General features: G+C 67.0%; 56 protein-coding genes (2 of these 56 cut by a window edge). 24 read left to right on the top strand and 32 right to left on the bottom strand.

Translation table 11 applies throughout. From position 1 onward, the window contains the following. On the bottom strand, positions 1 to 669 hold the beginning of the coding sequence (gene pepN / locus G3545_RS09875; protein ID WP_170012074.1) for an aminopeptidase N. 1,980 nt of this gene lie to the left of the window's left edge; only the first 669 of its 2,649 coding nucleotides appear in the window; the start codon lies at positions 667 to 669; its stop codon lies beyond the left edge, outside the window. A 336-nt stretch (positions 670 to 1,005) separates the two neighbouring features. On the opposite strand from pepN, the gene G3545_RS09870 reads away from it, so the two are divergent. Further along, positions 1,006 to 2,250, top strand: a complete 1,245-nt coding sequence (locus G3545_RS09870; RefSeq protein ID WP_170012072.1) for an acyltransferase — start codon at positions 1,006 to 1,008, stop codon at positions 2,248 to 2,250. Between the two features lie 138 nt (positions 2,251 to 2,388). Here the strand turns inward: G3545_RS09870 and rpe are convergent, their stop codons facing one another. The 8 genes from rpe to G3545_RS09830 all read right to left on the bottom strand — a co-directional run bounded on the left by rpe (position 2,389) and on the right by G3545_RS09830 (position 11,719). Continuing rightward, positions 2,389 to 3,063, bottom strand: a complete 675-nt coding sequence (rpe, locus tag G3545_RS09865; protein WP_170012070.1) for a ribulose-phosphate 3-epimerase — start codon at positions 3,061 to 3,063, stop codon at positions 2,389 to 2,391. Then, the gene (gene cbbX, locus G3545_RS09860; RefSeq protein WP_246702761.1) at positions 3,060 to 3,986 is read right to left on the bottom strand and encodes a CbbX protein; all 927 of its coding nucleotides are present in this window, start codon (positions 3,984 to 3,986) and stop codon (positions 3,060 to 3,062) included. The genes rpe and cbbX overlap by 4 nt, the downstream gene beginning before the upstream one ends. Before the next feature lie 288 nt (positions 3,987 to 4,274). Beyond that, positions 4,275 to 4,694 carry a ribulose bisphosphate carboxylase small subunit gene (locus tag G3545_RS09855; protein WP_170012066.1) on the bottom strand — a complete coding sequence of 140 codons (420 nt, stop codon included), beginning with the start codon at positions 4,692 to 4,694 and terminating at the stop codon, positions 4,275 to 4,277. A 28-nt stretch (positions 4,695 to 4,722) separates the two neighbouring features. Continuing rightward, positions 4,723 to 6,210, bottom strand: a complete 1,488-nt coding sequence (locus tag G3545_RS09850; RefSeq protein WP_170012064.1) for a form I ribulose bisphosphate carboxylase large subunit — start codon at positions 6,208 to 6,210, stop codon at positions 4,723 to 4,725. A gap of 298 nt (positions 6,211 to 6,508) precedes the next feature. After that, positions 6,509 to 7,594, bottom strand: a complete 1,086-nt coding sequence (gene fba / locus G3545_RS09845) for a class II fructose-bisphosphate aldolase (protein WP_170012062.1) — start codon at positions 7,592 to 7,594, stop codon at positions 6,509 to 6,511. 174 nt (positions 7,595 to 7,768) lie between these two features. After that, positions 7,769 to 9,721, bottom strand: a complete 1,953-nt coding sequence (tkt, locus tag G3545_RS09840) for a transketolase (RefSeq protein WP_246702879.1) — start codon at positions 9,719 to 9,721, stop codon at positions 7,769 to 7,771. An 86-nt stretch (positions 9,722 to 9,807) separates the two neighbouring features. Next, entirely contained in the window at positions 9,808 to 10,683 is an 876-nt protein-coding gene (locus G3545_RS09835; RefSeq protein WP_170012058.1) for a phosphoribulokinase, read from the bottom strand. A 10-nt stretch (positions 10,684 to 10,693) separates the two neighbouring features. After that, a complete protein-coding gene (locus G3545_RS09830) occupies positions 10,694 to 11,719 on the bottom strand; it encodes a class 1 fructose-bisphosphatase (protein WP_170012056.1) in 1,026 nt (341 codons plus the stop codon). Between the two features lie 205 nt (positions 11,720 to 11,924). Here G3545_RS09830 and G3545_RS09825 point away from each other — a divergent pair, with 205 nt between their 5' ends. Then, the gene (locus tag G3545_RS09825; RefSeq protein ID WP_170012054.1) at positions 11,925 to 12,962 is read left to right on the top strand and encodes a LysR family transcriptional regulator; all 1,038 of its coding nucleotides are present in this window, start codon (positions 11,925 to 11,927) and stop codon (positions 12,960 to 12,962) included. Between the two features lie 69 nt (positions 12,963 to 13,031). Here the strand turns inward: G3545_RS09825 and folB are convergent, their stop codons facing one another. The 3 genes from folB to G3545_RS09810 are packed head-to-tail and all read right to left on the bottom strand — an operon-like array spanning position 13,032 to position 15,452. Next, entirely contained in the window at positions 13,032 to 13,400 is a 369-nt protein-coding gene (gene folB / locus G3545_RS09820) for a dihydroneopterin aldolase (protein WP_170012052.1), read from the bottom strand. A 31-nt stretch (positions 13,401 to 13,431) separates the two neighbouring features. Continuing rightward, complete coding sequence (locus G3545_RS09815; protein WP_170012051.1) at positions 13,432 to 14,490, bottom strand: hydantoinase/oxoprolinase family protein; 1,059 nt, start codon at positions 14,488 to 14,490, stop codon at positions 13,432 to 13,434. Beyond that, positions 14,487 to 15,452, bottom strand: a complete 966-nt coding sequence (locus G3545_RS09810; RefSeq protein WP_170012048.1) for an ATP-grasp domain-containing protein — start codon at positions 15,450 to 15,452, stop codon at positions 14,487 to 14,489. Before G3545_RS09810 ends, G3545_RS09815 begins: the two co-directional genes overlap by 4 nt. On the opposite strand from G3545_RS09810, the gene G3545_RS09805 reads away from it, so the two are divergent. After that, on the top strand, positions 15,451 to 16,149 hold the full coding sequence (locus tag G3545_RS09805) for a HisA/HisF-related TIM barrel protein (protein ID WP_246702760.1): 699 nt from the start codon (positions 15,451 to 15,453) through the stop codon (positions 16,147 to 16,149). The two genes, G3545_RS09810 and G3545_RS09805, sit on opposite strands and share 2 nt — an antisense overlap. 118 nt (positions 16,150 to 16,267) lie before the next feature. On the opposite strand, the gene G3545_RS09800 is transcribed toward G3545_RS09805, so the two are convergent. From G3545_RS09800 to G3545_RS09775, 6 genes are all read right to left on the bottom strand, one after another. Beyond that, entirely contained in the window at positions 16,268 to 17,098 is an 831-nt protein-coding gene (locus G3545_RS09800; RefSeq protein ID WP_170012046.1) for a triphosphoribosyl-dephospho-CoA synthase, read from the bottom strand. Further along, on the bottom strand, positions 17,095 to 18,000 hold the full coding sequence (locus G3545_RS09795; RefSeq protein WP_170012044.1) for a RimK family alpha-L-glutamate ligase: 906 nt from the start codon (positions 17,998 to 18,000) through the stop codon (positions 17,095 to 17,097). The genes G3545_RS09800 and G3545_RS09795 overlap by 4 nt, the downstream gene beginning before the upstream one ends. A gap of 13 nt (positions 18,001 to 18,013) precedes the next feature. Further along, entirely contained in the window at positions 18,014 to 19,015 is a 1,002-nt protein-coding gene (gene mch, locus G3545_RS09790; protein WP_170012042.1) for a methenyltetrahydromethanopterin cyclohydrolase, read from the bottom strand. Between the two features lie 13 nt (positions 19,016 to 19,028). Then, a complete protein-coding gene (locus tag G3545_RS09785; RefSeq protein ID WP_246702759.1) occupies positions 19,029 to 20,195 on the bottom strand; it encodes an ATP-grasp domain-containing protein in 1,167 nt (388 codons plus the stop codon). Then, positions 20,149 to 21,069, bottom strand: coding sequence for an NAD(P)-dependent methylenetetrahydromethanopterin dehydrogenase (locus G3545_RS09780; protein WP_170012038.1), 921 nt, complete (start codon positions 21,067 to 21,069; stop codon positions 20,149 to 20,151). Before G3545_RS09780 ends, G3545_RS09785 begins: the two co-directional genes overlap by 47 nt. An 86-nt stretch (positions 21,070 to 21,155) precedes the next feature. After that, positions 21,156 to 22,184 (bottom strand): beta-ribofuranosylaminobenzene 5'-phosphate synthase family protein, encoded by a 1,029-nt coding sequence (locus G3545_RS09775; protein WP_246702758.1) that lies wholly within the window; start codon positions 22,182 to 22,184, stop codon positions 21,156 to 21,158. 168 nt (positions 22,185 to 22,352) lie between these two features. Between G3545_RS09775 and G3545_RS09770 the strand changes: the two genes are divergently transcribed. The 6 genes from G3545_RS09770 (at position 22,353) to G3545_RS09745 (ending at position 27,991) form a co-directional block, all read left to right on the top strand. After that, entirely contained in the window at positions 22,353 to 22,733 is a 381-nt protein-coding gene (locus G3545_RS09770) for a 4a-hydroxytetrahydrobiopterin dehydratase (RefSeq protein WP_170012036.1), read from the top strand. A 4-nt stretch (positions 22,734 to 22,737) separates the two neighbouring features. Next, positions 22,738 to 23,985, top strand: a complete 1,248-nt coding sequence (locus tag G3545_RS09765; RefSeq protein ID WP_170012034.1) for a formylmethanofuran dehydrogenase — start codon at positions 22,738 to 22,740, stop codon at positions 23,983 to 23,985. After that, entirely contained in the window at positions 23,982 to 25,634 is a 1,653-nt protein-coding gene (locus G3545_RS09760) for a formylmethanofuran dehydrogenase subunit A (protein ID WP_170012032.1), read from the top strand. Before G3545_RS09765 ends, G3545_RS09760 begins: the two co-directional genes overlap by 4 nt. Before the next feature lie 139 nt (positions 25,635 to 25,773). Then, positions 25,774 to 26,685: a formylmethanofuran--tetrahydromethanopterin N-formyltransferase gene (gene fhcD / locus G3545_RS09755; protein ID WP_170012030.1), complete on the top strand. Its 912-nt coding sequence runs from the start codon at positions 25,774 to 25,776 to the stop codon at positions 26,683 to 26,685. Next, positions 26,682 to 27,482 (top strand): formylmethanofuran dehydrogenase subunit C, encoded by an 801-nt coding sequence (locus G3545_RS09750; protein WP_170012028.1) that lies wholly within the window; start codon positions 26,682 to 26,684, stop codon positions 27,480 to 27,482. The genes fhcD and G3545_RS09750 overlap by 4 nt, the downstream gene beginning before the upstream one ends. Positions 27,483 to 27,775: 293 nt before the next feature. Beyond that, positions 27,776 to 27,991, top strand: a complete 216-nt coding sequence (locus G3545_RS09745) for a DUF1059 domain-containing protein (protein ID WP_170012026.1) — start codon at positions 27,776 to 27,778, stop codon at positions 27,989 to 27,991. A gap of 228 nt (positions 27,992 to 28,219) precedes the next feature. Here G3545_RS09745 and mgtE read toward each other — a convergent pair whose 3' ends face one another. The 7 genes from mgtE to G3545_RS09710 all read right to left on the bottom strand — a co-directional run bounded on the left by mgtE (position 28,220) and on the right by G3545_RS09710 (position 34,940). After that, entirely contained in the window at positions 28,220 to 29,614 is a 1,395-nt protein-coding gene (gene mgtE / locus G3545_RS09740; RefSeq protein WP_170012024.1) for a magnesium transporter, read from the bottom strand. A gap of 192 nt (positions 29,615 to 29,806) precedes the next feature. Next, on the bottom strand, positions 29,807 to 30,841 hold the full coding sequence (locus G3545_RS09735) for an LLM class flavin-dependent oxidoreductase (RefSeq protein WP_170012022.1): 1,035 nt from the start codon (positions 30,839 to 30,841) through the stop codon (positions 29,807 to 29,809). A gap of 213 nt (positions 30,842 to 31,054) precedes the next feature. Then, entirely contained in the window at positions 31,055 to 31,762 is a 708-nt protein-coding gene (locus G3545_RS09730) for a (5-formylfuran-3-yl)methyl phosphate synthase (protein WP_170012020.1), read from the bottom strand. A gap of 13 nt (positions 31,763 to 31,775) precedes the next feature. Beyond that, positions 31,776 to 32,345 (bottom strand): DUF447 domain-containing protein, encoded by a 570-nt coding sequence (locus G3545_RS09725; protein ID WP_170012018.1) that lies wholly within the window; start codon positions 32,343 to 32,345, stop codon positions 31,776 to 31,778. A 9-nt stretch (positions 32,346 to 32,354) separates the two neighbouring features. After that, positions 32,355 to 33,788 carry a DUF6513 domain-containing protein gene (locus G3545_RS09720; protein WP_170012016.1) on the bottom strand — a complete coding sequence of 478 codons (1,434 nt, stop codon included), beginning with the start codon at positions 33,786 to 33,788 and terminating at the stop codon, positions 32,355 to 32,357. Continuing rightward, positions 33,781 to 34,362: a flavoprotein gene (locus G3545_RS09715; protein WP_170012014.1), complete on the bottom strand. Its 582-nt coding sequence runs from the start codon at positions 34,360 to 34,362 to the stop codon at positions 33,781 to 33,783. Before G3545_RS09715 ends, G3545_RS09720 begins: the two co-directional genes overlap by 8 nt. Continuing rightward, complete coding sequence (locus G3545_RS09710) at positions 34,359 to 34,940, bottom strand: aspartate kinase (protein ID WP_170012012.1); 582 nt, start codon at positions 34,938 to 34,940, stop codon at positions 34,359 to 34,361. The genes G3545_RS09715 and G3545_RS09710 overlap by 4 nt, the downstream gene beginning before the upstream one ends. Positions 34,941 to 35,271: 331 nt before the next feature. Here G3545_RS09710 and G3545_RS09705 point away from each other — a divergent pair, with 331 nt between their 5' ends. The 6 genes from G3545_RS09705 (at position 35,272) to G3545_RS09680 (ending at position 41,532) form a co-directional block, all read left to right on the top strand. Beyond that, on the top strand, positions 35,272 to 35,739 hold the full coding sequence (locus G3545_RS09705) for a cytochrome c family protein (protein ID WP_170012010.1): 468 nt from the start codon (positions 35,272 to 35,274) through the stop codon (positions 35,737 to 35,739). A gap of 188 nt (positions 35,740 to 35,927) precedes the next feature. Next, on the top strand, positions 35,928 to 36,923 hold the full coding sequence (locus G3545_RS09700) for a quinoprotein relay system zinc metallohydrolase 2 (protein WP_170012008.1): 996 nt from the start codon (positions 35,928 to 35,930) through the stop codon (positions 36,921 to 36,923). Between the two features lie 394 nt (positions 36,924 to 37,317). Next, positions 37,318 to 39,123, top strand: coding sequence for a lanthanide-dependent methanol dehydrogenase XoxF5 (gene xoxF5 / locus G3545_RS09695; protein ID WP_170012006.1), 1,806 nt, complete (start codon positions 37,318 to 37,320; stop codon positions 39,121 to 39,123). A gap of 216 nt (positions 39,124 to 39,339) precedes the next feature. Further along, positions 39,340 to 39,924 (top strand): c-type cytochrome, methanol metabolism-related, encoded by a 585-nt coding sequence (locus G3545_RS09690; RefSeq protein ID WP_170012004.1) that lies wholly within the window; start codon positions 39,340 to 39,342, stop codon positions 39,922 to 39,924. 103 nt (positions 39,925 to 40,027) lie between these two features. Beyond that, entirely contained in the window at positions 40,028 to 40,849 is an 822-nt protein-coding gene (locus G3545_RS09685; RefSeq protein WP_246702878.1) for a substrate-binding domain-containing protein, read from the top strand. Further along, a complete protein-coding gene (locus G3545_RS09680) occupies positions 40,846 to 41,532 on the top strand; it encodes a PQQ-dependent catabolism-associated CXXCW motif protein (protein WP_246702757.1) in 687 nt (228 codons plus the stop codon). Before G3545_RS09685 ends, G3545_RS09680 begins: the two co-directional genes overlap by 4 nt. 135 nt (positions 41,533 to 41,667) lie before the next feature. Here the strand turns inward: G3545_RS09680 and G3545_RS09675 are convergent, their stop codons facing one another. From G3545_RS09675 to G3545_RS09655, 5 genes are all read right to left on the bottom strand, one after another. Further along, a complete protein-coding gene (locus G3545_RS09675; RefSeq protein ID WP_170012000.1) occupies positions 41,668 to 42,279 on the bottom strand; it encodes a hypothetical protein in 612 nt (203 codons plus the stop codon). 23 nt (positions 42,280 to 42,302) lie between these two features. Next, positions 42,303 to 43,151, bottom strand: coding sequence for an ABC transporter permease (locus G3545_RS09670; RefSeq protein ID WP_170011998.1), 849 nt, complete (start codon positions 43,149 to 43,151; stop codon positions 42,303 to 42,305). A gap of 217 nt (positions 43,152 to 43,368) precedes the next feature. Continuing rightward, entirely contained in the window at positions 43,369 to 44,157 is a 789-nt protein-coding gene (locus G3545_RS09665; protein ID WP_170011996.1) for an ABC transporter ATP-binding protein, read from the bottom strand. Positions 44,158 to 44,408: 251 nt separating this feature from the next. Further along, complete coding sequence (locus G3545_RS09660; protein WP_170011994.1) at positions 44,409 to 45,398, bottom strand: PQQ-dependent catabolism-associated beta-propeller protein; 990 nt, start codon at positions 45,396 to 45,398, stop codon at positions 44,409 to 44,411. Positions 45,399 to 45,476: 78 nt separating this feature from the next. Further along, complete coding sequence (locus G3545_RS09655; protein ID WP_246702756.1) at positions 45,477 to 46,727, bottom strand: ABC transporter substrate-binding protein; 1,251 nt, start codon at positions 46,725 to 46,727, stop codon at positions 45,477 to 45,479. 392 nt (positions 46,728 to 47,119) lie between these two features. On the opposite strand from G3545_RS09655, the gene G3545_RS09650 reads away from it, so the two are divergent. From G3545_RS09650 to G3545_RS09635, 4 genes are all read left to right on the top strand, one after another. After that, on the top strand, positions 47,120 to 47,632 hold the full coding sequence (locus tag G3545_RS09650) for a DUF3280 domain-containing protein (protein ID WP_170011992.1): 513 nt from the start codon (positions 47,120 to 47,122) through the stop codon (positions 47,630 to 47,632). Continuing rightward, positions 47,629 to 48,609, top strand: coding sequence for an ABC transporter substrate-binding protein (locus G3545_RS09645; RefSeq protein ID WP_170011990.1), 981 nt, complete (start codon positions 47,629 to 47,631; stop codon positions 48,607 to 48,609). The genes G3545_RS09650 and G3545_RS09645 overlap by 4 nt, the downstream gene beginning before the upstream one ends. Positions 48,610 to 48,737: 128 nt before the next feature. Beyond that, positions 48,738 to 49,412, top strand: coding sequence for an ABC transporter permease subunit (locus G3545_RS09640; protein WP_246702877.1), 675 nt, complete (start codon positions 48,738 to 48,740; stop codon positions 49,410 to 49,412). Next, positions 49,400 to 50,122 (top strand): ATP-binding cassette domain-containing protein, encoded by a 723-nt coding sequence (locus G3545_RS09635; protein WP_170011986.1) that lies wholly within the window; start codon positions 49,400 to 49,402, stop codon positions 50,120 to 50,122. Before G3545_RS09640 ends, G3545_RS09635 begins: the two co-directional genes overlap by 13 nt. Before the next feature lie 131 nt (positions 50,123 to 50,253). On the opposite strand, the gene G3545_RS09630 is transcribed toward G3545_RS09635, so the two are convergent. Beyond that, positions 50,254 to 50,574 (bottom strand): SMR family transporter, encoded by a 321-nt coding sequence (locus G3545_RS09630; protein ID WP_170011984.1) that lies wholly within the window; start codon positions 50,572 to 50,574, stop codon positions 50,254 to 50,256. Positions 50,575 to 51,020: 446 nt separating this feature from the next. After that, positions 51,021 to 51,527: a formaldehyde-activating enzyme gene (gene fae / locus G3545_RS09625; RefSeq protein WP_170011982.1), complete on the bottom strand. Its 507-nt coding sequence runs from the start codon at positions 51,525 to 51,527 to the stop codon at positions 51,021 to 51,023. A gap of 554 nt (positions 51,528 to 52,081) precedes the next feature. Between fae and G3545_RS09620 the strand changes: the two genes are divergently transcribed. The 5 genes from G3545_RS09620 to G3545_RS09600 form a co-directional block, all read left to right on the top strand. After that, positions 52,082 to 52,288 (top strand): hypothetical protein, encoded by a 207-nt coding sequence (locus G3545_RS09620; RefSeq protein ID WP_170011980.1) that lies wholly within the window; start codon positions 52,082 to 52,084, stop codon positions 52,286 to 52,288. Between the two features lie 286 nt (positions 52,289 to 52,574). Continuing rightward, complete coding sequence (locus tag G3545_RS09615) at positions 52,575 to 53,534, top strand: hypothetical protein (protein ID WP_170011978.1); 960 nt, start codon at positions 52,575 to 52,577, stop codon at positions 53,532 to 53,534. Positions 53,535 to 53,563: 29 nt separating this feature from the next. Continuing rightward, entirely contained in the window at positions 53,564 to 54,022 is a 459-nt protein-coding gene (locus G3545_RS09610; RefSeq protein ID WP_246702755.1) for a hypothetical protein, read from the top strand. 39 nt (positions 54,023 to 54,061) lie between these two features. Next, on the top strand, positions 54,062 to 54,319 hold the full coding sequence (locus G3545_RS09605; protein ID WP_170011976.1) for a hypothetical protein: 258 nt from the start codon (positions 54,062 to 54,064) through the stop codon (positions 54,317 to 54,319). A gap of 306 nt (positions 54,320 to 54,625) precedes the next feature. Then, positions 54,626 to 55,887: the 5' portion of an ATP-binding protein gene (locus G3545_RS09600; protein WP_246702754.1), read on the top strand. Its footprint extends 325 nt past the window's final position; 1,262 of the gene's 1,587 nt are visible here — the first part of the coding sequence; the start codon lies at positions 54,626 to 54,628; its stop codon lies beyond the right edge, outside the window.

Below are 55,887 nucleotides of genomic sequence, written 5' to 3'. Positions count from 1 at the left end.
GACATAGATGCCGAGCTCGACGGCGCGGCCGGAGGCGGTGACGAACGGCTCGGTGATGCGCTCGAGCCTGCCGCCGACCATGGCGAAGAGATAGCAGGGCTTCGGCCAGGGATCGTGCCAGATGGCATAATGCCGGTCGGTGCCCGCGACCGAGCCGGTCTCCACCGGATTGCCGTTGGCGAGCAGCACCGGGGCTTCCTCGCGCGCGGCCTCGATGCGCACCGTATAGACCGCGAGCACGTCCGGCCGATCCGGGAAATAGGTAATGCGGCGGAAGCCCTCGGCCTCGCACTGTGTGCAATAGGTTCCCGAGGAGCGATAGAGGCCCATCAGCTTGGTGTTGGCCGAGGGGTTCACCTCGGTTTCGATCTCCAGCACCAGCGGGCGAGGCAGTGGAGCGAGGATGGTGAGCGAGGAGGGCGTCGCGGCATAGGCCTCCGGCGCCAGCCTCTCGCCATCGAGCGCGATGGATTTCAGCGTGAGCTCGTCGCCGTCGAGCACGATCGGCGAGCCTTCGCGGCCCCCGGGGTTCGGCCGCATGGCGAGCCGGGCAGTGATGCGGGTCGCGGTGGGGTCGAGGCGGATGTCGAGTTCGACCGTGTCCACCAGCCAGTCCGGCGGACGATAATCGGCGAGGCGGACGGGCTGGGGCTCGGCATCGCGCAGCATCACATCACTCCAGCGTATCTGACCGCATCACCTCTAGAGGGTCGGCGGGCGGATCGGAAGCCCCGGTGGGGAAGGGGCGTGCTGGGCGGGCATCCTTCGAGGCTCGCTGCGCGAGCACCTCAGGATGACGTGGTTATAAAAGCAACGTCATCCTGAGGCGCCGCCGCAGGCGGCCTCGAAGGATGCTGAAGCAAAGCAACGCCCCTCAATCGCCCCGTTTCCGCGGCGTCACCGTACGCTTTGGCTGGAACCCTCGCCAATATTGTTCGTTGTGGAGGGCCGTAGTGCGCAGCTTAATTCCTGCGTTGCGGCGGTATGGCAATCTGAGAGGCGCGCATGCAGGCTGTTTCTGTTCGAAACGAACGATTTGAAGCTCTCGATTCATGGCGCGGCATCTGTGCACTTGCAGTTGCAATCTTCCATTTTTCGTTCGTGATGAAAACAGAAATCCTGCAAAATGCGATCTTATCGAACTCATATCTGTTCGTGGATTTCTTCTTCGTGCTCTCGGGCTTCGTTGTCTGCCATGCCTATCGCGACCGGCTGGGCAGCCCGCGCAAGGTCGGCGGCTTCGTGCTGCGCCGCTTCGGCCGCCTGTGGCCGCTGCATGCGGTGCTGCTGTTCGCGCTGATGCTGATGGTGATGGCGATCAATCTCTATGGCCGCCATCCGGACAATTTTACCATCGACGAGGCGAAGGGCGGCTATTCGCTGGTGGCGCTGGCGCTCAATACCGTGCTGCTCACCGCCATGGGGCTCTATGGCAATGCCTGGAACAGCCCGGCCTGGAGCATCGGCGCCGAGCTCTACACCTATCTCCTGTTCGCCGCGGTAGTGGTGTTCGCCGGCAAGCGGCTGCTTGGCGCCTCGCTGGCGCTGATGCTGGGCGCGAGCCTGGTGCTGCTCGCCTTCGCGCCGGCTCTCATGAACTCGACCGCGGATTTCGGCTTCGTGCGCTGCATCGGCGGTTTCTTCGGCGGCGTCGCCACCTATCACGTCCACGAGGCGACACGGGACCGAAAGCTGCCGCTGCCCTCGGTCGCCGAAATCGGCGTGGTGGCGCTGGCCGGCCTGTTCATGCTGCTCGCCGGCGACGGGCCGGACGAGGTGCACGCGCTGAGCCTGCTGGCGCCTGTGGTGTTCGGCGCGGCGATCCTGGTGTTCGCCCGCGAGCGCGGCGCATTGTCGAAGGTGCTGCAGGTCCGGCCGCTGCGCGCGCTCGGCCGCTGGTCCTATTCGATCTACATGGTGCACATGCCGCTGCTGGTGCTGCTCGGCTATGCGGTCTGGCTTTATGGCGATCTCAGCGCCGCCTCGCTGCAGGTAGACACCATGGTCGAGGGCCATGTGAAGCAGCTCTACGACCTTGGCGATCCCGCCGCCACGCATCTGATGATGGCCGGCTTCCTCGCTACCGTGGTGCTGGCTGCGGCCTGGACCTATCGCCTGGTCGAGGCGCCCTGGCGCGATCGGTTCAGCCGCATCGCCAAGCGCTACGAGAATCCAGGCCGGGCAATTGCGCTCGGCGGACGGATTGGTCCGGTGCGCCCGGTGGCGGTGCGTGCCGAGCGGCGGGGATGAGTGGAAGAGGTCGTCCTGCGTGGGCATCCTTCGAGGCCGCCTGCGGGGGCACCTCAGGATGACGTCGTTTTTTAAAGAACCACGTCATCCTGAGGTGCGAGCATAGCGAGCCTCGAAGGATACTGAAGCAGTGCAACCTCAAGCCGCCGCCCGCCCGGCACACGCCTGGCGGATAGCGGAGATGTTGGCGCGGTAGCCCTCGATGCCGCCCTTGAACACGGCGGAGCCGGCGACCAGCACGTCGGCTCCGGCACGCGCGCACAGCGCGCCGGTCTCGGCATTCACCCCGCCATCGACTTCGAGCCGGATCGGCCGGCCCCCGATCATGGCGCGCAGCCGCTCGATCTTCGGCAGCACGTCGCGGATGAAGGCCTGGCCGCCGAAGCCGGGGTTCACCGTCATGGCGAGGAGCAGATCCACCTTGTCGAGCACATAGGCCACCGTGCTTTCCGGCGTCGCCGGGTTGAGCGCGACGCCGGCCTTCTTGCCGAGCCCGCGGATCACTTGCAGGCAGCGGTCGAGATGATCGGTGGCTTCGGCCTGCACGGTGATGATGTCGGCGCCGGCCTTGGCGAAGGCTTCGAGATACGGCTCGACCGGCGAGATCATCAGGTGCACGTCGAACACCTTGTCGGTGTGCGGGCGCATCGCCTTGATCACATCGGGGCCGAACGTGATGTTCGGCACGAAATGCCCGTCCATCACGTCGAGATGGATCCAGTCGGCGCCGGCGGAGACGACGTCGCGCACCTCCTCGCCGAGGCGCGCGAAGTCGGAGGCCAGCATGGAGGGGGCGATGAGGGGATGGGTCATGCCTGCGGCTCCTTCTGCAGAGGCGGATAGCTGTCGATGCCGCCGGAGAACACCCGGCTGGCGAGGATGTCGTCGGCCGCGATGGTGACGAGGTCGTCCGCCGTCACCGGGCGCTCCGAGCGGAACAGCCGGTTGGCCTGGCGCAGCCGTGCGCGGTCCAGCGCGTTGCGGATCGAGCGGCCATTGGCGAAATGCGGCTGTACCTTGCGCAGTTCGATATAGCGCTCGAACGCCTCCGCCGCCTCCGGGCTGAGCTTGTAGTTCATACTGTCGAGGATGCGCCCGCCAATGGCGTTCAACTCGCCCTCCGAATAGTCGGGGAAGTCGATATGGTGCGCCACCCGCGAGCGGAAGCCGGGATTGGCGGTGAAGAAGCGCTCCATCCGGTCGGCATAGCCGGCGAGGATGACGACGAGGTCGTCGCGCTGGTTCTCCATCACCTGCAGCAGGATCTCGATCGCTTCCTGGCCGTAGTCGCGCTCATTCTCCGGCCGATAGAGATAATACGCCTCGTCGATGAACAGCACGCCGCCCATCGCTTTCTTGAGGATCTCTTTCGTCTTCGGCGCGGTGTGGCCGATATACTGGCCGACCAGGTCATCGCGCGTCACCGTGACGAGGTGGCCTTTCCGGACATAGCCGAGCTTGCGCAGGATCTCCGCCATGCGCAGCGCGACGGTGGTCTTGCCGGTCCCCGGATTGCCGGTGAAGCTCATATGCAGCGTCGGGCTCACCGCGGAGAGGCCGAAGCGGGCGCGGGCGCGGTCGACCAGCAGCAGCGCCGCGATCTCGCGCAGCCGCTGCTTCACCGGCGCGAGGCCGACGAGGTCATGGTCGAGCTCGTCGAATACTTCGGCGAGGCCGGATGCGGTGAATTCGCCCTGCAGGTCGATGGCGGCAGGCGGGTCGGTGATGGCGTCCATTTGGGTCGCTCCCGGGAGCATCCTTCGAGGCTCGCTGCGCTCGCACCTCAGGATGACGTTGCTTTACAAAACGACGTCATCCTGAGGTACCCGCCGCAGGCGGGCCTCGAAGGATGGACAATGAATAAAATGGGCCGATCCGGGGCGCGGTATCCCGGACCGGCCCTTTCGCGGCCGGGGAGGAACGGGTTGGTCGGCCGCGAAGAGTTCGGTCCTCAGAGCCCTTTCCGTTCGGATGAAACATCCGAGCGACAAGAAAGTGCTCCAAATCAATAACTTGGCGCGCGCCTAGTAGCGCGAGCCCTCGGGCTTGGCGGCGGCATAGGACCGCGTCGTGTAGCGGATGTTGCGGCCGTCGATCTCCTGGCGGTCGAGCGAGAAACCGGGCTCGTCCGCGGGGCGATCAGTGATGAAGGAGAGCCGCACCGATTCCCACGTGTGGGTGGAATCGAAGGCCGAGACGCGGATGTAGTGTCGGCCGGCATAGGCCTTGCGGCATTCCTGCAGCTCGAACATCACGCCCGCGGCGTCGGGCACGTCGAACATCGGCATGCCCCACATTTCCCAATAGGTGTTGCGGGGGTGGGGGTCGTCGGTGAACTCGATGTTCACCGCCCAGCCCTTGTCGATGCAGTACTGCACCTGCTTGGTGATCTGCGCGTCCGTGAGGTCCGGCAGGAAGGAGAAGGCTCCCTGGGTGATACGCATGGTCGTGTCTCCTGATGTCTGTCGGACGTCACTCGGCCGCGGTGACTTGCGGCACGAAGTCGGGGGTGTCGGTGGAGGTGTAGTTGAAGGTCACGTCCTTCCACGTCTCCAGCGCCTGGCGCAGCGGGAGGCAGTGGCGGGAGGCTTCCTTCAGGATCTCCGGGCCTTCATTGACGTAGTCCCGGCCCTCGTTGCGGGCGAGGATCATCGCCTCCAGCGCGACGCGGTTGGCGATGGCGCCGGCCTGGATGCCCATCGGGTGGCCGATGGTGCCGCCGCCGAACTGCAGCACCACATCCTCGCCGAGCAGGTGGATGAGCTGGTGCATCTGGCCGGCATGGATGCCGCCCGAGGCCACCGGCATCAGCTTGCGGGTCGAGGCCCAGGGCTGGTCGAAGAACACGCCGTGCTCGAGGTTGGCCGGCACGAAGTCTTCACGGCAGATGTCGTAGTAGCCCTTGGTGGTGTGGGGGTCGCCCTCAAGCTTGCCAACCACGGTGCCGGCATGGATGTGGTCGACGCCGGCAAGGCGCATCCACTTGGCGATGACGCGGAACGACACGCCGTGGGTCTTCTGCCGCGTATAGGTCGAGTGACCGGCGCGGTGCAGATGCAGGATCATGTCGTTGCGCCGCGCCCACTTCGACATGGACTGGATCGCGGTGTAGCCGATGATCAGGTCGATCATCACGATGCTGGAGCCGAGTTGCTTGGCGAATTCGGCGCGCTCGTACATGTCCTCCATGGTGCCGGCGGTGATGTTGAGGTAGGTGCCCTTCACCTCGCCGGTCGAAGCCTGTGCCTTGTTCACCGCCTCCATGCAGTAGAGGAAGCGGTCGCGCCAGTGCATGAAGGGCTGCGAGTTGATGTTCTCGTCGTCCTTGGTGAAGTCGAGCCCGCCCTTCAGCGCCTCATAGACCACGCGGCCATAATTGCGGCCGGAGAGGCCGAGCTTCGGCTTCACCGTGGCGCCCAGCAGCGGGCGGCCGAACTTGTCGAGCCGCTCGCGCTCCACCACGATGCCGGTGGCCGGGCCGTCGAAGGTCTTCACGTAAGCGATCGGCAGGCGCATGTCCTCGAGCCGCAGCGCCTTCAAGGGCTTGAAGCCGAACACGTTGCCGATGATCGAGGCCGAGAGGTTGGCGATCGAGCCCGGCTCGAACAAATCGAGGTCATAGGCGATATAGGCGAACCAGGAGCCGGGCGAGTTCGGCACCGGATCGACGCGGTAACACTTCGCCCGGTACTTGTCGCAGGCGGTCAGGCGGTCGGTCCACACGACGGTCCAGGTCGCGGTGGAGCTTTCGCCGGCGACCGCGGCCGAGGCCTCGATCGGATCGACGCCGTCCTGCGGGGTGACCCGGAACAGGGCGATGACGTCGGTGTCCTTCGGCTCGTAGTCGGGCTGCCAATAGCCCATCTTGCGGTATTCCATCACGCCGGCGCTGTAGCGATCGCGCTTCTTCTCGGCTGCCGGGGTGACCGTCGGTGATTTGGTCTTCTCGATTGTGCTCATCGCTCTGCTCCGTTCGATCTGGGCAAGGCTCTCCCGTTGACGCGCAAGGGGGTTGCGCGCCTTCCGTTTGTCGCCTTCGTCTGTCTTCGTTCAATGCGGGGAGCGGGAAGCACCCTCACCCCAACCCTCTCCCCGACGGGGAGAGGGGGTCTGCCGCGCCCTTCACCTGCCTCCTTCTCCCTCTCCCGCTGAACTCGGCTGTTGCCGAGTTCAGCCCTTTTTGAGGTGGTCAAAGTCGAAAACATCCGACTTTGACGGGGGAGAGGGCAGGGGTGAGGGGGAACCGCGGCCTAGCAGTTCACTCCGCCGCTACCCTGGCGCCGCCGATCACCGGATCGAGCGCGCCGCTGGCATAGCGCTTGGCCATGGCCGACAGCGGCAAGACCTTGATCTTGCTGGCCTGTCCGGCGGTGCCGAAGGCTTCGAAACGTTCCCGGCACAGGTCGCGCATCGCGTCCATGGCGGGTTTGAGGAATTTGCGCGGATCGAACTCCGATGCCGACGCCGTCGCCACCTTGCGGAACTGCGCGGTCATGGCGAGCCGGCAATCCGTGTCGATATTCACCTTGCGCACGCCATGGCGGATGCCGCGCACGATCTCGTCCACCGGCACGCCCCAGGTCTGGGGCATCTCGCCGCCGGAGGCGTTGAACAGGTCCTGCAGCGCCTGCGGCACCGAGGAGGAGCCGTGCATCACGAGATGCACGCTCGGCAGCCGGCGATGGATCTCCTCGATGACATGCATGGCGAGGATGTCGCCGTCCGGCTGGCGCGAGAATTTGTAGGCGCCGTGCGAGGTGCCCATGGCGATGGCCAGCGCGTCGACCTTGGTACGGGCGACGAAATCCACCGCCTGGTCCGGATCGGTGAGCAACTGGTCGTGGCTCAGCGCGCCTTCCGCGCCGTGCCCGTCCTCCTGCTCGCCGGCGCCGTGCTCCAGCGAGCCGAGCACGCCGAGTTCGCCCTCGACCGAGGCGCCCACCCAGTGCGCGGCATCGACCACGCGGCGGGTGATGTTGACGTTGTAGTCGTAGTCCGCCGGGGTCTTGGCGTCTTCCTTCAGCGAGCCATCCATCATCACCGAGGTGAAGCCGTGCTGGATGGCGGACAGGCACGTCGCCTCGTTGTTGCCGTGGTCCTGATGCATGCAGATCGGGATCGACGGGTACATCTCGGTCAGCGCCTCGATCATGCGCGAGAGCATGATGTCGTTGGCGTAGGTACGTGCGCCGCGGCTCGCCTGCATGATGACGGGCGCATCCACCGCATAGGCCGCCTCCATGATGGCGAGGCCTTGCTCCATATTGTTGATGTTGAAGGCGGGCACCCCGTAGGAGTGCTCGGCCGCGTGGTCGAGCAACTGGCGAAGCGTGATGCGGGCCATGGGCCTCTCTCCGTATCCGGTTTCTTTCATCCGCGACGTCATCCTGAGGTGCTCGGGCAAAGCCCTAGCCTCGAAGGATGCCGGTTCCAGATGGGCGTCTTCTGCTTCAGCATCCTTCGAGGCTCGCTTTCGCTCGCACCTCAGGATGACGTGGTTCCTCTCGCCACCCGCGCCTCAGGCGCAGGTGATGAGTTCGCAGGCGGCGTTCACCACCGCTTCCGCGGTGATGCCGAACTGGGCATAGAGCTCGGGCGCCGGCGCCGAAGCGCCGAAGCTCTCCATGCCGATGAACGTCCCGCGCTCGCCGATCCAGCGATCCCAGCCGAGCCGGGCCGCGGCCTCGATGGCGACGCGCGGCGCCTTGCCGAGCACGGCGCGGCGATACTCGTCGCTCTGCTGCTCGAACAATTCCCAGCACGGCATCGAGACCACCGCGGCATCGACCCCGCGATTGGCGAGCAGATCGGCGGCGAGCAGCGCGATCTCGACCTCCGAACCGGTGGCGAGCAGCGTGATGTCGCGCCGCGCCTCCGGCTTGCGGGCGAGATAGGCGCCGCGCGCCGTGAGGTTCTCAGCTACATCGGTGCGGAAGGTCGGCAGGTTCTGCCGCGACAGCGCCAGCACCGAGGGCGTGGTCTCGGAGTTCAGCGCGATCTCCCAGGCTTCCGCGGTCTCCACCGCATCCGCCGGACGGAACACGTTGAGGTTCGGCGTGGCCCTGAGCATGGCGAGGTGCTCGATCGGCTGGTGGGTCGGGCCGTCTTCGCCAAGGCCGATGGAGTCGTGGGTAAGGACATAGACCACCCGCAGGCCCATCAGCGCCGAGAGCCGGATGCCGCCGCGGGCATAGTCCGCGAAGGTCAGGAAGGTGCCGCCATAGGGAATGGCACCCTTGTGCAGCGCGAGGCCGTTCATCACCGCGGCCATCGCATGCTCGCGAATGCCGTAATGGATATAGCGGCCCGCATAGCGGCCCGGCGTGACCGACTTCAGGTCCTTGGTCAGCGTCAGGTTCGAGTGGGTGAGGTCGGCCGAGCCGCCGACGGTGAGGTCGGTCGCTGCATTGATCACGCCGAGCGCCATTTCCGACGCCTTGCGGGTCGCGACCTTGGGCGCGGTCTCGACCAGCGAGCGCTTGTACTCGGCGAGCTTGCCCTCGAAATCCGCGGGGAGCTTGCCGGCCAGCGCCTGGCGGAACGCCGCGCGATTGGCCGACATTTCGAAGCGGTCTTCCCAATTCTCGCGGGCGACACGGCCGCGATCGGCGATCAGCTCCCAGGCCGAGCGTATGCCGTCCGGGATCTCGAAGGGCTCGTGGAACCAGTCGAGCCGGTCGCGCGCGCCTTCGATCTCGGCAGCGCCCAGCGGGGCGCCGTGCACCGCCTCGGTGCCGGCCTTGTTGGGCGCGCCGTAGCCGATGGTGGTGCGGCAGGCGATCAGCGAGGGCCGCTTGGTGTTGCGGGCCTTGGCGATGGCGTCGATCAGCGCGTGATGGGCGTGGCCGTCGATGCGGAACACGTCCCAGCCGGCCGCCTCGAAGCGCCCGAGCTGGTCCATCGAGGTGGAGAGCGAGGTCTGCCCATCGATGGAGATGCCGTTGTCATCCCACAGCACGATCAGCTTGCCGAGCTTCAGGTGCCCGGCGATGTCGATCGCCTCGTGGGAGATGCCTTCCATCAGGCAGCCGTCGCCGGCGATGACATAGGTGAAGTGATCCACCAGCTCGTCGCCGAAGCGGGCATTCATCATGCGCTCGCCGAGTGCCATGCCGACCGCGGTGGTGAGGCCCTGGCCGAGCGGGCCGGTGGTGGTCTCGACGCCCAGCGTGTGGCCGTATTCCGGGTGGCCCGGCGTCTTCGAGCCGGACTGGCGGAAGCGCTTGATCTCACCGATGTCCATGTCGGCATAGCCGAGCAGATGGTTGATCGCATAGAGCAGCATCGAGCCGTGGCCGGCGGAGAGCACGAAGCGGTCCCGGTCAGCCCAGTCGGGCCGCGTCGGATCGAGCTTCATGAAGCGGGTGAACAGCACGGTCGCGGCGTCGGCCATGCCCATCGGCATGCCGGGGTGGCCGGACTTGGCCTTCTCCACCGCATCCATGGTGAGCGCGCGCAGCGCATTGGCCATGTCGCGATAGGGGATCTCGGTCGCATCGCCTTCGGGCGAGGTGATCGGCACAGTGGTCTTGGTGAGCATGGTGTCCTCCTCCCCGTTCATGCTGCGCGGCGCTTCTTTTCGACGAGATTCAGGATCATCGGCGTCAGGATCAGCTGCATCGCGATGTCCAGCTTGCCGCCTGGGATCACGATGGAGTTCGCGCGGGACATCCAGCTCCCCGAGATCATCGAGAGCAGGTAAGGGAAGTCGATGCCGCGCGGGCTCTTGAAGCGGATGACGACGATCGACTCGTCCGCCGTCGGTATCCAGCGCGCGATGAACGGGTTCGAAGTATCGACCGTCGGCACGCGCTGGAAGTTGATGTCGGTGTGCGTGAATTGCGGGCAAATATAGTTCACGTAATCCGGCATGCGCCGAAGTATCGTGTCGGTCACGGCTTCCGTGGAATAGCCGCGATGCGAGCGGTCGCGATGGATCTTCTGGATCCATTCGAGATTGATGACCGGGACGACGCCGATCTTGAGGTCGCCATAGCGCGCCACATTGATGTTGCCGCTCATCACGGCGCCGTGGAGCCCTTCATAGAATAACAGGTCGGTGGGGCCGGGCAGGTCTTCCCATTCGGTGAAGGTGCCGGGCGCGGAGCCGAACTCCTCGGCCTCCTTGTCGTCATGGACATAGTGCCGGGTGCGGCCGGTGCCGGTGCAGGAATAGTCGCGGAAGGTCTGCTCCAGCTCCTCGAACAGGTTCGAGTCCGGGCCGAAATGGCTGTAGTGGTGGTTGCCGTGCGAGGCCTCGTCCGCCATCACGCGCTTCATCTCGGCGCGGTCGTAGCGGTGGAAGGCGTCGCCCTCGATATAGGCGGCCTCGACATTCTCGCGGCGGAAGATCTGCTCGAAGATGCGCCGCACCGAGGTGGTGCCCGCGCCGGAGGAGCCGGTGACGGAGATGATCGGATAATGGATCGACATGGCCGCCTCCCTATGCCCTGAGCAGGCCGCGCCGGCCGAACAACGGCGAGCGCTCCGAACGGTGAAGTGGATCCTGGTGGTAGCGCGCGACGCGCTCGACCTCGGACTTCGAGCCGAACACCAGCGGCACGCGCTGGTGCAGGCTTGAGGGGACGATGTCGAGGATCGGCTGCGTGCCGTCGGTCGCCGCGCCGTCCGCCTGCGTCATCAGGAAGGCAACCGGATTGGCCTCATAGATCAGCCGCAGTCGGCCATGGGTGTAGCCCTTGCGCGCATCGCCCGGATAGAGATAGACGCCGCCGCGGATCAGGATGCGGAAGGCCTCCGCCACCATGGAGGCGATCCAGCGGGTGTTGAAATCCTTGCCGCGCGGGCCTTCGGCGCCTTCGAGGCAATCGCCGACATAGTGCCGGATCGGCGCTTCCCAATGCCGGGCATTGGAGCCGTTGATGGCGTATTCCGCGGTCTCGGCGGGAACGACGACCCGCTCCTTGGCCAATAGTAGCGTGCCGGTGTCGCGGTCGAGCACGAAGATATGCGTGCCCTCGCCGACGGTGAGCACCAGGGCGGTCTGCGGCCCGTAGAGCAGGAAGCCGGCGGCGAGCTGCGCCGAGCCCTTCTGCAGCAGCGCGTGCGGGCCGTTGTACGGCAGGATCGAGAAGATGGTGCCGACGGTGACATTGGTGTCGATGTTCGACGACCCGTCGAGCGGATCGACCGCGACGGCAAGCGTGCCGGCGGGGTCGAGCACGAGGGCTTCCTCGGCCTCCTCGGAGCCGAGCAGCGCCACCGGCGCATTGGCGAGCGCTTCCGCCACCATGCGATCGGCGATGGCGTCGAGCTCCTTCTGGCTGTCACCGTCCTGGTGATGGCCGCGCACGGCGGCGAGTTCACCGGCCAGCGCGCCGGCAGCGACGAGCTCGGAAATGGCAATGCCGGCTTCCGCCAGCGATGTGATGGCGGACTCGATCCCCTGACGCAGAGGATCGGCTCCGGCCCACCTCGAGAGGTGGTCCTGCAGCGATGTGCGTGTCACGGCGTTTCCCCGGTTTATGTGAGAGGTCTTGGAGACCTTCTGGCGTGTCGTTTCCGTAAAGCCTTCGAGTGGGGTGACCCGAAGCGGCGGACGCCTGTTATTGATGCAAGCTTGCCTGACTTGTTGGCGTAAGCAAATTCGAATATTCTTTCATGAGCATTCAGAAAAGCTGAATACGACAGCTCGACACCCCCGGGAGGCCGCCATGCGCAACGTCACGCTCAAGCAATTGCGCGCCTTCGCCGCCGTCATCCATGCCGGCACCGTCACCGGCGCGGCAAAGATACTGAACGTCACCGCGCCGGCGGTGACGATGCAGGTGCAATTGCTGGAAGACCAGATGGAGCTGCCGCTGCTCGACCGCGCCGGCGACCGCTTCCAGCCGAGCGATGCGGGCCGCGAAGTGCTTGCCGCGGTGGCGCGAATCGAGCGCGCGCTGGCCGATTGCGGCGCCGCGCTCGATGCCATGAAGGGCCTGAATGCCGGGCGTGTCTCGGTCGGCATCGTCTCCACCGCGAAGTATTTCGCACCCGGTGCCCTGGGTGCCTTTGCCCGCTCGCATCCGGGCATCGAGGTCGCGCTGGTGGTCGGCAATCGCGAGGACATCATCGCCGCGCTCAGGGGCGATGCCATCGACGTCGCCATCATGGGACGGCCGCCGCTCGACATCGAGGTGGAGCAGAGCCCGATCGGCGACCATCCGCACATAATCGTCGCACCCGCCGGCCATCCGCTGGCGGGACGGCGCGTCAGCCCGGCGGATCTTGCCGGCTACACCTTCCTGGTGCGCGAGCCGGGCTCGGGTACGCGCACGCTGATGGAGCGCTTCTTCCAGGAGGCCGGCGTGGCGGCGCGCATCGGCATGGAGATCGGCTCCAACGAGACCATCAAGCAGGCGGTGATGGCCGGGCTCGGCCTCTCCTTCATCTCGGCGCACACCGTGGCTGCCGAGATCGGCGACGGGCGGCTGGTGGCGCTCGACGTCGAGGGCTTGCCGGTGGTGCGGCAATGGTTCGTGGTGAAGCGCTCCGCCAAGCGCCTGACCCCGCCCGCCGCCGCGCTCAGCGATTTCCTGGCGCAGCGCGGCGCGGAGTTCCTGCCCAGGCCGCTGGCGGCGGCGGGAGCGAAGGTAGGGAAGAAGAAGGTTTCTTCACCTCTCCCCGGGGGGGAGAGGTCGGATCGCCCCAGCGATCCGGGTGAGGGGGTGGGACGGTCCCCGCGAAAGAAGAAATTGCCTGCCTGAATGGCTTGCTGCGCGAGACCCCTCACCCCAACCCTCTCCCCGACGGGGAGAGGGGGCAAGGAGTGCCGCTCACCCCTGCCGCGTCCGGATGATCTCCACCCCGACATCGCGGAACACGCCGGGGATCGGCGCATTCGGCTTGTGCACTTCGACGCGCACCTTCTCGACGCGCTGGAAGCGGGCCAGCACCGCCTCGGCGATGGCCTCGGCGAAGGCCTCGATGATGTGATAGCGGCGGTCGGCGGAGACCTTGGTGACCATCTCGAACACCTTGTCGTAGCCGACCGTCTCCTCATAGTCGTCATGCTCGGCGGCGGGGTGCGCATCGAGCCACCAGTCGATATCGACGATGAAGCGCTGGCCGAGCTTGGCCTCCTCGGCATAGAGCCCGTGATAGGCGAAAAGCTCGATGCCACGAAGGAAGATACGGTCGGACATGGGGACTCCGAAGGAAATGCGTAGGCGGGCTCTAGCCCGGACTGAGGGCCGCTGACAACAGCCCGACCGCGACCGCGGGTGCACAATCCGCGGCATCGGAGCTCAGCGCCGGGTCGTCGGTGAGCACGTCGGCGAGGTCGAGGAAGGCCATGCCGCGCCGCTCGGCGAGCTTGCGGGCGATGAAGCGGCCGACGCCGGCGCCGACGATCAGCTCCGGCGGCTCGTCCAGCCCGGAGATGACGCAGTCGAGCGCGCCGTCGAGCTGGTGCAACTGCACCCCGGCGAAATGCCGGGCCAGCGCCACCGCCCTGGCCTCGCCACCTGCCGTCAGGTCCTGCCCGACCATGCGCAGCAGCCGCCGGGCGCTGGCCTCGATGGTCTTCGGCCCATTGTCGGCGGCGGGGTGCAGGTCGGCCTTCTCAGGCAGGTCGCCGGTGAGGCGGTGGACATCGGCGGTGGTGGCATAGAGTTCGGCCATCAGGGGCAGCCAGCGGCCATTGAACGGCGCGGCGCGCGCCAGTGCCATCACCGGGGTGCGGGCGGCGCCGGTGTAGATCAGCTCGTTATTGGCCAGCCGCTCGGCGTCCGAGAATCCGCGCGCGCCGACCCGCCCGTCGCGGAACGGGATGAGGTCGGAGGTGGTCGAGCCGATATCGATGAGCAGGCCGGCGGGGATGAGATGTGCCAGCACGGCCGCGGTGGCGTACCAGTTGGCGGAGGCGATGGTGGCGGTGTGGGCGCCGGCCTCCTCCGGCCGCACGAAGCCTTCCGGCCCGGCGAACAGCACCAGCTGCGAGGCGCCGAGCTCGCGCATCAGCAGTGCGGTGGTGCCGACGACGCCGGCCGGACGGTCGGGCCACAGGTCCGCGAGTTCGGCGGTCATGGTGACGGCGGACGGCACATTGGGCGGGAACTCGCCGCGCATCACCTTGAGCGCGGCGGTGAGGTGCTCGGCGCCGCGCCACACCGGGCAGGGCAGCATGCGCACGGTTTTCAGCCGGCCATCAGCGCCGAAGGCCGCGACCTTCACATGGGCGCCGCCGACATCCCAGCCCAGCCTCGCGACATCGCCTTTGGGGGCCCCGCTCACAGCACCACCTCGACCGGCAGGGCGAGCGGCATTGGCGGCAGGTCCGGCACGGCGCCGTCGCGGATCAGCTCGGAGACGAAGGCGGCGGGATTGACACCGAGTGAACGGCGCAGCCCCGCATAGGAGGTGGTGAGGCGCGGATTGACCTCGATCACCACTGGTCCGTCGGGCGTCGCCACATAATCGACGCCGACAATGCCGGAGAGGCCGGGCAGCGCGTCGTGGATGCGATCCGCCAGCGCGCGCAATTCGTCGGTGATCGTGATGCCGCCGACTTCGACGCCGGCGAAATCGAGCCTGTCGCCAAGCCGCACGATGTTCTGCCGGCTGGCGGCCAGCACATGGGCGCGGCCGGCGCGGCACAGCAAAGTGAGGCTTGCCGCCTCGCCGTCGATGAAGGGTTCGACGATGAAGCCGGCGCGGCCGGCGATGTCGTCGGGGATCCGGTCGAGCAGATAGGTCTCGATGCAGCCGGCGCCGTCATCCGGCTTCAGCACCACGGGCGGCGCGAGATCGGCCGGCACGCGGTCGGCCGGATAGCTCGTCACCGTCCTGATGCCGGCGGCGGCGAGCGCCGCGCCGGTCGCGCGCTTGGAGGAGCAGAGCCGCACCGTGGCGAGGTCGGGGCCGATGACGCGCGTGCCGGTGGCGGCGAGGCGTTCCACGAGGCGCGCCAACTCGCCGCCGCTCTCCGGCGCGATCGGCCAGGAGCAATGCGATTGCCCGGCAAGGTTCGCCCAGACCGCCAGCGGGTCGTCGCCGTCATTGATTGGCACCGAGTGGCCGCGGGCCGGTGGCGGCACCCGCGGATCGTGCGTCGTGACGACGCGCACGCCCGGCAGATCCTCGAGATCGCCGATGAGGGCATCGCGCATCAGCATTCCCTCGTCTATCAGGGCGTCCGGCAGCGTCTTGCCGCTGAGGCCGCCGCCCGTCACCGTTTCGATCACGAAGACCTGCATGGCACGCGAAATTCCGTCTAAAGGGCCGAAGAGGCTGGAACTTATACCTGTCCTCGACCTCATGGGAGGGGTGGTGGTCCATGCCCGCCGTGGCCAACGTGCGGCCTATCGGCCGATCGAGACGCCGCTCTGTCCCGGCGCCGACCCGCTCGACATTGCCGGCGCCTTGCTCGACCTGGCGCCATTCCGCACGCTGTACGTGGCGGACCTTGATGCCATACGCGGCACGGGGGGGCATGGTTCCGTGATCGCGGCGCTTGGGGCGCGTTTTCCGGGCCTGGACATCTGGGTCGATGCCGGGACGGCGCGCGTGGGCGGGCGCCGCGTGGTCGGCAGCGAGACGCTTTCCGACATGGATGCGGCGCGGGCGGCACTGGCTGGGGAGGCGATCCTGTCGCTCGACAATGATGCGGACGGTGCGCTGGGGCCGGCGGCGTTGCACGCCACCGCCGCGCTCTGGCCGCAGCAGGTGATCGTTATGACGCTGGCCCGCGTCGGCGCGGGGAATGGGCCGGACTTCGCCCGGCTCGCCGAGGTGCAGGAGAAGGCCGGTGCGCGGCGGATCTATGCGGCCGGCGGGGTGCGCGGAGCAGAGGATCTGGAGCGGCTGGAGACGATGGGCATCGCCGGGGTGCTGCTGGCGAGCGCGCTGCATGACGGGCGGGTCGGGCGCGAGGTGCTGGCGCGGTTCGGGTGAGGGGCGCTCTGCTTCAGCATCCTTCGAGGCCGGCTTTGCCGGGCACCTCAGGATGAGGTCGTTCTTTAAGATGAACCTCATCCCGAGGTGCCGCCCAACGGCCGGCCTCGAAGGATGCTCAAGCAGAGCGCCCGCCCAACCGCCCCGCAAACAGCGTTGCCACCGTGAGATCCGCACTCGTCCCCGGGTTCAGCCCGCGGGCCTTCAGGGAGGCGTCGAACGCCGCCAGCGGGGGATGGCGCGCCGCGGCCGGGGCCGACCACGCCACGGTGCGCGCCACCGCCTCCGCCTGGGCGCGCACGCCTTCCGCGATGTCCTCGCCGAACTTCCGGGCGATGTGGCTGTCCGGAAAGGCCGACATGAAGGCGAGATGCACCGCCTCCGCCTGCGCCTCCGGCTCGGTGTCGACCAGCTCGGCAAGCCGGGCGAGGCCGATGCCCCAGACATCGGCGAAGCCGCTGGCATATTGCCGGGCGATGCGGTCGCGGGCGGCGGCGAGCGCCATGGCGTCGCGCAGCCCGATGCGCGGTTCCTCCTGAACGTCGTGCTCCTCGGCCCGCCCCAGCCCGCCCGGATTGGCGAGCGCGATGGCGCGGTAGGCGGCGCGGGCATCCTCGACATCGAGGCCGTCCAGCACCCCGGCCAGAGCGGTGCGCAAGTCGCCGCCAGCCTCGGCCGCTGCGGCCAGCGGTGCGCACAGCAGTACGATGCCGAGATTGGTGTTGAGCCCGGTCGCGGCAAACGAGGCGCGCACCGCCGCCTCGATCCGTGCTCCGACCCGTGCTCCCGGCCGCGCGATCTCGGGCGCCGCGGCAGCGGCCGCCGCCTCGAAATGCGCCACCTCCATGCCGTGGCCGCCGCTGTGCCGGTGCACATTGCCGGCTTTCAGCGCATCGAGCTCGGCGAGGCAGGCGGCGCGGAAGGCGGCCTCGATCGCGGATGGTTTCATGCGGCCGGAACGGTCAGGCACTTGGCCAGATGCCGTGCCATGCCGGCGGCGACATTGATGCCGGTGGCACGCTGCAAGCCCTTCCAGGCCGGCATCGAGTTCACCTCCAGCACCATGAATTCGCCACGTGCATTCTCGATCAGGTCGACCCCGGCATAATCGGCGCCGACCGCGGCGGTGGCCCGCACCGCGATGTCGTACGCCGCGTGGTCGAGCGGGGCGGGGGCGCCGACAGCGCCCTGGTGGATATTGGTGATCCAGCGCTCGGACTGGCGGATCATCGCCGCTACCGCCTTGCCGCCGATCACGAACACCCGCCAATCCTGGTAGAGCCCATTTGGCGAGGCGCCCTCGACGAATTCCTGGAGGTAATACACCCCGCCGACCTGGTCCGGCTCCGGCAGCGCCGCGCGCGGGGCGATCCGCTTGATGCCCTTGCCCTGCGCGCCGAACAGCGGTTTCAGCACGGTGTCGGTCGGGGCGGCGTCGATCAGCGCCTGCATCGCCGCGCGGCGCTCGCCGACAAAGGTGCGCGGCGTCGGCAGGCCGGCTTTGGCGATGAGGAAGCTGGTCATGCTCTTGTCGACGCAGCGCTCGATGGCGCGGGCGTCGTTCATCACCTTCACCCCCAGCTCGCGCAGCGCATGCAGCAGGCCGAGCCGGGCGGTGATCTGCTCGGTCGAGCCCTTGGCGATGATGCGGACGAAGGCGGCGGCGGGCAGCGCGCCGTCGAGCCCGGGGATCAGCAGGCCGTGCGGGGTCTCGCCGATGGCGAAGCCGCAATCGTTCAGCGAGCGCACCAGCACGTGCAGGCCCTCGCGCTCCAGCGCACGGGTGAGGTTACGGGTGTGCCAGTCGGCGTCCTCGGTGAAGACGACGACGGTATCGTCATGTCGGCTCATGCGCGGCTTTTGCTCATGCAAACGAGCGTTCCAGTATCTCCTCGTGGAAGGCGCCGAAGGTGAAGCTGCGACCGGTGGTCAGCGCCGTCACCGTCACCCGCGCCGGGGAGAACAGCATCGGGTCCATGGCATAGAAGTCGCCTTTGTAGGCGGTGAAGATCTCGGCGAAGGTGCGCCCATGGTCGCGCGAGGTCGAGGAGGGCAGGCCCTCCGCCAGCGCGCGCGCATCGTCCTCCGGACCGTCGACGAACAGCTGCACGTCGCCGCCATAGAGCGTGGCGTCATTGGTGCGGCCCATCGCGGCGACGAAGTCGGGCGCCGGCGGCGGCAGCGGCGAGGAGCCGATGCCGTCGACGATATGCTCCAGCGGGAAATGCAGCGTGTGCGTCTTGTGCAGCGCCACTTCCAGCACCCGGGCGACGATCTGCGCGGTGCCGGCAAGGCTGGTGGTGGGGGTGAGGATGAGGGTCAGATTGGAGGGGTCCACGCCGCAATCGGCGGCGACGCGGGCGACCAGTGTTTCCGGCGGCGCGCGGTCGACCTCCAGCACCAGGCAGGCGCGCTCATGATGGTCGTGATAGCCGAGCTCTCCGAACAGCGTCTCCTTGGCCCACAGCGCGCGCCCCGGCCCGGAGCCGAGCGCGAAGAAATCGCCTTCCGCCAGACTCCAGCCGGCATATTGGCTGCCGAGGCAGGCCAGCACCGGATCGGAGGTGGAGACGGTGAGCACGGTGCCCCAGCGCGGGAAGCGCGCATTGGTGCCGACCTCGACCCGGCCGAGCCCGCCGAGGCAGATCTCGGCGATGCGCCGCCCGGCCTCGATGCCGCCGCGCGCCGTGATGCCGGCATCGATGATGCGGGCGCCGGAGGCGGTGCGCGTCACGTCGAGCCTGAGCGCGGCGGCGTCGCGCACCAGAGCTTCGACCAGGGGCTCGGCGAGCGCCGAGACGCTGGGACGGCGGTCGGTGAGGGGAGGGCCGGCCGGGATGGTGGTGGTATCGGTAGATGCGGTCATGGGGCGTCGCTCCCTATTCCGCCGCCTTCCGGTCCGCGCGGCTCAGCGCGCGCCAGAGGCTGACGGTTCGCTCGGAGACCTGCTGACGGGCCTCCTCAGCATTGCGGCCGAGGCCGAAGACGGTGCACACCGGCTCGCCGGTCTCGATCCGCGTGCCTTGCGGCGGGCGGTCGGCGACGTAGTCGGGCAACGGGTCGAGCCGCACCTCGAAAGGCGCGGGCGCATGGAAGATGGCGGCGGCGTGCGCCTGCCCGGCATCATCAGGCAACAGCAGGTCGAGGTCCGGCAGCCGGCCCTCGCAGGCATCGAGATGCAGGCGCAACAGCGGGGGCAGCGGCTCGCGGTCGAACACGTCGAGCGTGGCGCCGGGGCGCGGATTGACCTCCAGCAGCGTCCAGCCGCCATCATCGAGGAGCATCAGGTCGGCGCTGGCGAGGCCGAACAGGCTGGTGGCGGCGGTGATGGTGCGCAGAGCCGCCGTCACTTCGCGGGCGATGGCGGAATCGATGGCGATCGGCCCGGCGGCGCCGCCATAGCGGAACGGCGCATCCTCCGCCGGCTCGCACCATTGCTCGGAGAAGGCGATGACGCGCACGTCCCGGCCATTGCCGAGGAACAGCGCGGAGACGGTGCGGCCCTCGACATATTCCTGCACGTACCAGCCGGGGCCGCGCGGCACCGCTGCCGGCTGCACGTGCCAGCCGCCCGAGCCGCCAATGCGCTTCTCCAGCGTGCGCATGCCCGCGGGCGCGGGGCCCGTGAACACCGCCGGATGGGGAACGCCGAGGTTGGCAAGCAGGCGCATGAAGACGATGGGCTCCTTCAACCAGGCAAGGGTCTGCCGGCCATTGCCGACCATGCGGAATTGACGGCCGATCCGCTCGACCATGTCGGGGTCCTGCTCGAAGCCGGTGCCGAGCACGACGGGGAGTTCGCCGGCGGCGTGCAGGCCGAGCTGCTCGAACAGGTCGTCCGGATCGAAATTGAGGCCGCCGAGCCGGCGGATCGGGATGGCTTCACACGCCAGCAGCCGGGTGTCGTCGTCGCCGAACAGGTCGAGCACGATCGGCGCGAGGCCGGCGCGCCGCGCCGCCGCTGCCAGTCCACGTGCTGCGACACCGACGAGGACAAGGTCAGGTGTCTCCCTGGCCTGCGAGCGACCCGGATAGTGTCCTGGCAAGGGCGAAGGCATCCTCGAAGCCGATGTTGAGCGCGGTTTCCGTCGACCGCATACGCTTCAATAGTTCGTGCTGCACGCGGTATTTCAGGTGACCGATCGTCAAGGCACCGATGCCCAGCGCGCCGCCGGAAAGCAGCTTGCCGTCATCGAGCGCATCGACCCCGGCGATGCCGGACGGAGGTACTGCGTTGACATCCGCGGCGACCGCCAGTCGGCTGGCGCTCGCCAGATGTTCCGCGGTGAGGATCTGCACACCTGCTTTGCCGCACGCCAATACCACCTCTGCGTGCGGTAGCAAAGTGCGCTTCTCTTCATCGTTGCGCGCCGCGGCACTTGCAAGATCGACGCCAAACCGGACCTTGAAGTCGGCGGCCTTGAGCTGGACGGTCTCGACGTCGCGGTGGCTGACCAGCGTGACATTGGCGCCGGCCTGCGCCGCGATCACCCCGGCGATGCCGCCGACCACGCCGGTGGCACCATAGACCTGCAGGTTGGCGCCCTTCAGCCCGGCGCCGCGCTTGGCGACCAGCTTCTTCTCGACCTCGGCGATCATCGCCGCCGCGGTGGTGAAGGAGCCGGCGGGATCGACGAAGATGGAGATCTGGAAGGGCGGGAACAGCGCGCCGCGCGCTTCCTTCGCCATGTCGAGCGCGAGGCTCGCATCCTTGCCGCCGATGAACATGCCGGTGCGCGAGGCGTGGGACGGTGCGCGCGAGAACATCATGTCCTGCGTCAGGTCCATCATCTCGTCGAGCTTGACGTTCTGGTAGGGCAGGATGGTCGTGTAACCGGCATCCACCGCCATGTTGACGTCGAACGGGCTGACATGACGCAGCGGCGAGATGATGTGAAGGATCGGCGCGATATCCGACATGAACGGATCTCCCAGGCGGACGCGGGCCTTGCGGCCTCTCCATGACGATTCGGAAGACGCGACGCGGGCTTTCCGCCAATCCGCCGCTAGCGCTGCTCGACGCAGGCAAGCCACTCGATGCGGGCACCGGCATTACTGCCGCGCACGCATTCGAAGGCCAAGGCGGGCTGGGCCTGGAAACGGGCCCGCGCCTCGCCGGTCAGTCGTTCGGCCTCGTCCGGGTCGCCGATGATGGCAAAGCCCGTGGGGCCCCAGGAACTCTGGCCTACACCCTTTACGCCCTTCGCCTCCAGCCAGTCCATGGCCTCGGCGACGGCGGGGCTCGTATAGCGACCACCTTGCGCACCCGCATAGTGGTCGCCAAGCAATCTCTGCATTTCTCCCACCGCTTCGCCGAAATGCCGCACGTCGGCATTGGCGAGGGCCGGCAGCGCGACCATGACAGCGAGCCGCGCCATGTGGCCGGCCAGCGTGTCGGCGAACGGCGGCAGGCCGTCCATCGCCGCGGTCTCCTCCGGGCCGGAGAGGCCGCGGTTGGAGTGGTCATAGACCAGGATGATGCGCCAGCGCTCCGGGAAGGGCAGGCGGGAGATGATGGGCGGCGGCGCATCCCCGGCGCCTTCGCCGATCGCTTTCCCACCATCGAGAATCACCCCGCCTTCGGTGAAGGCGCCGATGCCGATGGAGGAGCGCGCCCCGCGCCCCAGCGCGGCACCGATCTCGCGCGGCGTGAACGGCTTGCGGTCGATCAGAGCGAGGCCGGTGGCGACCGCCAGACCCAGCTGGGTGCCGGAGCCGAGCCCGGAATGCGGGGGCAAGGCGGTCTCGACGACAACCTTCACCCCGGCATTCAGCCCCAGCCGACGTGCGGCTTTTTCGACCGCCGCGACCGCCCGCTCGGCGTCCGGACCGGTGGCCTCGAGGTGCTCGGCGCGGCTCATCCGCACCACGGTAGCGGGACGCTCCAGCGTGATTCCAAGGCTGCCGAAGCGACGGCCGAGCGTGCCGGCAAGGTCGAGGAATCCAAGATGGAGGCGGCCCGGCGCGGTGATGCGCACCGCAGCGTCCCCCTCTCCCCCGCACGCCGCTTCTATTTTGAGCGTTGTCTTGTTCACGAGCGTTTCCTCGATGCCTATCTTGTATGTGCCAACAGGCGCCGACAAGCCGCCGCGCCGAAATGATGACGGGGCCCGGTTTGCGGCGGGCGGGGAGCGCGTGCTACCGAATCGTGCAAGGCGCCCCGCCAAGAATGGGCGTGATGAGGTCAGGGAGGACGCGAGGCCATGCCGGTGGATCGCAAGAAAACCTTTTCCGACAAGGAGATCCAGGATCGCCTCGCTGCTGAGCTGCCAAAGTGGCGGCTCGAGGACGGCTGGATCCGCCGCAACTACAAGACCAATAGCTGGAAGGGCACCTTGATGGTGATCAACACCGTCGGCCATCTGGCCGAGGCGGCGTGGCATCATCCGGATATCACCGCTTCCTATGCCTGGGTCGAGGTAAGGTTGATGTCGCACGATGCCAAGGGCGTCACCGAGCGCGATTTCGCCCTGGCGAAGAAGATCGAGGAAGTCGTCGCATGGCGGCCGGGGCTGGAACCCGACGCCGCGCTGGAAGGCACGCCGCATGGCGACATGCGGTTCGCCTACATCAAATATGATTGATCCGATGGCGAACACCGGGAAGCACATCGTCGAGGACGTGGTCTGCGGTTTCTGCGGGCTCGGCTGCGATGACCTGAAGGTCGAGGTCGAAGGCCGCGAGATCCGCCCCGCCGGGTCGGTCTGCCCGGAAGCGGCGAAGCTGCTGTGGCGCATGGACGTCGCCGATCCGCTGTTCAGCCGGCTCGGCTCGCCGTGCAGCGCGCAGGAGGCGTTCGACGAGGCGCGCGTCATCCTGAATGCCGCCCGCACCCCGCTGTTCGCCGGGCTCGGCACCGACGTCGCCGGCGGCCAGGCGCTGCTCGACCTCGCCGGCGGCACCGGCGGCGTGTTCGACCATGCGGCCTCGATCGGCCTGTTCCGCAACTTCACCGCGACCCAGCGCACCGGCTGGCTGGCGACCACACTCGCCGAGGTGCGCAATCGCTGCGACGTGCTGCTCGTGGTCGGCAGCGATCCGACGCCGAACTTCGGCCGGCTGTTCGAGCGGCTGTTCCCCGACTCGCCCTTGTTTGCCGGCGAACAACGCAAGGTCATCTTCCTTGGCGGCACGCCCGGCGCGCGGGCCAGCGGCCAGCTTGCCAGGGCCGAGGTCTCGAGCCTGCCGGCAACCGATCTTCCCGAGGCGCTCGTCGCGCTCACCGCGCTGGTCGGCGGGCGCACGCTGGCGGGGAATAGCTTCGGCGGCGTGCCGCTGGCCGATCTCGCCGCTGTCGCCGCCGCCTTGAGCGCGGCGCGTTATGCGGTCGTCACCTGGAACGGCGCCGAGCTTGGCAATGGCGATCTCGTCGCCGAGCGCGCCACCGCCCTGGTCGACACGCTGAACATCACGACGCGCGCCGGCGTGTTCCCGCTCGGCGGGCGCGACAACATCATCGGGCTGAACCAGCTGATGCTGTGGCGGCTCGGCTATCCGCTGCGCACGGCGATACGCGGCGGCGCCTCCGAGCACGACCCGGCACTCTACGCCACCGCGCAGGCGCTCAAGGATGCCGATGTGCTGGTGTGGGTTTCGGCGTTCCGTCCCGAGCCGCCGCCGCCCTTCGAAGGCAAGACCATTGTCATCGGCCATGCCGAGACGGTGTTCGACAAGGCGCCGGACGTCTTCATCCCGGTGGGCACGCCCGGCATCGACCATGCCGGCACCGTGTTCCGCATGGATTCCATTGTGAGCCTGCCGCTCGGCGCCTTGCGCGTCGCGACGCTGCCCAGCGTCGCCGAGGCTGTGCGCCGAATAGCGGGAGGAGTTGCATGAGACTGCGGCTCAAGGGTGGGCGCGTGCTCGACCCGGCCAATGGCGAGAATGCGGTCGCGCGCGACGTCGAGATACTGGATGGCCGCATCGTCGCGGCGACCAACGAGACCGCCGATCAGGAATACACGCTGAACGGCGATATCGTCATGGCCGGCGGCATCGACCTGCACAGCCACATCGCCGGCGGCAAGATGAACCTCGCCCGCCTGCTGATGCAGGAGGATCGCCGCGCCTATCCGGAGATGCGCGGCGCGTTTTGCGGCTGCGGCGGCGGACGCGCGGTGCCGACCGCGCACGTCACCGGCTGCCGCTATGCCGAGCTCGGCTACACCACGGTGTTCGAGCCGGCCATGCTGGGGGCCAATGCGCGCGGCGCGCATCTGGAGATGGCGGACATCCCCAATCTCGACACCGGCGCCTATCTGGTGCTGGGCAATGACGACTATATCCTGCGGCTGATCGCGGCCGGCGCCCCGCAGGCGCAGATCAATGCCTATGTCGGCTGGATGATCGAGGCGACGCAGGCCTTCGCCATCAAGATCGTCAATCCCGGCGGCATCAACGCCTTCAAGTTCAACGCCCGCAAGCTCGATCTCGACGAGGCCAACCCCTATTACGAGGTGACGCCGCGCCAGGTGCTGCTCACCTTGATCCGCGCCGTGACCGAGCTCGGCGTGCCGCACCCGATCCACCTGCACGGCTGCAATCTCGGCGTGCCGGGCAATGACGACACCACGCTCGCCACCATCCTCGCCACCGAGGGGCGGCGGCTGCATCTGACGCACCTGCAGTTCCATTCCTACGGCACCGAGGGCGACCGCAAATTTTCCTCCGGCGCCGCGCGCATCGCCGAACTGGTGAATGCCAGTCCGAACATCTCGGTCGATGTCGGGCAGGTGATGTTCGGCCAGACGGTGACGTCCTCCGCCGACTACATGTCGCAATACCGCAATCGCGGCCTTGCCTCGCCGAAGAAGTCGATCGGCATGGACATCGAGCTCGACGCCGCCTGCGGCGTGGTGCCGTTCGAGTATCGCGACAAGTCCTTCGTCAATGCGCTGCAATGGGCCATCGGGCTGGAGCTGTTCCTGCTGGTGGAAGACCCCTGGCGCATCTTCCTGACCACGGATCATCCCAATGGCGCGCCGTTCACGACGTACCCGCATCTGATCCGGCTCTTGATGGACCGCGATTTCCGCAACGCCCAGCTGGCGACGCTCAACAAGGCGGCGCAGCAGCACACCATGCTGGCCGGGATCACCCGCGAATATTCGCTTGCCGAGATCGCCATTCTCACCCGCGCCGCCCCCGCCCGCATCCTTGGGCTCAAGGACAAGGGGCACCTGGCGCCGGGCGGGGTGGGGGATGTGGTGGTCTATAAGGACGACGCCGACCGCGAGGCGATGTTCTCCAAGGCGCGCTACGTCTTCAAGAACGGCCGGCTGATCGTGAAGGAGGGCGAGATCGTCGATCTCGTCGCCGGCACCACCCATGTGCTGCGGCCCGACTACGACCGATCGGTGGAAGCGGACATCACGCGCTGGTTCGACGAGGCGGTGGGGCTGAAGGCGAAGCACTTCCGCGTCGCCGACGGCGAGCTGCGCGGTGGCGCCGGCCCGACCATTCTGAAGTGCGAGGGGGCGGCGTGATGGTGGCGGCTCATCTGCTTCAGCATCCTTCGAGGCCCGGCGTTGCCGGGCACCTCAGGATGAGGTGGTTGCAAAAGCAACGTCATCCTGAGGTGCGAGCGCAGCGAGCCTCGAAGGATGGTCGCCCGGGAGCGCCGCTATGATCATCAACGGCGTCGAGATCCGCGACAGCTTCGCCGAGGCCTTCCCGATGGTCGGGGCCCGGCTCGTCATCACCGCCGACACGCCGGAATGGGCGCTGACCGCGGCGCGCGTCACCACGGGCTTCGCCACCTCGGTGATCGGCTGCGGCTGCGAGGCCGGCATCGAGCGGGAGATCCCGCCGAGCGAGACCCCGGACGGCCGGCCGGGCATCGCCATACTGATCTTCGCGATGGATTTCGGCTCGCTCAAGAAGGTGGTGCCGCTGCGTCTCGGCCAGTGCATCCTCACCTGCCCGACCACCGCCTGCTATTCCGGCATGGACACCGGCAAGCGGGTGCCGCTGGCCAAGACCATCCGCTACTTCGCCGACGGCCACCAGATCTCGAAGAAGATCGGCGACAAGCGCTTCTGGCGCATGCCGGTGATGGAGGGCGAGTTCGTCTGCGACGAGGACACCGGCTCGGTGGAGGGCGTCGGCGGCGGCAATTTCCTCATCCTCGCCCGCTCTCGTCCGCAGGCGCTCGCCGCTGCCGAGGCCGCGGTGAAGGCGATGGGCACGGTGGGAGGCAATATCCTGCCGTTCCCGGGCGGCATCGTGCGCTCCGGCTCCAAGGTCGGCTCGAAATACAAGGGCCTGTTCGCGTCCACCAACGACGCCTATTGCCCGACGCTGCGCGGCGCGGTGGCGAGCGCGCTGCCCCCGGAAGTCGGCTCGGTGATGGAGATCGTCATTGACGGCGTGAGCTTCAACAGCGTGGCCGACGCCACCCGCATCGGCATCAAGGCGGTGTGCCAGATCGGCGCGGCGGGCGGCATAGTCGCCGTCGATGCCGGCAATTATGGCGGCAATCTCGGCCCGTTCCACTTCAAGCTGCGCGAGATCATGGCGAGGGAACAGGTGGCATGACCATCACCTTGAGGCCGCACGCCCCATTTTCCGCGCGGGTCGATCTCTCGCAGATCACCCCGGCGGTGCTCGGCGCGCTCACGGCGCGCGATGCCGAATACCGCCAGGTGCCCTATGGCGGGCGCATGCGCGCACTGGCCGACCTGTTCTTCATCGAGGGCACCGGCGGCAATGGCCCGCTGGTGATCGAGATCGGCGATATCAGGCTCGACGGCGTCGGCGCCGGGCTGGAGAGCGGCGAGATCATCGTCGATGGCGAGGTCGGCGCCTGGGCCGGGCGCGGCATGTCCGGCGGCGTGCTGCGCATTGCCGGCAATGCCGGGGACTATCTCGGCGCCGAGCTTTCCGGCGGGCGTATCGAAGTGAAGGGCAATGCCGGCGACCATGCCGGCGCGGCGACCTCCGGTTCGCGGCGCGGCATGTCGGGCGGGGTGCTGCGCATCCATGGCTCGGCCGGCGCGCGCCTTGCCGAGCGCCAGCGCGGCGGGCTGATCGTGGTCGGTGGCGATGCCGGCGAGGGGCTGGCGACCGACATGATCGCCGGCACCGTCGCGGTGGAAGGCGCCATCGGCGCACTCGCCGGGCGCGGCATGAAGCGCGGCACGGTGTTCGCGAAGATTGCCCCGGTGTTGCCGGCCGGTTTCGTCGACACCGGCAACCACGATCTGATCGCGCTGCGGCTGCTCGCGCGGCGGATCGAGGATCTGAAGGGCCTGCTGGACGGCGTCACCAGCGCCCGCCGCATCGTCGGCGACACCCTGCTCGGCGGGCAGGGCGAGGTGCTGGTAGTGGGGTAGATTCCCACTTTGGGCGCAACGTCATCCTGAGGTGCCGCGGAGCGGCCTCGAAGGATGCCCGTCCCCGATGAACGCCCTCTGCTTCAACATCCTTCGAGGCTCGCGGAGCCTGTCCTCGGGCTTGCCAAAGGCAAGACCCGTGGGCTCGCACCCCCGCAGTTGGCCATGGGCCAACTGCTAGGGATGACGTGACGCCGTTGTGACTTTGGACAACGGGGCGTATCGTCCGCTTCCGGCGCCGAGCGCCGCACAGGACGGTCTCAAGAGCCGGCGCTCCGACACAGGAGGCGTTTATGGGACGTGTGTTCATCGACTGCCGGGAAATCCCCAGCGAAAAGAAATGCAGTCTCGCCATGGCCGCGGACAGCGAGAAGGAACTGCTGGAAGCCGCCGTGCAGCATGCGGTCAATACGCACGGCCACAAGGACACGCCGGAACTGCGCGCCATGATCAAGAGCGCGTTCCATAAGGGCACCCCGCCAATGGCCTCGCCCGCGCATGCGGCTTGATTTCCTCCCGACATCGTCATCCCGGACGGCCGCAAGGCCGATCCGGGATCGCGTGCCCGGAGCAGAGGGTGCTCGGCTTGAGCATCCTTCGAGGCTCGCGGAGCCTGTCCTCGGGCTTGCCAAAGGCAAGACCCGTGGGCTCGCACCTCAGGATGAGGTTGTCTTTATAACCACCTCATCCTGAGGTGCCGCCGCAGGCGGCCTCGAAGGATGTTGGAGCAGGGCGCCCTACAACAGCGTCCCGCTCAGGATTGCCAGCGCAACGCTGAAATAGATCACGAGGCCGGTCACATCGACCAGCGTCGCCACGAACGGGGCGGAGGCACTCGCGGGGTCGAAGCCGAGGCGGCGCAGGATGAAGGGCAGCATCGAGCCGGTGACCGAGCCGAACGTCACGATGCCGATCAGCGCGGCGGCGACGGTGAAGGCCACCAGCATCCAGTGCTCGCCATAGTCGAAGATGCCGAGCTGCTGCCACGCCACGATCCGGACGAAGCCGAGCGCGCCGAGGATGGCGCCGAGCGTCAGTCCGGCCGGGATCTCGCGCAGCGCCACGCGCCACCAGTCGGCCAGCGTCACCTCGTGCAGCGCCAGCGAGCGGATGATCAGCGAGGTCGCCTGCGAGCCGGAATTGCCGCCCGAGCTCATGATCAGCGGGATGAACAGCGTCAGCACGATCGCCTTTTCGAGTTCCTCCTCGAAATGCTGCATGGCGCTGGCGGTGAGCATCTCGCCGAGGAACAGCACGCACAGCCAGCCGGCGCGCTTCTTCAGCATGTCGAGGAAGCCGATCTCCATATAGGGCTCGTCCAGCGCTTCCATGCCGCCGAACTTCTGCGCGTCCTCGGTGCCTTCCTCGATGATGGCGTCGATCATGTCGTCGACGGTGACGATGCCGAGCACATGGTCGTTGGCGTCGACCACCGGCACGGCGAGCAGGTCGTACTTCGAGATCAGCCGAGCCACGTCCTCGCGGTCGGTCAGCGGGTCGGTGGTGATCGGATCGTGCTGCGGCGCCACCGAAAGGATGGGGTGCTGCGGCTCGCCGGTGATGAGGCGGCGCAGCGTCACCGCCTTCAAGAGCTTGTGCGTCTGCGGATCGAGCACATAGATCGCGTAGATGGTCTCGCGGGTGCGTTCGATGGCGCGAATGTGCCGCAGCGTGTCGCCCACCGTCCAGTTCGAGGGCACGGTGACGAACTCGGTCGTCATCAGGCTGCCGGCGGTGTGCTCGGGATAGGACAGCAGCCGGCTGATCGCGGCCTGTGTCGAATCGTCGAGCCGCGAGAACAGGTCCGAGCGGATCGGCTCCTCGAGCTGGCGGAACAGTTCGGCGGCGCGGTCGGCCGACATGCCGGCGATCAGCGACACCGCCTGGTCGATCGGCAGTTCCTCGATGACGTCGGCATATTGCTCGAACTCCGGGTAGTCGAGCACCTCGACGGCGCGATCGCGCGGCAGCCGCGCCAGCACCGCGGACGCGGTTTCCGGCTCCTCCTCCTCCAGCGCCTCGGCGATGTCGGCGGGGTGTTCCTCGGATAGCTCGTCCAGCAGTTCAGCGACGTCGGCCGCACGTTGGCGGGCATCGAGATCGTCTTCGGAGGGGTTCCGAATCTCGTCCATATCGGCTCTTCTTTCCGTCGACCGGCCGTAAGCGGCGGTCGCGGGAGCCGATGCCAATTCAGGCGATCAGACCGCGGCGGCCGCTTCCGGCAATCGACTGTAACTGTCGCTGGGCATTGGTTTGGGTGTTTCCGGTTGCACCGCGGCACTGCGGCCGCGGCATGAGCTGAGTGAACCTGTAAGCGGATGCTGTCAAGCCTCGGATGCAACCGGGGTATTAGCCATCTCGCGACGCACCGCGGGTGCCACCTTGGTGCCCAGCAATTCGATGGCGCGCAGCACGTCCTTATGCGGCAGCGGGCCGACGCTGATCTGCATCAGGAACCGGTCGTGGTGGAAAAGCTCCTGCTGGAACAGGATCTTGTCGATCACCTGCTGCGGGCTCCCGGCCACCAGGTGGCCGCGCAGGTCAAGCCCGGCATCGAACTGGGAGCGCGACAGCGGCGGCCAGCCGCGCTCGCGCCCGATCCGGCCCATCATGGTGGCGTAAGGCGGGAAGAAGGTGTCGGCGGCGGCTTTCGGATTGTCGGCGACGAAGCCGTGCGAATTGATGCCGACCTTCAGGGTATCGGGAGCGTGCCCGGCGCGCCGGCCGGCCTCGCGATAGAGATCGACCAGCGGCGCGAATCGCTCCGGCTGGCCGCCAATGATGGCGAGCGCCAGCGGCAGGCCGAGGGTGCCGGCGCGCGCCACGGATTGCGGCGTGCCGCCGACCGCGATCCAGACGGGCAACTCACGCTCGGGGCGGGGATAGACGCCGAGATTGTCGATGGCCGGGCGGTGGCCGCCGCGCCAGCTCACGCGTTCATCCTTGCGGATGCGCAGCAGCAGTTCGAGGTTCTCGGTGAACAGCGTGTCGTAGTCGTTCAGGTTCTGGCCGAACAGCGGGAACGATTCGATGAAGGAGCCGCGCCCGGCCATGATCTCGGCGCGCCCGCCCGACAACAGGTCGACGGTGGCGAATTGCTGGAACACCCGCACCGGATCGTCGGAACTCAGCACCGTCACCGCGCTGGCCAGCTTGATGCGCCTGGTGATGGTGGCGGCGGCGGCGAGGATGATGGCGGGCGCCGAGACCGCGAAGTCCGGCCGGTGATGCTCGCCGACGCCGAACACATCGAGCCCGACCTCGTCGGCGAGGCGGATCTCTTCCATCAGCTCGGCGAGGCGTTGGGCGGGCGGGTGCTCCGGCCCGGTCTCCGCGAAGGTGTAGACGCCGATTTCCATGGGGATCACTCCATTTGTCGGCGCTCATAAAGGTAAGAGGCGCAAGGGCTGCAAGTAGGCACAGGGGTGTGACCGGGGAGGGTGCTTTGCGTGAGCATCCTTCGAGGCTCGCTGCGCTCGCACCTCAGGATGAGGTTGTTCTCATAAACACGACCTCATCCTGAGGTGCCCGGCAAAGCCGGGCCTCGAAGGATGTTCAAGCAGGACGACGCCTCACTCCCCGCCCGTCGCCGGCGCCGCCCGCGTCAGCCGGGTCCGCACCGCCCTCAGCCGCCTTGGGTCGAGCCGTCCCTCCCTTCCGCCGACGCACAGCGCGCCGCGGAAGCCGAGATAGTCCGCACCCACCGCCTTCAAGGGCGCGATGTCGGCCATGGAGAGCGAACCGGCCAGGCCCGTCATCAGCCCGTGGCGGCGGGCTTCAGTGACGAAGTGGCTGAGGGTGAGCGTGTCGAGATGGTCGGTCAGCCGGCCGGACTTCTTGTCCGCGGTGTCGAGCATGGCACCCAAGAATCCGGCGCGACCCATCACCGCCAGCAGCGCCATGTCCGGCTCCTGGTCGGCGAACAACACGCCGACGAGCCGGGTCTTCGCCGCCAGCGGCGCCAGCGCCTCGATGCATTCGCTCGCGTGGGCGGAGGCGAACAGCCCGACCTTGACGATCGGCACCCCGGTCACCGCCACGCGCTCCACCGCGGCGCGCAGGATCGCCGCCACCATCGGCTGGTCGCCGGCGGTGGCGGAGAGCAGCGGGCGCGGCTGCGGCCAGGCGCTCCAATATTGCACGGCGGCGGCCAGCGCGTCCGTGCTCCAGGAGCCGAGCGCGCCGAACGCCGGTTGCTTCAGATCGACGACATCCGCCCCGCCGGCGCGGGCGAGGCGCATCTCGCCGAGATCGGCGACGCTGGCGAGCAATCCTGTCATGAGGCATGTCCTGTCATGACGCCTGCGCCCTTCGATGGTTGGCGACCGCCTCCACCATCCAGCTCCACGCTTCCTGCTCCTCTGGACCGGCGGTCTTCTCCACCACGATCGCCAGCTGGGCCATGTCGCGGTCGATCTTTTCGGCCGGCAGCATGGAGAGCCGGCTGACCAGCACCGCCGCCTCGATCACCGCCGCCTTGGCGCGGTTCAGCCCCATGAAGGGCCGATGCATCTCGCTGCGCTCGATCTTGCAGAAGAAGCGCGGACGCTTCTCGTCCTCCTCGATGCGATCGACGATGAGCTCCTGGTGGGCGAGCGTCGCGGCGATGCGCTGGCAGTCGATCTTGGTCGCCTTGGCGAGCGGCACCGGCAATTGCTTGTGGCGCGAGACCAGCGCCGAGAAGATGCGCACATCATCGGTGAAATTGATGCAGGCGACGCGCGTCGCCATCAGATTCTCCAGCGTGCGCGACGGCCGGAACGGTTGCAGCAGATAGCCGCCCTCGATCACCGTGGCGCCGAGCGGGGCGAGATGCGGCTTGCCGTCAGCCGAGCGAGTGGAAATGATGGTTTCGCGGATCATTTTTTCTGGTCACTCTTGGGTCTTGCGCGGTTTCGACGACAGGGTCGACCCAGCCTCCTTGAACGTCAAGCGGTGCGCGTCTTCCGCGCTGCCGCCGGTCTCGCCGGCGACGCCCCATTTGAGCGGTTCGTCCTGCGCATAGCGCTTGCCGAGATGATAGGCGATCTCGGCGCGGGCCGTCTCGACGCCGAGATAGAAGGCGTGCGCGCCGTCCTGCTCCACCTTCAGATGCGGGAACAGCTGGAACGGATCCGCCGCGACGTGGTGGCCGTCGCGGTTGTAGATGTGGATTCCGTCTTCCGTGACCTCGATGCGGAAATTGCCGTCCTTCACCTGCGCCGCCAGCCGCGCCACTTCATCGGGGCTCGCCGCGAACGGCTTGCGGTCGCGCAGCGCCATCAGGCCGTGGCCGAAGCCCTGCGGCAGCGCGCCGGCCTGCCGGGCGGCGAAGAATTCGCGCCGGGCGCGGTCGAACTCGCGCACCGCGGTGCGGCAGTGCGGGCTCACCTGCACCGCCAGCACGGCGTTGAGCCTGAGCTCCGAAATGATGCCCATCAGCACCGCATTGATGCCGGTGGTGTCGGCATCGGTCAGCTCGGTGACATTGCCGATGCCCATCAGCACCGGGATGTCCGGATAGCGGCGGCGGATCTCGGCATAGCGCAGCAGCGAGGCGGTGAAGCCGTAATGGATCGGATCGAGGATCGGATCGGCGTAGAAGGCCTGGCCCTTCGCCGTGCAGATATCGATGGCGCGGGCGAGGGATTCGACATCGCCCTGCGTCGCCGGCACCAGCACCGGCACCGCGGGGCCCTCCTCGGCTATAGTGAGATTGGTCTCGTTGAGGCTGAGTAGATAGTTGGCGCCCGCCCGCGTGGCGCGGGAGAGCTCGGCAGCATCGAAGGAATCGACGCTTACCTTGATGCCCTCGGCCTTCAGGGCGGCGATGGCGGCTTCCAGATGCGGGAATTCGCTGTCGGGCAGGCAGCCGAGATCGATGACGTCGGCGCCTTCGCCGATCAGATATTTCGCCTTGGCGAGGATGCCGGGAACGTCCAGCTTTGTGGCGTCGACGATCTCGGCGAAGATGGTGACGTCCTGCTGGCTGAGGTCGACCGCGCGCTTCGCCTGGCCGAAATAGTCCGGCAGGTCGGCCATCTCGTCCGGGCCGCGGGAAAACGGCACGCCGAAGAAGCGCTCCAGCCGGTCGAGGTCGCCGCGGAAGCGGCCGGGCATCAGCACGCGGTCGGTGCCGTCGGGAATCTTCAGCCGGCGCTCGACGATCTCGGCGGTCATCAGCGCCGCCACCTTCACCCCGACATTGACCACCACCGGATCGAGCGTCTCGTCCGCCACCTCGCCGGCGATCTGCGTCAGCCGCGGCTCCGCCAGCGAGCCGGTAACCAGCGCGACGCGGGTACGAGGTGGAGTGTCCTCAGCCATTGGCGGCTTTCGCTCCGCTTTCCAGCCAGGCCCGGCGGGCGGCGATGGCGCCTCGCAGCTCGGCGATCGATTCGACCACGGTGCAGTCGTCGAATTCCTTCAGCTTGGCGGTGTTCTCCAGGTCGATGCGGCGCGGATAGACCGGCACCGGACCCTTCGGCGCCATGGTGATCATCTCCGGCGCGGTGTCGCAGGCGAAGACGATGGTGTGCACCCGGCACTTGCCGGCCTGCGCGAAGCAGTTGGTCACCAGCGTGTCGGAGATGCCGTAGACGCACTTCGCCACCGTGTTGGAGGAGGCCGGCGAGACGATCAGCGTGTGGTAGAGCCCCTCATAGAACTGCCCGACCGGCACCGAGGAAGCGGTGGTCTCCTTGAAGATGCGCGTGGTGGCGGGCAGCACCTCCTTGTCCTTGCGGTACATGCGCAGCACCTCGTCGGCCGCCGCCGATACGAACAGGTCGACATCATTGAGTTCGCGGATCAGGTCGATCGATTCGGTGAAGAAGTGTCCGGAGCCGGTGAGCGCCCAGCCCCAGCGCGGATAATTTTCGTCGGAGATGCCGTCCTTCATGCCGCGAACTCCCCGTCGAGCGCCTCGCTGAGCGAGATCGCCCGCACCGCGCCGCCAAAGCGCTGACAGATAGACGGGAAATGCTCGTCCACAAGCCCGTCATCGGCCCAGAGCTGCGGCGGACCGTCCGGGGTCTCCACCTCGGCCGACTTGATCAAGGTGAGCCGCGCGGCCTTCAGCCGGATGGCGAGCCAGGCGGCGAGGCTGTCGGAGGTCACCTCCCAGCTGGCCGGCACGTCGGCATCGAGTGCCAGCGGCACCGGCAGCCAGAGCGCGGCGTGCCCGGCGGCATGGGCCTCGAGGATGCCGGGCTCCTCGGCGCACGGCATCAGCCGCGGTTCGAGATCGGCGAGGGCGAAGGCGGTCTGCTCCATGGCGAGGATCGCCATGCGGTGCGCGGTTTCGTCGGAGAAGCCGAGGATCGGCTGCGCCGCGCGCACCGTATCGGCGAACGGCCCGCCGCCCGGCACGATGACGAGCGGCGCCCCGGCCCGGGCGAGGCAGGCCAGCAGTGCCGGCAGCCGCGGCGAGCGGATGAGGCTGCCGCCGAGCTTCACGATTTCGGGAGCACGAGTCATCGAGCGACCTCATCCTGAGGTGCCCGGCGCGAGCCGGGCCTCGAAGGATGCCCATCTCCGATGGCCGCCTTCTGCTTCAACATCCTTCGAGGCTCGCTGCGCTCGCACCTCAGGATGAGGTCGTTCGTACCGAGTGGAGAGACCTCGTGACCTCGTGCCGCACGTGCGGGTGCTGCATTCCGGTGCGGAATGCGGCCATTTGTCGGGGTCGGCCGATCTTGCATGGATCTTTGGTCGTCTAGGATCATTCTAACTCCGGCGCTAAGGTGCGCGCCTCATCAAGCGCCGCGCATGACGGCGTCGGTAACGATACCCCCCGGGAAGGACAAAGATGAATCGCATTCTCATCGCTGCCACACTCCTCGCCCTCGGCACCACCGCCGCCCTCGCGCAGGATGCGGCTGCGCCGGCTGCCGCTCCCGCTCCGGCTGCTGCAGCTCCCGCCGCTGCCGGCGCTGTCGCTGCCGGCGATCCCGAGAAGGGCGCCAATGTCTTCAAGAAGTGCATGGCCTGCCATGCCATCGGCGAGGGCGCCAAGAACAAGGTCGGCCCTGAGCTGAACGGCATTGTCGGCCGCAAGATGGGTTCGGTCGCCGGCTTCAACTATTCCGAGACGCTGAAGCAGCACAACGCCAGCGGCGAGGTCTGGGATGCCGAGAAGCTGAACAAGTATCTCGAGAACCCGAAGGGCTACCTGCCGGGCATCAAGATGGTGTTCGCCGGCCTGCCCAAGGACGGCGACCGCGCCGATCTCGAGGCCTATCTCGTCCAGTTCGACGAGACCGGGAAGAAGAAGTAGGGCTCGATCCTGGGTCCCCCCAGGATTGTCCTGTTGCAGCATCCTTCGAGGCCCGGCGTTGCCGGGCACCCCGCGGTTGGCCACCGGCCAACCGCTAGGGATGAGGTGGTTCATTAAAGCGACCTCATCCTGAGGTGCCGGCCATTTGGCCGGCCTCGAAGGATGTTGAAACAGCGTCACCATCACCCATGGCACCGGCTTTCCGCCTCGACCGCCGCGCCTTCATCGCCTGCGCGGCATGCGCCGCGGCCGGCACTGGCTTTGCCGCGGCCGGCACGCGCTTCGCCGCGGCGGACACCACGCAAGTAACTGCGCCGGTCACCGCCCGCGACCCGCTCAAGCTGGAAAAGCTCGCTGACGGCGTCTTCGTCTATGCCGCGCCCTATGAATTGATGGCGCCGGAAAATGGCGGCGCCATCTGCAATATGGGCGTCGTGGTCGGCAGCGAATCCGCCGCGGTGATCGACACCGGCAACAGCGTGCTCACCGGGCGGCGCCTCAAGGAGGCGGTGCGCCGCGTCACCGACCGGCCGGTGCGCTATGTCATCAATACCCACATGCATCCCGACCATGTGCTCGGCAATGCCGCGTTCCGGGGGGAGGGCGCCAGCTTCGTCGCGCATCGCAAGATGCCGCGCGCGCTGGCGGTGCGTACCGACACCTATATGGCGCAGGTGCACCGCCTGCTCGGGCCGCTCGGCGAGGGCACGGAGGTGGTGCTGCCGGACGTGCTGGTCGACGGCCGCATGAGCCTCGATCTCGGTGGGCGCGAGCTGATTCTCGAATCATGGCCGACCGCACATACCGACAACGACCTCACCGTGTTCGACGAGGCTTCCGGCACCTGGTTTCTCGGCGACCTGCTGTTCGTCGGCCACGTGCCGACGCTCGACGGCAGCCTGAAAGGATGGCTGGCGCTGATGGAGGCGCTCACCGCGCGCGGTACCACCCGCGTGGTGCCCGGACACGGCCCGGCCTCGGTCGCCTGGCCGATGGCGGCGGGCGACGAGCGGCGGTACCTCGATCTCGTGCAGTCCGACGTGCGGCGTCTCATCGCGGCGGGCCAGCCGATGAGCGTTGCACCCGGCCGGGTGGCGCAATCGGAGCGGGAAAAGTGGGTACTTTTCGACGAATTCAACCCGCGCAACGCCATCGCCGCTTACCACGAATATGAGTGGGAATAGGGTCGGGGCGGCAGCTTCGGCGTTCGCGCCGCAACAAGGCTCCTAGGAACTTCAAAGTATTCCGACTGGTATAACAAATGCCACGTTCGCAATTGCAGCAAAATCATAATAAGGACGTTTCTCTTAAGGGTTCTTATTGCGTGCCGTTCAAAATGGCGCTAGGCTCACTTATGTCTTCGGCTTCAACGGGTTTCGGGGGAGTTTTCTCCTTAAATTCGGTTCGTAGGCCAGCTTGGGGCGGGATGCCCCCGTGAGATCCGGCTGTTTCTCCCCCAGCCGGTCGTGACACGCTGCCGAAGATGAACGGTCAGAATGAAAAGAATAAATCGGCAGCGGATTGCCCGGAATACCGGTCAATAGCGCCCGGAGGATCGCGTTCAGGAGGAGATTACGCATGCGCAAGCTCGCCTATGCGGCAATGCTGCTGGGTACTGCGGCCGTTGCTATGCCCGCCATGGCCAATGACGGACTGCAGAAAATCATCAAAGACCCCAAGCAATGGGGTATCCAGACCGGCGATTACGCCAACACCCGTTATTCCCAGCTCAACCAGATCAATGCCGGCAATGTCGGCAAGATGCAGGTAGCCTGGACCTTCTCGACCGGCGTGCTCCGCGGTCACGAAGGCGGTCCCCTCATCATCGGCGACGTGATGTACGTACACACGCCGTTCCCCAACATCGTCTATGCCCTCGACCTCAACAACGATGGCAAGATCATCTGGAAGTACGAGCCGAAGCAGGATCCGAACGTCATCCCGGTGATGTGCTGCGACACCGTGAATCGCGGTCTCGCCTATTCCAACGGGCTGATCTACCTGCACCAGGCCGACACCACGCTGGTGGCGCTCGACGCCAAGACCGGCGAGAAGAAATGGTCCGTGGTCAATGGCGATCCCAAGAAGGGTGAGACCAATACTGCGACTGTTCTGCCGGTGAAGGACAAGGTCATCGTCGGCATCTCCGGCGGCGAATTCGGCGTGCGCTGCCACGTCACCGCCTATGACAGCGCCACCGGCAAGCAGGTGTGGCGCGGCTACTCGATGGGCCCGGACAGCGACCTGCTGGTCGACCCGGCCAAGACCACCGCTCTCGGCAAGCCGATCGGCGCGGACTCTTCGCTGAAGACCTGGGAAGGCGATCAGTGGAAGATCGGCGGCGGCTGCACCTGGGGCTGGTATTCCTACGATCCGGAAACCAACCTCGTCTATTACGGCTCGGGCAACCCCTCCACCTGGAACCCGAAGCAGCGTCCCGGCGACAACAAGTGGTCGATGACCATCTGGGCGCGTGACGCCGACACCGGCATGGCCAAGTGGGTCTACCAGATGACCCCCCACGACGAGTGGGACTATGACGGCATCAACGAGATGATCCTCACGGATCAGGAGATGAACGGCCAGCAGCGCAAGCTGCTCACCCACTTCGACCGCAACGGCTTCGGCTATACGCTGGACCGCGTGTCGGGCGACCTGCTCGTCGCCGAGAAGTTCGACCCGGCGGTGAACTGGGCCACCAAGGTCGACATGGACCGCAACAGCCCGACCTTCGGTCGTCCGCAGGTGGTGTCGCAGTTCTCGACCGAGCAGCAGGGTGAAGACGTCAACACCAAGGGCATCTGCCCGGCGGCGCTCGGCACCAAGGACCAGCAGCCTGCGGCCTACTCGCCGAAGACCAAGCTGTTCTACGTGCCGACCAACCACGTCTGCATGGACTATGAGCCGTTCCGCGTCAGCTACACTGCGGGCCAGCCCTATGTCGGTGCCACCCTGTCGATGTTCCCCGCGCCGAACAGCCATGGCGGCATGGGCAACTTCATCGCCTGGGACAACACCAAGGGCAAGATCGTGTGGTCGCTGAAGGAGCCGTTCTCGGTGTGGTCGGGCGCGCTCGCCACCGCCGGCGACGTGGTCTTCTACGGCACGCTCGAAGGCTACCTGAAGGCGGTCGACAGCAAGACGGGCAAGGAACTCTACAAGTTCAAGACCCCGTCGGGCATCATCGGCAACGTCACCACCTATGAGCACAAGGGCAAGCAGTACATCGCCATCCTGTCGGGTGTCGGTGGCTGGGCAGGCATCGGCCTCGCGGCCGGCCTGACCGACCCGCAAGCCGGTCTCGGCGCGGTGGGTGGCTATGCGGCCCTGTCGAGCTACACCAACCTCGGTGGCCAGCTCACCGTGTTCGCGCTGCCGAACTGATCAACGGGCGGAAGCCGGTCCAGGCGAAAGCCTGGCCGGCTCCCACCTCTCAAGACAAAGGGGCCTGGCCGTCGGTGAGAGCCGGCGTGCCAGGCCCCGGCGTCTCGGCGATCCGGTTCTTATAAAAATCTTAGAACTGTTCCAGAGACTTCGCTCCGGCCTCCCCCGGCCCCGGAGCGGCACAATAGCGGTCCTGGAACCCAGGGAGTGTCCCTCATGAAGTATGCTTTCCGCGGACGGTCTCTTTCCGGCATGCTGCCGGCCGCCGCTGCCCTCGCCTTGCTGCTGATCGGTGGCGCCCCCGCTCTCGCCCAGCAGCCGGCCCCTGCCGCTGGTGGCGCGTCTGCCGCCGAAGCGCAGGCCGCGGCGACCAAGGACGAGATGGGCAAGTACACGCTCCCCGACGGCACGCCGACCTATCACTTCTCCGCGGACGGCACGATGGACTGGTACACCTATAGCGGCTACCGCCGCTATCACGCCGAGTGCCATGTCTGCCACGGCCCCGACGGCCTCGGCTCCAGCTACGCCCCGGCGCTGGCGGAGTCGCTCAAGACCATGACCCACGACCAGTTCATGGAAGTCGTCGTCAACGGCAAGCAGAATGTCGGCGTCGGCCAGGCCAACCAGGTGATGCCGGCGTTCGGCGAGAACCTGAATGTGATGTGCTACATCGACGATATCTACGTTTATCTGAAGGCCCGCGCCGATGGGGTGCTCGACCGCCAGCGGCCGAGCAAGCGCGAGGACAAGACGAAGGCGTACGGTGACAATGAGAACCAGTGCTTTGGTCGTAAGTAAAACCCCGGTCGTCATCCCGGACGAAGGCGCAGCCTTCGAGCCGGGATCGCGTACCCGTACCGTCACGCGATCCCGGCTCGGCCGTTGGCCGTCCGGGATGACGATGGTGGGAGGGGTGGCGGCGATCCTCGTCGCCCTGATCGCCGCGCCGTCCGCACGCGCCCAGGTCTCCGATCTCGTCGATCGCTCCACGCTGCGTGTGTGCGCGGATCCGGCGAACATGCCCTTCACCAATGAGAAGGGCGAAGGCTTCGAGAACAAGATCGCCGACCTGCTCTCGCAAAAGCTGAACCTGCCGCTGGACTATACCTGGTTCCCGCAGGCCACCGGCTTCTACCGCAAGACGCTCGGCGAGAAGCGCTGCGACATCGTGATGGGCTATGTCGCCGGCGGCGACCCGGTGCTCAACACCAACCCCTATTACAAGTCGGCCTGGGTGCTGATCTCCAAGAAGGGCGGCGACCTCGAAGGTGTCGATTCGCTGGAGGATATCCGGCTCAAGGGCCGGCATATCGGCGTCGTCGCCGGTACCCCACCGGGCGACCTCCTGGCCCGCAACGGCCTGATGAGCATGGCCAAGCCCTATTCGCTCACAGTGGACCGCCGATTCGACAGCCCGGCCGAGCAGATGATCGCCGACATCAATTCCGGCGAGATCGATGCCGGCATCTTGTGGGGCCCGATCGGCGGCTATTATGCCCGCCGCTCCGAAGCCGCGCTCGATGTGGTGCCGCTGGTGAAGGAGAGGGGCGACCCGCAAATGGTGTACCGCATCACGCTCGGCATCCGCCCGGGCGAGCTGAACTGGAAGCACCAGCTCAACGATTTCATCACCGCCAACCAGCCGGAGATCAACCGCATCCTGCTGGAATATGGCGTGCCGCTGCTCGACGAGGCCAACCAGCCGATGGGAGCCGGCAAATGAGCCCACGCGCCGGCCACGGACCCTCGGGGGACCCGGCCGGAACGCTGCCGCGCGAGGAGGCTTCTCCCGTGCCGCTGGCCTGGCTGGCCATGGCCGGGCTCGCCGTGGTGCTGGCGCTGTCCCCGGCCTATGCGCAGGAGCCGGCCGCGCCCGGCACTGCCACCGCGACCGACAAGGCGGTGCAGGAGGCCCTCAATCCGCCCAAGGTGCCGCCGGAGCCGGACGGCTACCGCACCGATGACTACCGCGCCCCGACCCCGGCAACGCTGCGCGGCGCCACCGTGCTCGACACCGACACTGCCGCCAGGCTCTGGCGCGACCGGGCGGCGCTGTTCATCGACGTCATGCCGCGTGACGTGAAGCCGGCGAACCTTCCCGCCGGCACCATCTGGCGCGACAAGAAACGCGACGACATCCCCGGCAGCGTGTGGTTCCCGAATGTCGGCTATGGCCTGCTCAACGCGCAGGTGGACGGCTATTTCCGCGGCGGGCTGGAGAGCCTCACCGGAGGCCGGCATGATGCGCCGCTGGTGTTCTACTGCCAGACCGAGTGCTGGATGAGCTGGAACGCCGCCAAGCGTGCGCTCGAGTACGGCTTCGGCAATGTCTCCTGGTATCCCGGCGGCAGCGATGGCTGGGCCAAGGCTGGCCTGCCACTGGAAACGGCCGTGCCGCGGTTGTGAGCGCGCTCTGCTTCAGCATCCTTCGAGGCCGCCTGCGGCGGCACCTCAGGATGAGGTTGTCCTAAAGGGAGAACCTCATCCTGAGGTGCCCTGCAAGGCCGGGCCTCGAAGGATGCTGAAGCAGCACGACACCCCTCACTCCATCACGTTCTGGATCGCTCGCGCGATGGCGAAGGCGCGCTGCTCGAGGATCACCGGGCTCTCGCACACCGCGGAGACCGCCTGCGAGCGCGAATCATAGATCCGGGTGTCCCACAGCAATTGCTGCTCAAGCTCCCCCGCCTTGGCCTTCTCGTCGTCGCTGGCGGCGGCCTTCTTGGCCTGCGCCACCTTCAGGCTCTCATCCTTGATGCGCTTGGAGAGGTCGATCTGGTGCTGCGAATAGCGCTCGATGCCGGTGAGGATGCGCGAGCGCAGGCCGTTGATCTCCTCGAACACCCCTGCGAACAGCAATGTCAGCCGCGCCTTCTTGTCGGCGCCGGCGTCCTTGGCGAACTGCTCGATTTTCGTGGTGGCGTCCTCGATCGAGGTGCGCCGCGCCGCGATCACCGGCACCAGCTCGGCGACATCCTGGTCGTCGCGCCATTTGGCGTCGGTGAGCGGCGGGCCGGCCCACATCTGCCCGGCGGCGAGTTCGGCCACCTTGGGCTGGATGCAGGGCCATAGCGTGTCCGGTGACGCGGCCGACGCCGGGCCGGCAAGCGCCAGCAGGAGCAGGGGGGCCAGAACGCGATTCGACGAATACATGAGGCGACTCCCGGAAATTCTTGTCATTTGGCCGCATCCGGCCCGCCGCGGCGGGCCATGATGCCGGCAGATGGATCATAAGCGAGGATGGAGGCGGCGAGGAACACCAATGAACAGCCGGCCACCACCAACGCCGAGAACGGCTCGAACTGGCCGTAGAGCGCGAAGCGGATCAGCTCCACCGCATAGGAGAACGGATTGAACATGCAGATATAATACAGCACCAGGCTGCTCTCCTGCACCCGCCACAGCGGGTAGAGCGCCGATGAGGCGAAGAACATCGGGAAGATCACGAAGTTCATCACGCTGGCGAAATTCTCCATCTGCTTGAACACCGAGCTCATCAGGAGCCCCATGGCGCCGAGCATGAAGCCGGCGAGCACGAGCGCCGGCAGCACGGTGAGGAAGCCGAGCGGCGGCAGGTCGACGCCCCACAGCCAGGCGACGAGCAGGAACGCATAGACCTGCAGGATGGAGACGCAGATGCCGGCGGTGAGCTTCGACACCAAAAGGAACCAGCGCGGATAGGGGCTCACCAGCAGGATGCGCATGGCGCCGACCTCGCGGTCATAGACCATGGACAGCGAGGATTGCAGGCCGTTGAACAGCTGGATCATCGCGATCAGCCCCGGCGTCACATAGACCTCGTAGAGCACATAGGTCTCGTAGGGCGGGATGATCGAGACGCCGAGCACCGAGCGGAAGCCGGCGGCGAAGATGAACAGCCACACCAGCGGGCGCACCAGGGCCGAGAGGAATCGGCCGCGCTGGTTGAGGAAGCGCAGCGCCTCGCGCCAGCAGATGCCGGCCATGCAGATCGCATAGCCCGACAGCGGCAGCCGGAAGGCGGGCTTTTCCGGGACGAAGCTCATGGGCGTGTCGCTCCCGGGGTGGGGAAGGCGGCGTGCGTGCGGGTATCCTTCGAGGCTCGCTGCGCTCGCACCTCAGGATGACGTTCATCTACAGGAACCACGTCATCCTGAGGTGCCGCGAAGCGGCCTCGAAGGATGCTGAAGCCGAGCGTCCCCTCACCCCAACCCTCTCCCCCGCGGGGGGAGGGTGCAAAAGCGCGTCCGCGCGGGTGGATGATCATCCCTCGCCCCCCGTCACAGCCTCATTGCCGACGATCTTCAGGAACGCCCCGGACAGGTCCGTGGTGCCCGCCTGCGCCACCACGCTCTCATAGGTGCCCTCGGCGCGGACCCGGCCCTTGTGCAGCACCACGACGCGGTCGCCGGGGTGGATCTCCTCGATGATGTGGGTCGCCCACAGCACGCCGATGCCCTCGATGGCGACCAGCCGCCGCACCTCGGCGAGCAGCGCGGCGCGCGAGCCGATGTCGAGGCCGACGGTGGGCTCGTCCAGCAGCAGCAGGTCCGGCCGGTGCATCAGCGCGCGGGCGATCTCGACGCGGCGCATCTGGCCGCCGGAGAGGTTGCGCACCTTGTCCCTGGCGCGGTCGATGAGCCCGACCTGCTCCAGCACCTCGCGCGCCCGCTTGCGCCCGGCAGCAAAGCCGACGCCGTGCAGGGCGGCATGGTAGACGAGGTTCTGGGTGACGCTGAGCTCGAGATCGAGCGTGCGGGCCTGGAATACCACGCCGAGCCGGGTCAGCGCCGCCGCCGGCTGGCGCCTGACATCGAAGCCGAGCACGCGGATCGAGCCGGTGCGGTTGTCGTAAAGCCGCGTTACCAGCGAGAACAGCGTGGTCTTGCCGGCGCCGTTTGGGCCGAGCAAGGCGGTGAAGCTGCCGCGCGGCACGGTGAGCGAGACATCGTCCAGCGCCTTGCGCGCGCCGAAAGCGTGGGTCACGCCCTCGACGCCAAGCGCGGGAATCTCCTCACTCACCTCGACGCCTTTCACCAGATCAAGCTGCATCGGCCTCTTCCGCAGCGGAAATCACGTTTCCTGAAATGATAACCCCGGCGAAAGCCGAGACTGGCCTTGGCCGGGGACGACGTTTGATTGTTGCCGAATGTTCCCGTTCAAACCTATAGCGACGTCATCCTGAGGTGCGAGCGAATGCGAGCCTCGAAGGATGCTGCAGCAGGGCAACGGTCATCGGGGGCGGGCATCCTTCGAGGCTCGCTGTGCTCGCACCTCAGGATGACGTGCTGTCATTGGCACCCTCACGGCACGATCACCACGCCCCAGGGCGAGCGTCCGACGGCGACCGACTTGGTAACCTTCTCCGCCGCGACATCGATGATGGAGATGTCGTTCGAGTTGCCGTTGGTGGTGACCAGCAGCTTCTCGTCCGGGGTGAAGGCGAGCTGCCAGACGCGCTGGCCGACCAAGAGATACTTCTCCACCTCCAGCGTCTTGGTGTTCACCACCGCGACGCGGTTGGCCGGGCCGAGCGCGACGAAGGCCTTGGAGCCGTCCTTGGTGATGCGGATGCCTACCGGCTGGATCGCGTCCTGGTTCACGCCGGGAATGGCGAAGCTGATCTTCTTGATGATCTTCCACGTCTTGGGGTCGATCACCGCGACCGTGCCGCCGACCTCGGAGGACACCCAGAGCGAGGACGCGTCGTGGTTGAAGGTGGCATAGCGCGGGCGCGAATCCACCAGCACGTTCTCGATCACCTGCTTGGTGGTGGTGTCGATGATGTGCGCCATGTTGGTGGTCTCGGAGGTGTTGACCAGGATCTTGCCGTCCGGGCTCACCGCCATGCCTTCCGGCTCGACGCCGACTTCGATCTCCGCCACCAGCTCGTTATTATCGACATTCACCGCCGTGACCATGTTGTCGTCTTCATTGGCGATGTAGAGCGGGTTGCCGGAGGGGGCGAGCACGAACAGCTCCGGGTCGGGACCCGAGCGCAGTGTCTTCACCAGCTTGAAGGTCTTGGAATCATAGACCTCGACGCGGTTGTCGTCGGAGGCGCAGAGATAGATCAGCTTGCCGTCCGGGCTCGCGGTGATGCCGCGCGGGCGGCGCCCGGTCTTCACCGTTTCCAGCACCTTCAGGCTGTCCATGTCGACCACGCTCATGGTGTGGTCGCGCTCATTGGAGACGAAGGCGCGCACCTGTGCGCTGGCCGGCAGGGCATCCGCCGCGATGAGTGCACCGACAAGCGCGGCAAGGCTGGCGGCGGACGTGAAGCGGCTGGTCATCTTTTCCTCCTCGGCAAGTCTTTGATTCTGATTGAATTTGCCGGCTGGTTGAGCGAACTGGCGAGTTGAATTTGCCAGCTAGTTGAACGTGCACTTCGTCTCGGGCTTGTCGAAGCCCAGCGTGTCGAGCGGCGTGCGCTGGTGCAGGAAGCCGGATTGCGGCGACAGCGTCACGGTGTTGGTGGAGTGGGTGAGCAGGATCGGCTGGCGCAGCTGGTGGTCCCAGTCGCGGAAGCTCGCTGCCACGCCCTTGAACACCGGCAAATCGTACTCCGGCGTCAGGAGCTCGGCGCGCACCTTGGCGGTGTCGCTGTTCCTGGTCTTCATGCCGGCGGAGCCGATGGCGAACACGCCCTCCCACATCTGGAAGTCCAGCGGCTGCATCATCCGCTTGGTCTGCTTGAAGAAGCGGCTCTGCAATTGCGCCGCGCCCCAATTCTCCATGGTCGGGTGCCAGGAGAGCGGCATCAGCCCCTGGGTTCCGGCGGTGGGGCGGGGCAGCCAGGTGTTGTACGACACCAGCTCGCCGAACTCGCCCTGCTCGTCGGCGGTGATGAGGATGTCGTACTCGCCGACCTGCGTCGCCCGCGGCACTTCGGACTGCGCGGTGGCGCGGGCGTCCGGCCCGTAATCCCAGATCTTCTCGGCGATGATCTTGGCGCCGAACTTCTTGGCCGAGCGCTTCACCGCCTCGGCATAGAGCTTGTCGCCGTCGGTGCGCCCGGTCATGAGGAACCAGTTCATCCAGCGCTTGGTGACGAGGAACTGGGCGAGCGCATCGGTGAGCTGCGAGCGGCTCGGCGCGATGTGGAACACATTGGCGCGGCAATCCTGCTGGCGCAGCCGGTCATCCTGCGCGCCGACATTCATCAGGATAACGTCCTTGCCCTTCAGCGCGTCGGCGATCTTCAGCAACTGATCGCCCGGCACGTCGAGCAGGATGAAATTGTTGCCGGCGTCGACCAGCTTTTGCGCCGCGGGCAGCGGGTCGCCGTCGGTCGGCACGATCTCAGTCTGCAGCTTGTAGTCAAGCTTGAGGAAGCGCCCGCTGGTCAGGCTGTCGCGAATGCCGAGCTCGGCGCCGGCAATGCCGAGATCATCCGGCGGCGCTGAGAGCGGGGCGACCCATGGCGGCTGCTCCGGGATCTGCCGCACCACGCCGATGCGGAAAGTCTGCTCCGGTGGGATCACGGCCGCCGGCTTCGCGGCAGGGGGGCTGGCGGCGGGCGCCGCGGGGGCAGGCGATTCGCTCTGCGCCTGCCCGGTGGCAGGTGCGAATGCGGCGGCAAGCGCCAGCACGCCAAAGGCGGCGTGGATCATCCTTCTCATCGGCCTTCCATCCCCGCGGTTTCGCTCTGTTCTGAATTGACGTTCCGTCACCGCAGGACAAAGCCTAGCAAACATGCCCAAGTATTCAACTGAATAGAGAGTATAAGAAATTAATAAGGCATCAGAATTTCTTTATCTATACAGCGACTTGTTGTGCGGCCCTGACGGAAAATTGAGAAACGCCGGTTGCGGTGGGTCAGCCCGCTACTATGATCATGGCAAGGCGCAGGGAGGCGCTTCGGATGACCGACCTGTCGAGACGTGTGGGTGTGTTCGGCTTCAGCATCCTTCGAGGCTCGCTATGCGAGCACCTCAGGATGACGTCGCGTGAAAAAGAACCACGTCATCTTGAGGTGCCCGGCAACGCCGGGCCTCGAAGGATGCTGAAGCCGATGACCGCCGCCTTCGCCTTCCTCCTGCTCACCTCCGCCGCCCATGCCGCCACCAAGGTCGCGGTATTCGATTTCGAGCTGCTCGACACCAGCACCGAGGCCGACATTCGCGGGCCGAAGCCGGACGAGGTGCGCCGGCTGGCCCTCATCACCGAGGATGTGCGCAAGCGGCTGCGTGAAGCCGGCTATGAGCTGGTCGACCTCGCCCCGCAAAAGGCCAAGATCGACGACGCGTCGCCGTTCCGCAATTGCAACAGCTGCGAACTGCCCATCGCCCGCGCGGCGGGCGCCGATATCGAGGTGATCGGGCTGGTGCAGAAGGTCTCCAACCTGATCCTCAACATCAATTTCCAGCTGCGCGACGTCGCGACCGGCGCCGTGCTACGCGCCGGCAGCGCCGATATCCGCAACAACACCGATGAATCCTGGACGCGCGGCATATCTTATCTGGTACGCAACCGGCTGCTCGATCCGCCCCTGACCGGCAAAGCCGCTGCAAAGGCCGCTCCATGATGCTCTCCCGCCGCACCCTCCTCGCTGGCGCCGTCGCACTCGCTGCATTCCCGGCCCATGCCGCTGGCGAGCCGCCCAAGCTGCGCATCGGCACGCTGAAGTTCGGCACGCTGAACTGGCTCCTGGAGACCATGCGCGGCGAGGGGCTGGTTGCCCGCGAGGGGCTCAATATCGAGAGCGTCGACTTCGCCTCCGGCCAGGCCACCACGGTGGGGCTGCAGGCCGGCGATATCGACCTCATCGTCTCCGACTGGCTGTGGGCGATGCGCCGGCGCAGCGATGGCGAGATGCTGCGCTTCGCGCCGTTCTCCAATGCGCTCGGTGCGCTGATGGTGGCGGCGAACTCACCGGTGCGCGCGCTTTCCGATCTCAAGGGCCGCAAGATCGGCGTTGCCGGCGGCGCGCTCGACAAGAGCTGGCTGCTGCTGCGCGCCTATGCGAGCGAGCGCGCCGGCATCGACCTCGCCGCGGTGGCCGAGCCGGTCTATGGCGCGGCGCCGCTGGTGAGCGAGCAGCTTGCGCTCGGCCGCATCGACGCCGTCCTCACCTTCTGGCCCTATGCGGCGCGGCTCGACGCCAAGGGTTTCACCCGGCTTATGGACATGAAGGACGTGATCGGCGGGCTCGGCATCTCGCCGTCGCCCCCGCTGGTCGGTTTCGTGTGGAACGAGCGCATCATGAAGGAGAAGGGCGAGGCGCTCGCCGGCTTCTTCCGCGCCGCCGCCGCGGCGAACCGCGTGCTCGCCACCTCGGACGCGGCGTGGGAGCGCATCCGCCCGCTGATGCAGGCGGCCGACGACGCCGAGTTCGTGAAGCTGCGCGACTATTTCCGCGCCGGCATCCCCGGCACCTTCGACGCCGGCGCGCTCGGTGCCTGCGAGCGGCTTTATGCGCTGCTCGCCCGCACCGGCGGCGAGGAACTGGTGGGGCCGAAGCCGGGCTTCGATCCGGCGCTGTTCGGCCCGGTCAAGGGATGAACATGGCCGCCGGCGATCTCGCCCCCGAGCCCACCGCTGCCGTCTCCGGCTGGCGGCGCGCCGGCACGCGGCTCGGCTGGACCGTGCTGTCGCTGGCGCTGCTGGTGGCGTTCTGGCAGGTGGTCGCGATGATCCTGGCCTCGCGGCTGCTGCCCGGCCCGGCCGAGGTGGCGGCGGCGCTGTCGCGTGCGGCGGCCGATGGCGCGCTGTTCCGCAACATTGCGATCACGCTGGCGCGGGTGGCGGCGAGCTTCTTCATCGCCATGGTGCTGGGCTCGGCGATCGGCATCGCGCTCGGCCGCTCGCCGCGGCTCGATGCGGTGTTCGGGCCGTGGGTGATCGTGCTGTTGAACCTGCCGGCGCTGGTGGTGATCATCCTCTGCTATGTCTGGTTCGGCCTCACCGAGGTCGCCGCCATCACCGCGGTCGCGGTCAACAAGATCCCCAACGTCGCGGTGACGATGCGCGAGGGCGCCGCCGCGCTGTCCCGCGATCTCGACGAGATGGCGCGGGTGTTCCGCTTCGGCCGTGCCCGCACCCTCAGCCATGTGGTGCTGCCGCAGCTGGCGCCGTTCTTTGCGGCGAGCGCCCGCACCGGCCTCGCGCTCACCTGGAAGATCGTGCTGGTGGTGGAACTGCTCGGCCGTTCCAACGGCGTCGGCTTCGAATTGCAGACCGCGTTCCAACTGTTCGATGTCGCCACCGTACTGGCCTATGCGCTGGCCTTCACGCTGGTGGTGCAGATCATCGAGGTCGGGCTGATCCAGCCCTGGGAGCGCCACGCCAACCGGTGGCGGCGTTGACCGCGATCTCGCTCGACATCGCGCTGAAGCGCTATCCGGCGGTGGCCGGCACTGCGGAGCGCACGATCTTCCGCGACTTCGCGCTGGAGGTGGCTTCGCACGCCTTCCTGGTGCTGCTGGGGGCATCCGGCCTCGGCAAGACCACGCTGCTCAACATCGTCGCCGGGCTGGATGGCGACTACAGCGGCAGCGTGCGCTTCGCGCCTGCCGAGCCGCGTATCGCCTATGCCTTCCAGAACCCGCGGCTGCTGCCCTGGCGCACCGTCGAGGAGAACATCGCGCTGCCGCTCGCCGGCGAGAATGCGCGGGACGAGGCGCGTGCGATGCTCGCGGAGGTCGGCCTTGCCGAGGCGGCGGGCGCTTATCCGGAGCGGCTCTCGCTCGGCCAGCAGCGCCGCGTTGCGCTGGCCCGCGCCTTCGCGGTGCGCCCGGACGTGCTGCTGATGGACGAGCCCTTCGTCTCGCTCGACGAGACCAGCGCCGCGCGCTTACGCGAATTGCTGCGCCGGCTGTTGGAGCGGCGCCCGGCGACGGTGCTGTTCGTCACCCACGACAGCCGCGAGGCGGTGGAACTGGCGAGCCGCATCGTGATGCTGGACGGCGCCCCGGCGCGGATCGCGCGCGACGTGGCGGTGGGGCTGTCAGCCGGTGAGCGCGGGCAGGCGGGAGCGGTGGACGCCTTCCGCAAGGCGATGCTGGCGGGGGTGTGAAGGCGTTGTCCTGCTTGGGCATCCTTCGAGGCCGCCTGCGGCGGCACCTCAGGATGACGTGGTTTTTTCGCGCGACGTCATCATGAGGTGCGAGCGCAGCGAGCCTCGAAGGATATTCACCCCGAGCCCCCCTACGTCACCGCCGATACCTTCATCATCACCAGCCCGCCGACGATCAGCAGCGCCGCCACAATGCGCAGCGCGTTGACCGGCTCGCCGAGCACGGCGATGCCGATGAGGAAGGCGCCGATCGCGCCGATACCGGTCCACACCACATAGGCGGTACCGAGCGGCAGCGATTTCATCGACACCGCCAGCAACGCGAAGCTGGCGATCATCAGGGTGATGGTGACGAGGCTCGGCACCAGGCGGGTGAAGCCGTGGGATTGCTTCATGGCGAAGGCCCAGGCGACCTCAAGCAGGCCGGCTGCGGCCAACAGAATCCAGGCCATTTCGGCTCTCCTTTCAAAGAGCCGGGTCGTCCCGGATGGTGTGTGCCGTGAAGGCGAGGTCGTCCTCGTCGTCTCTATCTGGGACATCGGGGCGGGGGTTCAAGGGGTGACTTCCCTTCCTTCCCGCCCAGCATTCGTCATCCCGGACGGCCGCAGGCCGATCCGGGATCGCAAGAAGGTGTTGCGCGAGACGTCACGCGATCCCGGCTCTGCGCATCGCTTCGGCCGGGATGACGGCCTGGTGGGACAAAGAAAAAGCCCGGAGCTTGCGCCCCGGGCTGAATGAAGTCGGCGGTCATTAGACGGCCGCGGCCGCCTGAACTGTCGGACGAAGGGAGACGGGCGAACCGATCTCACTTGTCGAGGAAGATTGCCGCCAACCGCTGGAGCAGGCCCTTCGGCGGGGCCGTGGGCGGAGCTTTTGTCTGCCCAGGGTTGCTTCCGATCTAAGCAGCGAACGGATGCTTGGCGGTCGCGGCCTGCGAGATCACGTCACGTGCCTTGGGCCAGCCATCGACGGCGCGCTTCAGGGCTTCCTTGGTGGCCTCGTAGTTGAACTTCTGGATCTTGGCGTCGTCCGCCGCTTCCCAGTGGATGAACACGCCGACCGCGATGAACAGGTCGTCGGCTTCTTCCTCGGGGATGGTGCCGTCGGCGACGCTGTCGACGACCGCCTTGGCGACCGCATACTGCGCCGGCCCGAACATCTGCACCGCCTGGCGGGCGTCCTTGATCGTGACCTTGTTGAACAGGATGGTGTTCGGCTTGGCCTGCAGGTTCGGGGTCACCACGGCGAGCAGCGAGGTGAAGCCGTCCTTGTTGTTGGTCAGCGCGGTTACGAACGCGGTCTCGGCTGCGCTGCCGCGCGGTCCGATGATGAGATCGATGTGCGCGACTTCATTGCCGTCTCCGACCAGCGACTCGCCGATCAGAACCTTGTTGATCTTGGCCATCTAAATCCTCCCATGACGGGGTTGCTCAATCGAGAGACAGCGAACTGCCCCCCTCGATGTCCCGGCTATCTTTGTTGCAGCGTTTGATACACCAAACCGGTTGGCCCGATAGCTCGACCAGACACTTCACGGGCGAGAGACTAGAGCCGCTTCGCCTTTTACTGCAAGGGATTCTTCTGGATGAGCGGGACTTTCCGGGCACGTCGCCACGCCTGCCGGGGAAAAGGGGAGCTGACTAGATGTTGGTCAGTTCGTACCTCCGACGCCTAGTCCTTGATCGCCTGCACCTCCAGAGCCTGGCACCGTCCCATGACAGGACTGTGTGAGGGCAGGCCGTGGCGCATCGTGCGGCGTATCGACCTGCCGCATCCCACCGCGAAACCGCTTTTGCGGGCGACAGCTGCCCCTAGGGAGAGGCGCGCTTTGTTGCCGCACCGCAACATGTTGTGGATGGCGCGGGAGCGTGTTTGTATCTGGCATGCCACTTGCTGCAAGCGGTAGTGTCGAAGGAGGAAGCGTTCCAGGTCGTTGGTCCCACACTGAAGGATCGAGCCATGGAGCTTATCTTGTCTATCTGCCTGATCGCCTCGCCGGGTGTGTGCCGGGAAGAGGCGGTGTCCCTGAGCGTCGAGCAGGTGTCGCTGCCGACGCAATGCATGATGGGCGCGCAGCCCGTGATCGCCGAGTGGTCCGAGTCCCATCCCAAGTGGAAGGTGACCAAGTGGCGCTGCGGCCGTCCGATCGCGGGACGCGATATCTGAGCCGCAAATCACTTCCGAGGTAGTGGAACCTCATCCTGAGGTGCCCGTCGTGAGCCGGGCCTCGAAGGATGCTCGTCTCCGGGCGCCATCTGCTTGAGCATCCTTCGAGGCTCGCTTCGCTCGCACCTCAGGATGAGGTCGTTGAAAAAGATGCGCATTCCGTTGCGTCACACATCGGTCCATCCTGAGCGTCTCACAATAAAAAAATCATAAGAATCAATATTATAGACAGTCGATAGTGTCGGCATTACCGTCCCCACAAAACAAAATCGGTGGGGAGGAAGTCGTGCTGCGTGTCAGTCAAATACATTCCGTCGGTGCCGCCAGCTTTGTCGCCGGGCTGCTGATTCTCGGCAGCCCGATAATGATCCGCGGCGCGCGGGCCGGGGATGTCGACGCGCCGGCCACGCGCGCCGATGCCGACGATGATGACGAGGCCGGCGGCTATGAGATCGACAGCGAGAACATCTTCGGCTTCACCGACGGCAGCGACGTCAATGATCGCGGCGAGCAGGAGATCTCGCTCACGGCGGTCGGCGCCTTCGGCCGCAATCGCGAGGAACCGGGCTCCTCGCATTATTCCGCCTGGGAGGCCGAGCTCGAATATGAGTATGGCTTCACCCGCAACCTCACCCTCAGCGTCGGCGCCTCGCTCGGCTATCACGATATCGAGAATGTCGCCGAGCTTGAGGACATCAGCGGCGGCGGCTTCAACGGCCTCTCGGCCGAGCTGAAATACCGCTTCCTCAGCTGGGAGCACGCGCCGTTCGGGCTCGCGGTTTCGGTCGAGCCGGAATGGAGCCGTTACGAGGACGATTCCGGCGAGCGGGCCGACGGCTTCGAGCTTCCCTTCAAGCTGATGATCGACAAGGAGCTGGTCTCCGAAAAGCTGTTCGGCGCCATCAACATCCTCTACGCGCCGGAATGGACCGACGGCGAGGAGGGCACCGAGAAGGAATCGACGCTGGAAATCTCCGGCGCGCTCTCCTGGCAGGTGTCGACCGGCGTCTTCCTCGGCGGCGAGCTGCGCTATCTCGCCGGCTATGAGGGACTCGCCTTCGAGCATTTCGAGGGTGGTGCCTTCTATGTCGGCCCCAGCATCTACTGCCAGGTATCCAAATCGGCCTATCTCAAGGCCGCCTATTCCTATCAGGTCGCCGGCTCCTCGCCGGAAAGCGACGGCAATCTCGACCTGATCAGCCACGAACGCCAGCAGCTCAAGCTCAATCTGGGCATCGAATTCTGATGCCCGGCACCGATCAGGAGGACCCCCGTATGAACAATCGCCAATTCAATCGCCGCCAATTGCTCGCGCTCGGTGCCGCCGGGGCTGCCGGCGCGCTGATCCTGCCGCGCGCCGCCCTCGCCATCGATCTTGCCAAGGGCCGGACCGACCTGCCGGAGATCGTGCTCGGCGATACCAACGGCAATGACTTCGCGGTGCCGGTGAAGGACATCACCATGGAGGGCGGCAAGTCCTACCGGCTGAACGTCACCTCCAATGGCGGCAAGGAATACAAGTTCATGGCGCCGGAATTCTTCCGCAATATCTGGATGAACCAGATCGTCATCAACCATCTGGAGATCCACCCCTACGGCGCGCCGCATCACATCGAGTTCGACGATGCCGGCACCATCTCGCTGGAGTTCGTGCCGATCCGCACCGGCACCTATCAGTGGTGGATCGACGGCCTGCAGGAAAAGGGCATGGCCGGCACTTTGACCGTGAAGTGAAGCTGAAGAAAAAACCGCACGACAATCGGAGGAATGCCCATGAAGAACCTTGCTTCCACCTTGCTGCTAGGCGCGGCGATGCTGGGCGCCGGCGCTACGCTCGCCTTCGCGGATGACGCCAAGGAGTGCACCGACGGCGTCGCCATGATCAAGGCGGAGATTGCCAAGAAGCCGGTCAAGGCGACGCTCGACAAGCTCAACAAGGCGCTCAAGGGCGCCGAGCGCGAGCTGGGCGAGAAGGAATATGACGAGTGCGTGGACTTCGTGAACGACGCGAAGAAGGCTGTGAAGGGGTGAGGCGGTTAAGGAGTGAGGCGAAGGGGTTGTCCTGCTTGAGGGTCCTGCGAGGCCGGGCTTTGCCGGGCACCTCAGGATGAGGTCGCTTTAAAAGGACAACCTCATCCTGAGGTGCGAGCGCCAGCGAGCCTCGAAGGATACTGAAACCGAGCGACTCTTCCCTCACAACATTCCCTAAATGTGTTGCGGCGCAGCGTGCAGAGCCGGCGCGGTCGTGAAATCATCCGCATCCGGCTTTTATTGAGCCGGATGAGGCGGAAAGCTCCCGGCATGGTGCGCGGTATCTTCTCATCCTTAAGAGCGCGCATGGCGCTGCTGCTGGCTGTCGCGGTGCTCATCACCGCGGCCTCCGTGGCGCTGCTTGTCGGCACGCTCGGCGCCGCCAACGACCAGGTGGAGCGCCTAGTCGGCGCGCAGAAGCGGCTCGAACTCTTGTCCGCCCTCTCCGGCCGCATCGGCGACTATGCGCTGGTCTCGCTGCAGGCCGCGCAGGAGGCAGCGCCCGACGGCACCATGCATGCCGGCCGGCTCAATGCTGCCGCTCGCGCCCGCGACGCCTTCCAGCGCTTCGAGGCGGTGCTGGGCGCCGATGTGGCGCGCATCAGCGACGAGGAGCAGGGCACGCTGATGGCGGCCCGCAGCCGCACGCTGGCGCGGCTGCGCGCGCAGTTCGAGGTGCTGGACCGCCAGGTCGCCACCGCCCTCGATGCGCCCGATCCGGGCAGCGCGGTGCGGGTGGCGCTCGATGTGTTCGCCGCCGGCTTCGGCGCCCCGCTCGGCCAGGCCATGGAGGAGGAGCGCACCGCCGGACAGGCGGCGCAGCAGGCGGTGCGCGAATTGCGTCGCCGCACCATCACCTGGGGCCTCACCGGCGCGCTGCTCGCCTTCGGGCTGGCAGTGCTGATCTATCAATTGCTTGGCCGCTCGCTGGTGCGCCGGGTGGCGGAAGTGGCGACCGGCGCCGCCGCCATCGCCAAGGGCCGCTCGGACGTGCGCCTCACCGTCACCGGCCATGATGAGCTCAGCCTCGCCATGGCCCGCTTCAACCGCATGGCGGCGCATCTGGCGCGGCGCGAGGCGCGCCTCGTGGCCGACCAGAAGCGGCTGCAGGAGATCGTCGACGCCCGCACCGCCGAGCTGCGCGCCGCCAATACGCGGCTGGAGAATGTCGACCTGGCGCGGCGCCGCTTCTTCACCGATGTCAGCCATGAGCTGCGCACCCCGCTCACCGTGATCCTCGGCGAGGCCGAGGTGACGCTGCGTGGCGGCACCCCGCCGGCCGAGGATCTGCGCGCCGCGCTGCTGGTGATCCAGGCCCGCGCCCGCCGCCTGCACCGGCGCGTCGAGGACCTGCTGCGCATCGCCCGTTCCGAGACCGGGCAGATCGAGCTGGAGCGCGCCCTGGTGCCGGTGTGCGACCTGCTCGACGAGATGAAGGAGGGCATGCTGCCGCTCGCCCGCGCCGCCGGCCTGACGCTGGAGACGAGTTGCGAGCGCCACGACCTCGGGGTGGATGCCGACCGCGAATGGCTGCGCCAGACCCTGGAGGGGCTGGTGGCCAATGCGGT

Origin of the sequence: Starkeya sp. ORNL1, assembly GCF_012971745.1 — a bacterium.
GTDB lineage: Bacteria > Pseudomonadota > Alphaproteobacteria > Rhizobiales > Xanthobacteraceae > Ancylobacter.
The sequence above is the reverse complement of the archived record's forward strand: the minus strand, read 5'-3'. Positions and strand labels throughout refer to the sequence as shown.

Bases quoted from the DNA above. Each gene is read 5' to 3' on its own strand.
- G3545_RS09650 (WP_170011992.1), top strand. From the start codon at position 47,120: ATGACCGCCGCCTTCGCCTTCCTCCTGCTCACCTCCGCCGCCCATGCC.
- mgtE (WP_170012024.1), bottom strand. From the start codon at position 29,614: ATGGACGAGATTCGGAACCCCTCCGAAGACGATCTCGATGCCCGCCAA.
- G3545_RS09735 (WP_170012022.1), bottom strand. From the start codon at position 30,841: ATGGAAATCGGCGTCTACACCTTCGCGGAGACCGGGCCGGAGCACCCG.
- G3545_RS09670 (WP_170011998.1), bottom strand. From the start codon at position 43,151: ATGAGCTTCGTCCCGGAAAAGCCCGCCTTCCGGCTGCCGCTGTCGGGC.
- G3545_RS09800 (WP_170012046.1), bottom strand. From the start codon at position 17,098: ATGAAACCATCCGCGATCGAGGCCGCCTTCCGCGCCGCCTGCCTCGCC.
- G3545_RS09730 (WP_170012020.1), bottom strand. From the start codon at position 31,762: ATGACAGGATTGCTCGCCAGCGTCGCCGATCTCGGCGAGATGCGCCTC.
- G3545_RS09760 (WP_170012032.1), top strand. From the start codon at position 23,982: ATGAGACTGCGGCTCAAGGGTGGGCGCGTGCTCGACCCGGCCAATGGC.
- G3545_RS09870 (WP_170012072.1), top strand. From the start codon at position 1,006: ATGCAGGCTGTTTCTGTTCGAAACGAACGATTTGAAGCTCTCGATTCA.
- mch (WP_170012042.1), bottom strand. From the start codon at position 19,015: ATGACCGCATCTACCGATACCACCACCATCCCGGCCGGCCCTCCCCTC.
- G3545_RS09630 (WP_170011984.1), bottom strand. From the start codon at position 50,574: ATGGCCTGGATTCTGTTGGCCGCAGCCGGCCTGCTTGAGGTCGCCTGG.
- fae (WP_170011982.1), bottom strand. From the start codon at position 51,527: ATGGCCAAGATCAACAAGGTTCTGATCGGCGAGTCGCTGGTCGGAGAC.
- G3545_RS09765 (WP_170012034.1), top strand. From the start codon at position 22,738: ATGGCGAACACCGGGAAGCACATCGTCGAGGACGTGGTCTGCGGTTTC.
- G3545_RS09680 (WP_246702757.1), top strand. From the start codon at position 40,846: ATGAGCCCACGCGCCGGCCACGGACCCTCGGGGGACCCGGCCGGAACG.
- G3545_RS09725 (WP_170012018.1), bottom strand. From the start codon at position 32,345: ATGATCCGCGAAACCATCATTTCCACTCGCTCGGCTGACGGCAAGCCG.
- G3545_RS09710 (WP_170012012.1), bottom strand. From the start codon at position 34,940: ATGACTCGTGCTCCCGAAATCGTGAAGCTCGGCGGCAGCCTCATCCGC.
- G3545_RS09825 (WP_170012054.1), top strand. From the start codon at position 11,925: ATGCGCAACGTCACGCTCAAGCAATTGCGCGCCTTCGCCGCCGTCATC.
- G3545_RS09770 (WP_170012036.1), top strand. From the start codon at position 22,353: ATGCCGGTGGATCGCAAGAAAACCTTTTCCGACAAGGAGATCCAGGAT.
- G3545_RS09705 (WP_170012010.1), top strand. From the start codon at position 35,272: ATGAATCGCATTCTCATCGCTGCCACACTCCTCGCCCTCGGCACCACC.
- G3545_RS09685 (WP_246702878.1), top strand. From the start codon at position 40,028: ATGGTGGGAGGGGTGGCGGCGATCCTCGTCGCCCTGATCGCCGCGCCG.
- G3545_RS09780 (WP_170012038.1), bottom strand. From the start codon at position 21,069: ATGTCGGATATCGCGCCGATCCTTCACATCATCTCGCCGCTGCGTCAT.
- G3545_RS09715 (WP_170012014.1), bottom strand. From the start codon at position 34,362: ATGAAGGACGGCATCTCCGACGAAAATTATCCGCGCTGGGGCTGGGCG.
- G3545_RS09750 (WP_170012028.1), top strand. From the start codon at position 26,682: ATGACCATCACCTTGAGGCCGCACGCCCCATTTTCCGCGCGGGTCGAT.
- G3545_RS09745 (WP_170012026.1), top strand. From the start codon at position 27,776: ATGGGACGTGTGTTCATCGACTGCCGGGAAATCCCCAGCGAAAAGAAA.
- G3545_RS09610 (WP_246702755.1), top strand. From the start codon at position 53,564: ATGAACAATCGCCAATTCAATCGCCGCCAATTGCTCGCGCTCGGTGCC.
- cbbX (WP_246702761.1), bottom strand. From the start codon at position 3,986: ATGGACGCCATCACCGACCCGCCTGCCGCCATCGACCTGCAGGGCGAA.
- G3545_RS09605 (WP_170011976.1), top strand. From the start codon at position 54,062: ATGAAGAACCTTGCTTCCACCTTGCTGCTAGGCGCGGCGATGCTGGGC.
- G3545_RS09665 (WP_170011996.1), bottom strand. From the start codon at position 44,157: ATGCAGCTTGATCTGGTGAAAGGCGTCGAGGTGAGTGAGGAGATTCCC.
- fhcD (WP_170012030.1), top strand. From the start codon at position 25,774: ATGATCATCAACGGCGTCGAGATCCGCGACAGCTTCGCCGAGGCCTTC.
- G3545_RS09620 (WP_170011980.1), top strand. From the start codon at position 52,082: ATGGAGCTTATCTTGTCTATCTGCCTGATCGCCTCGCCGGGTGTGTGC.
- G3545_RS09810 (WP_170012048.1), bottom strand. From the start codon at position 15,452: ATGCAGGTCTTCGTGATCGAAACGGTGACGGGCGGCGGCCTCAGCGGC.
- G3545_RS09720 (WP_170012016.1), bottom strand. From the start codon at position 33,788: ATGGCTGAGGACACTCCACCTCGTACCCGCGTCGCGCTGGTTACCGGC.
- G3545_RS09700 (WP_170012008.1), top strand. From the start codon at position 35,928: ATGGCACCGGCTTTCCGCCTCGACCGCCGCGCCTTCATCGCCTGCGCG.
- fba (WP_170012062.1), bottom strand. From the start codon at position 7,594: ATGGCCCGCATCACGCTTCGCCAGTTGCTCGACCACGCGGCCGAGCAC.
- G3545_RS09660 (WP_170011994.1), bottom strand. From the start codon at position 45,398: ATGACCAGCCGCTTCACGTCCGCCGCCAGCCTTGCCGCGCTTGTCGGT.
- G3545_RS09795 (WP_170012044.1), bottom strand. From the start codon at position 18,000: ATGAGCCGACATGACGATACCGTCGTCGTCTTCACCGAGGACGCCGAC.
- G3545_RS09835 (WP_170012058.1), bottom strand. From the start codon at position 10,683: ATGTCGATCCATTATCCGATCATCTCCGTCACCGGCTCCTCCGGCGCG.
- rpe (WP_170012070.1), bottom strand. From the start codon at position 3,063: ATGACCCATCCCCTCATCGCCCCCTCCATGCTGGCCTCCGACTTCGCG.
- folB (WP_170012052.1), bottom strand. From the start codon at position 13,400: ATGTCCGACCGTATCTTCCTTCGTGGCATCGAGCTTTTCGCCTATCAC.
- G3545_RS09640 (WP_246702877.1), top strand. From the start codon at position 48,738: ATGATCCTGGCCTCGCGGCTGCTGCCCGGCCCGGCCGAGGTGGCGGCG.
- G3545_RS09675 (WP_170012000.1), bottom strand. From the start codon at position 42,279: ATGTATTCGTCGAATCGCGTTCTGGCCCCCCTGCTCCTGCTGGCGCTT.
- G3545_RS09855 (WP_170012066.1), bottom strand. From the start codon at position 4,694: ATGCGTATCACCCAGGGAGCCTTCTCCTTCCTGCCGGACCTCACGGAC.
- xoxF5 (WP_170012006.1), top strand. From the start codon at position 37,318: ATGCGCAAGCTCGCCTATGCGGCAATGCTGCTGGGTACTGCGGCCGTT.
- G3545_RS09645 (WP_170011990.1), top strand. From the start codon at position 47,629: ATGATGCTCTCCCGCCGCACCCTCCTCGCTGGCGCCGTCGCACTCGCT.
- tkt (WP_246702879.1), bottom strand. From the start codon at position 9,721: ATGGCCAATGCGCTGCGCGCGCTCACCATGGATGCGGTGGAGAAGGCC.
- G3545_RS09690 (WP_170012004.1), top strand. From the start codon at position 39,340: ATGAAGTATGCTTTCCGCGGACGGTCTCTTTCCGGCATGCTGCCGGCC.
- G3545_RS09805 (WP_246702760.1), top strand. From the start codon at position 15,451: ATGGCACGCGAAATTCCGTCTAAAGGGCCGAAGAGGCTGGAACTTATA.
- G3545_RS09850 (WP_170012064.1), bottom strand. From the start codon at position 6,210: ATGAGCACAATCGAGAAGACCAAATCACCGACGGTCACCCCGGCAGCC.
- G3545_RS09655 (WP_246702756.1), bottom strand. From the start codon at position 46,727: ATGAGAAGGATGATCCACGCCGCCTTTGGCGTGCTGGCGCTTGCCGCC.